This is a genomic window from bacterium, assembly GCA_021372515.1.
Taxonomy (GTDB): domain Bacteria; phylum Gemmatimonadota; class Glassbacteria; order GWA2-58-10; family GWA2-58-10; genus JAJFUG01.
Genome location: JAJFUG010000039.1, coordinates 1 through 56,732, shown reverse-complemented (window position 1 = coordinate 56,732; position 56,732 = coordinate 1). Strand labels below are relative to the sequence as shown.

50 protein-coding genes, 2 tRNA genes and 1 pseudogene (1 of these 53 running past the window's edge) are annotated in these 56,732 nt (G+C 64.0%); 18 read left to right on the top strand and 35 right to left on the bottom strand.

Annotated elements, in window-relative coordinates:
• Window positions 1-2,034 carry the 5' portion of a diguanylate cyclase gene (locus tag LLH00_03675; protein MCE5270361.1) on the bottom strand. Its footprint begins 159 nt before the window's first position, so 2,034 of the gene's 2,193 nt are visible here — the first part of the coding sequence; it begins with the start codon at window positions 2,032-2,034; its stop codon lies beyond the left edge, outside the window.
• A 352-nt stretch (window positions 2,035-2,386) separates the two neighbouring features.
• Here LLH00_03675 and LLH00_03670 point away from each other — a divergent pair, with 352 nt between their 5' ends.
• The 4 genes and pseudogenes from LLH00_03670 (at window position 2,387) to LLH00_03655 (ending at window position 6,784) form a co-directional block, all read left to right on the top strand.
• On the top strand, window positions 2,387-3,478 hold the full coding sequence (locus tag LLH00_03670; GenBank protein MCE5270360.1) for a carbon-nitrogen hydrolase family protein: 1,092 nt from the start codon (window positions 2,387-2,389) through the stop codon (window positions 3,476-3,478).
• A gap of 63 nt (window positions 3,479-3,541) precedes the next feature.
• Window positions 3,542-4,627 carry an SGNH/GDSL hydrolase family protein gene (locus LLH00_03665; GenBank protein ID MCE5270359.1) on the top strand — a complete coding sequence of 362 codons (1,086 nt, stop codon included), beginning with the start codon at window positions 3,542-3,544 and terminating at the stop codon, window positions 4,625-4,627.
• Window positions 4,628-5,917: 1,290 nt separating this feature from the next.
• Window positions 5,918-6,307: pseudogene (locus LLH00_03660) on the top strand (hypothetical protein).
• A gap of 36 nt (window positions 6,308-6,343) precedes the next feature.
• On the top strand, window positions 6,344-6,784 hold the full coding sequence (locus tag LLH00_03655; GenBank protein MCE5270358.1) for a hypothetical protein: 441 nt from the start codon (window positions 6,344-6,346) through the stop codon (window positions 6,782-6,784).
• Between the two features lie 180 nt (window positions 6,785-6,964).
• Here LLH00_03655 and LLH00_03650 read toward each other — a convergent pair whose 3' ends face one another.
• From LLH00_03650 to sucC, 10 genes are all read right to left on the bottom strand, one after another.
• Entirely contained in the window at window positions 6,965-7,768 is an 804-nt protein-coding gene (locus tag LLH00_03650) for an ABC transporter ATP-binding protein (protein ID MCE5270357.1), read from the bottom strand.
• A gap of 87 nt (window positions 7,769-7,855) precedes the next feature.
• Entirely contained in the window at window positions 7,856-9,562 is a 1,707-nt protein-coding gene (locus tag LLH00_03645) for a glutamine--tRNA ligase/YqeY domain fusion protein (protein ID MCE5270356.1), read from the bottom strand.
• 196 nt (window positions 9,563-9,758) lie between these two features.
• Window positions 9,759-9,834, bottom strand: a tRNA-Gln gene (locus LLH00_03640).
• Between the two features lie 83 nt (window positions 9,835-9,917).
• A complete protein-coding gene (locus LLH00_03635; GenBank protein ID MCE5270355.1) occupies window positions 9,918-12,275 on the bottom strand; it encodes a dockerin type I domain-containing protein in 2,358 nt (785 codons plus the stop codon).
• A 99-nt stretch (window positions 12,276-12,374) separates the two neighbouring features.
• Window positions 12,375-13,802 carry a glutamate--tRNA ligase gene (gene gltX / locus LLH00_03630; protein ID MCE5270354.1) on the bottom strand — a complete coding sequence of 476 codons (1,428 nt, stop codon included), beginning with the start codon at window positions 13,800-13,802 and terminating at the stop codon, window positions 12,375-12,377.
• Between the two features lie 140 nt (window positions 13,803-13,942).
• A complete protein-coding gene (locus LLH00_03625; protein MCE5270353.1) occupies window positions 13,943-14,221 on the bottom strand; it encodes an integration host factor subunit beta in 279 nt (92 codons plus the stop codon).
• Window positions 14,222-14,250: 29 nt separating this feature from the next.
• Window positions 14,251-15,261, bottom strand: a complete 1,011-nt coding sequence (thiL, locus tag LLH00_03620) for a thiamine-phosphate kinase (GenBank protein ID MCE5270352.1) — start codon at window positions 15,259-15,261, stop codon at window positions 14,251-14,253.
• Window positions 15,258-15,710, bottom strand: coding sequence for a nucleoside-diphosphate kinase (gene ndk / locus LLH00_03615; protein MCE5270351.1), 453 nt, complete (start codon window positions 15,708-15,710; stop codon window positions 15,258-15,260). The genes thiL and ndk overlap by 4 nt, the downstream gene beginning before the upstream one ends.
• A gap of 125 nt (window positions 15,711-15,835) precedes the next feature.
• Complete coding sequence (sucD, locus tag LLH00_03610; protein ID MCE5270350.1) at window positions 15,836-16,714, bottom strand: succinate--CoA ligase subunit alpha; 879 nt, start codon at window positions 16,712-16,714, stop codon at window positions 15,836-15,838.
• Complete coding sequence (gene sucC / locus LLH00_03605; GenBank protein ID MCE5270349.1) at window positions 16,711-17,895, bottom strand: ADP-forming succinate--CoA ligase subunit beta; 1,185 nt, start codon at window positions 17,893-17,895, stop codon at window positions 16,711-16,713. Before sucC ends, sucD begins: the two co-directional genes overlap by 4 nt.
• 196 nt (window positions 17,896-18,091) lie before the next feature.
• Between sucC and LLH00_03600 the strand changes: the two genes are divergently transcribed.
• From LLH00_03600 to LLH00_03590, 3 genes are all read left to right on the top strand, one after another.
• A complete protein-coding gene (locus LLH00_03600; GenBank protein ID MCE5270348.1) occupies window positions 18,092-19,009 on the top strand; it encodes a Gfo/Idh/MocA family oxidoreductase in 918 nt (305 codons plus the stop codon).
• Window positions 19,010-19,023: 14 nt separating this feature from the next.
• A complete protein-coding gene (locus LLH00_03595) occupies window positions 19,024-19,341 on the top strand; it encodes a phosphopantetheine-binding protein (protein MCE5270347.1) in 318 nt (105 codons plus the stop codon).
• 95 nt (window positions 19,342-19,436) lie between these two features.
• Window positions 19,437-19,527 (top strand) — tRNA-Ser (locus LLH00_03590).
• 336 nt (window positions 19,528-19,863) lie between these two features.
• Here LLH00_03590 and LLH00_03585 read toward each other — a convergent pair.
• Genes LLH00_03585 through LLH00_03570 form a run of 4 tightly spaced genes read right to left on the bottom strand, consistent with a single transcriptional unit; the run spans window position 19,864 to window position 22,224 of the window.
• Window positions 19,864-20,493, bottom strand: a complete 630-nt coding sequence (locus LLH00_03585) for a hypothetical protein (GenBank protein MCE5270346.1) — start codon at window positions 20,491-20,493, stop codon at window positions 19,864-19,866.
• Between the two features lie 3 nt (window positions 20,494-20,496).
• The gene (locus tag LLH00_03580) at window positions 20,497-20,895 is read right to left on the bottom strand and encodes a Rieske (2Fe-2S) protein (protein MCE5270345.1); all 399 of its coding nucleotides are present in this window, start codon (window positions 20,893-20,895) and stop codon (window positions 20,497-20,499) included.
• 31 nt (window positions 20,896-20,926) lie between these two features.
• Window positions 20,927-21,838, bottom strand: a complete 912-nt coding sequence (locus tag LLH00_03575) for a DUF5777 family beta-barrel protein (GenBank protein ID MCE5270344.1) — start codon at window positions 21,836-21,838, stop codon at window positions 20,927-20,929.
• A complete protein-coding gene (locus tag LLH00_03570) occupies window positions 21,835-22,224 on the bottom strand; it encodes a hypothetical protein (protein ID MCE5270343.1) in 390 nt (129 codons plus the stop codon). The genes LLH00_03575 and LLH00_03570 overlap by 4 nt, the downstream gene beginning before the upstream one ends.
• A 306-nt stretch (window positions 22,225-22,530) precedes the next feature.
• Here LLH00_03570 and LLH00_03565 point away from each other — a divergent pair, with 306 nt between their 5' ends.
• The gene (locus tag LLH00_03565) at window positions 22,531-23,043 is read left to right on the top strand and encodes a hypothetical protein (protein ID MCE5270342.1); all 513 of its coding nucleotides are present in this window, start codon (window positions 22,531-22,533) and stop codon (window positions 23,041-23,043) included.
• 5 nt (window positions 23,044-23,048) lie between these two features.
• Here the strand turns inward: LLH00_03565 and LLH00_03560 are convergent, their stop codons facing one another.
• Window positions 23,049-24,161 (bottom strand): helix-turn-helix transcriptional regulator, encoded by a 1,113-nt coding sequence (locus LLH00_03560; protein ID MCE5270341.1) that lies wholly within the window; start codon window positions 24,159-24,161, stop codon window positions 23,049-23,051.
• A gap of 230 nt (window positions 24,162-24,391) precedes the next feature.
• Between LLH00_03560 and LLH00_03555 the strand changes: the two genes are divergently transcribed.
• Entirely contained in the window at window positions 24,392-24,661 is a 270-nt protein-coding gene (locus LLH00_03555; protein MCE5270340.1) for a helix-turn-helix domain-containing protein, read from the top strand.
• Between the two features lie 8 nt (window positions 24,662-24,669).
• On the opposite strand, the gene LLH00_03550 is transcribed toward LLH00_03555, so the two are convergent.
• Window positions 24,670-25,251, bottom strand: coding sequence for a methylated-DNA--[protein]-cysteine S-methyltransferase (locus tag LLH00_03550; protein ID MCE5270339.1), 582 nt, complete (start codon window positions 25,249-25,251; stop codon window positions 24,670-24,672).
• Between the two features lie 127 nt (window positions 25,252-25,378).
• On the opposite strand from LLH00_03550, the gene LLH00_03545 reads away from it, so the two are divergent.
• Together LLH00_03545 and LLH00_03540 are read left to right on the top strand one after the other, a co-directional pair.
• A complete protein-coding gene (locus LLH00_03545; protein MCE5270338.1) occupies window positions 25,379-28,714 on the top strand; it encodes a DUF5107 domain-containing protein in 3,336 nt (1,111 codons plus the stop codon).
• A gap of 63 nt (window positions 28,715-28,777) precedes the next feature.
• Window positions 28,778-29,758: an acetamidase/formamidase family protein gene (locus LLH00_03540; GenBank protein ID MCE5270337.1), complete on the top strand. Its 981-nt coding sequence runs from the start codon at window positions 28,778-28,780 to the stop codon at window positions 29,756-29,758.
• A gap of 10 nt (window positions 29,759-29,768) precedes the next feature.
• Here the strand turns inward: LLH00_03540 and LLH00_03535 are convergent, their stop codons facing one another.
• Window positions 29,769-31,211: a hypothetical protein gene (locus LLH00_03535; protein ID MCE5270336.1), complete on the bottom strand. Its 1,443-nt coding sequence runs from the start codon at window positions 31,209-31,211 to the stop codon at window positions 29,769-29,771.
• Between the two features lie 209 nt (window positions 31,212-31,420).
• Entirely contained in the window at window positions 31,421-32,779 is a 1,359-nt protein-coding gene (locus LLH00_03530) for an acetylxylan esterase (GenBank protein ID MCE5270335.1), read from the bottom strand.
• Window positions 32,780-33,295: 516 nt separating this feature from the next.
• Between LLH00_03530 and LLH00_03525 the strand changes: the two genes are divergently transcribed.
• From LLH00_03525 to LLH00_03505, 5 genes are all read left to right on the top strand, one after another.
• Window positions 33,296-33,658 (top strand): metalloregulator ArsR/SmtB family transcription factor, encoded by a 363-nt coding sequence (locus tag LLH00_03525; GenBank protein MCE5270334.1) that lies wholly within the window; start codon window positions 33,296-33,298, stop codon window positions 33,656-33,658.
• Between the two features lie 159 nt (window positions 33,659-33,817).
• Window positions 33,818-36,148, top strand: coding sequence for a T9SS type A sorting domain-containing protein (locus LLH00_03520; protein ID MCE5270333.1), 2,331 nt, complete (start codon window positions 33,818-33,820; stop codon window positions 36,146-36,148).
• A 147-nt stretch (window positions 36,149-36,295) separates the two neighbouring features.
• The gene (locus LLH00_03515) at window positions 36,296-36,856 is read left to right on the top strand and encodes a TetR/AcrR family transcriptional regulator (protein ID MCE5270332.1); all 561 of its coding nucleotides are present in this window, start codon (window positions 36,296-36,298) and stop codon (window positions 36,854-36,856) included.
• A gap of 49 nt (window positions 36,857-36,905) precedes the next feature.
• Window positions 36,906-37,130, top strand: a complete 225-nt coding sequence (locus LLH00_03510; protein MCE5270331.1) for a 4Fe-4S binding protein — start codon at window positions 36,906-36,908, stop codon at window positions 37,128-37,130.
• Window positions 37,127-37,471: a DUF4405 domain-containing protein gene (locus LLH00_03505; GenBank protein ID MCE5270330.1), complete on the top strand. Its 345-nt coding sequence runs from the start codon at window positions 37,127-37,129 to the stop codon at window positions 37,469-37,471. Before LLH00_03510 ends, LLH00_03505 begins: the two co-directional genes overlap by 4 nt.
• Window positions 37,472-37,557: 86 nt before the next feature.
• Here LLH00_03505 and LLH00_03500 read toward each other — a convergent pair whose 3' ends face one another.
• The 15 genes from LLH00_03500 to LLH00_03430 form a co-directional block, all read right to left on the bottom strand.
• Window positions 37,558-38,823 (bottom strand): cytochrome c3 family protein, encoded by a 1,266-nt coding sequence (locus LLH00_03500; protein MCE5270329.1) that lies wholly within the window; start codon window positions 38,821-38,823, stop codon window positions 37,558-37,560.
• 82 nt (window positions 38,824-38,905) lie between these two features.
• A complete protein-coding gene (locus LLH00_03495; protein MCE5270328.1) occupies window positions 38,906-39,994 on the bottom strand; it encodes a cytochrome bc complex cytochrome b subunit in 1,089 nt (362 codons plus the stop codon).
• Window positions 39,995-39,997: 3 nt separating this feature from the next.
• A complete protein-coding gene (locus tag LLH00_03490) occupies window positions 39,998-40,444 on the bottom strand; it encodes a Rieske 2Fe-2S domain-containing protein (GenBank protein ID MCE5270327.1) in 447 nt (148 codons plus the stop codon).
• Window positions 40,445-40,701: 257 nt separating this feature from the next.
• Complete coding sequence (locus tag LLH00_03485; protein ID MCE5270326.1) at window positions 40,702-41,922, bottom strand: hypothetical protein; 1,221 nt, start codon at window positions 41,920-41,922, stop codon at window positions 40,702-40,704.
• 29 nt (window positions 41,923-41,951) lie between these two features.
• Window positions 41,952-42,857 (bottom strand): cytochrome c3 family protein, encoded by a 906-nt coding sequence (locus tag LLH00_03480; protein MCE5270325.1) that lies wholly within the window; start codon window positions 42,855-42,857, stop codon window positions 41,952-41,954.
• Window positions 42,858-42,880: 23 nt separating this feature from the next.
• Window positions 42,881-44,119, bottom strand: a complete 1,239-nt coding sequence (locus LLH00_03475) for a hypothetical protein (protein ID MCE5270324.1) — start codon at window positions 44,117-44,119, stop codon at window positions 42,881-42,883.
• A 379-nt stretch (window positions 44,120-44,498) separates the two neighbouring features.
• Window positions 44,499-45,800: a hypothetical protein gene (locus tag LLH00_03470; protein ID MCE5270323.1), complete on the bottom strand. Its 1,302-nt coding sequence runs from the start codon at window positions 45,798-45,800 to the stop codon at window positions 44,499-44,501.
• On the bottom strand, window positions 45,797-46,612 hold the full coding sequence (locus tag LLH00_03465) for a hypothetical protein (protein MCE5270322.1): 816 nt from the start codon (window positions 46,610-46,612) through the stop codon (window positions 45,797-45,799). Before LLH00_03465 ends, LLH00_03470 begins: the two co-directional genes overlap by 4 nt.
• Before the next feature lie 75 nt (window positions 46,613-46,687).
• Window positions 46,688-47,449, bottom strand: coding sequence for a hypothetical protein (locus tag LLH00_03460; GenBank protein ID MCE5270321.1), 762 nt, complete (start codon window positions 47,447-47,449; stop codon window positions 46,688-46,690).
• Window positions 47,450-47,699: 250 nt separating this feature from the next.
• On the bottom strand, window positions 47,700-49,052 hold the full coding sequence (locus LLH00_03455) for a sigma-54 dependent transcriptional regulator (GenBank protein ID MCE5270320.1): 1,353 nt from the start codon (window positions 49,050-49,052) through the stop codon (window positions 47,700-47,702).
• Window positions 49,053-49,103: 51 nt separating this feature from the next.
• Window positions 49,104-51,110 carry a PAS domain-containing protein gene (locus LLH00_03450; GenBank protein MCE5270319.1) on the bottom strand — a complete coding sequence of 669 codons (2,007 nt, stop codon included), beginning with the start codon at window positions 51,108-51,110 and terminating at the stop codon, window positions 49,104-49,106.
• Window positions 51,111-51,197: 87 nt separating this feature from the next.
• Complete coding sequence (locus LLH00_03445; protein MCE5270318.1) at window positions 51,198-51,872, bottom strand: ubiquinone/menaquinone biosynthesis methyltransferase; 675 nt, start codon at window positions 51,870-51,872, stop codon at window positions 51,198-51,200.
• A 216-nt stretch (window positions 51,873-52,088) separates the two neighbouring features.
• Complete coding sequence (locus LLH00_03440) at window positions 52,089-52,337, bottom strand: hypothetical protein (GenBank protein ID MCE5270317.1); 249 nt, start codon at window positions 52,335-52,337, stop codon at window positions 52,089-52,091.
• Between the two features lie 247 nt (window positions 52,338-52,584).
• Complete coding sequence (locus LLH00_03435; GenBank protein MCE5270316.1) at window positions 52,585-53,595, bottom strand: hypothetical protein; 1,011 nt, start codon at window positions 53,593-53,595, stop codon at window positions 52,585-52,587.
• A gap of 31 nt (window positions 53,596-53,626) precedes the next feature.
• Entirely contained in the window at window positions 53,627-54,088 is a 462-nt protein-coding gene (locus tag LLH00_03430; protein MCE5270315.1) for a pyridoxamine 5'-phosphate oxidase family protein, read from the bottom strand.
• A 252-nt stretch (window positions 54,089-54,340) separates the two neighbouring features.
• Here LLH00_03430 and LLH00_03425 point away from each other — a divergent pair, with 252 nt between their 5' ends.
• Both LLH00_03425 and LLH00_03420 read left to right on the top strand, forming a co-directional pair.
• Complete coding sequence (locus tag LLH00_03425; protein MCE5270314.1) at window positions 54,341-54,736, top strand: class II SORL domain-containing protein; 396 nt, start codon at window positions 54,341-54,343, stop codon at window positions 54,734-54,736.
• Window positions 54,737-54,959: 223 nt separating this feature from the next.
• Complete coding sequence (locus LLH00_03420) at window positions 54,960-55,472, top strand: DinB family protein (GenBank protein ID MCE5270313.1); 513 nt, start codon at window positions 54,960-54,962, stop codon at window positions 55,470-55,472.
• 79 nt (window positions 55,473-55,551) lie between these two features.
• Here the strand turns inward: LLH00_03420 and LLH00_03415 are convergent.
• On the bottom strand, window positions 55,552-56,732 hold a 1,181-nt coding region (locus LLH00_03415; GenBank protein MCE5270312.1), incomplete at its 5' end, for a hypothetical protein.

Here is a 56,732-nt window from a genome sequence, read left to right as displayed (position 1 = left end):
ATCGGGAGTCAGGCAGGAGACCCCCAGGCTTACGGTTACGCATCCATATTTTGGCGAGCCGGCATGCTCAAGGCAAAGCTGTTCTATGGCAAGACGGACTTTTTCGGCCACGATCAGGGCCCCGGCCAGGCCGGTCTCGGGCAGGATAACCGCAAATTCCTCGCCCCCGTAGCGCGCCGGCAGGTCGGCCGGACGGTGGAAAATGTCGCGGAGCGCCCCGGCCACCCGGATCAGGCACTCATCACCGGCCTGGTGGCCGTAGGTGTCGTTGAAAGCCTTGAAATGGTCGATGTCGAGCAGGATCAGCGACAGCGGGGTGAAGTGCTCCAGCCCACGGTTCCATTCTGTCTGGAGTATGTCGTCGAAATGCCTCCGGTTGGCAATGCTGGTCAAGCCGTCGTGGCTCGACAGTCTCCGCAGCTCGAGCTCGTATTTTTTCCTTTCCGTGATGTCGCGCAGGATACCCACGTGCACGTTGCGGCTGCCCAGGCACATCTCGTTGATCTCGAACTCCACCGGGAAATGCGAGCCGTCCTTGCGCCGTCCCAGCATCTCGGGGCATTCCCCGTTCCGTCCCGGGCGGTGGCAGTCGCGGTCCGACTCGCGCCGCATCGAGGGATCGAACAGCAGCGCCAGGTTCTGTCCCCGGACCTCGGCGGAGATGTAGCCGAATATTTTTTCGGCCGCGGGGTTGAAAGTCTCGATGAACAGGTTCTCGTCCGTGGTGATGATCCCGTCCACCACGCTGTCCACCACCGCCCGGATGTAGGCGTCGCTCTCGCGCAGCGAGTCCTCCACCTGGCGGCGCACCTCGATCTCGCGCTGGAGTTGCTTGCCGGCCAGGGTGGACTGGCGCGCCAGGCGCAGGGCCTCCTTGCGGCTGCGGTGCAGCACCAGGCTCAGGCCCAGGAACATGATCACCGTGGTGACCAGCACCGTGAGGACCGTGGTCCGGATGCGGCGGTAGGAACTGAAAGCCTCCTCGCGGGTGATTTCGAGGGCCAGGCCGCAGCCGGCGCGCTTGTCCCAGAGCCAGGCCCCCACCACCGGCACGCCGCGCAGGTCGCGGTAGCCCTCCAGGTCGATCCCGCTGCGGCCGTCCAGGGCCTGCCCGGCCATCCGGGTGAACGGCAGGCTGTCGCCGGCAGCCGCCCTGCCGGCATTGATCCGGGATGGCTTGGCTCCCGGATCGCGCAACTCCAGGCTCAGGATTCCGTTGTCCAGGCCCAGCGAGTCGCTGTGCGGCGGGGTGAAACGGCTCAGGCTGATCAGCCGCCCGCGGCCATCGAACGCAAACACCTGCCCGCTGCGCCCGAAAGCGCCGATATCCGTGATCGAGGACAGTCCGGTCTCGGGGTCGGAGTAGAGCAGCAGGGCGGCGACAACCTCATCCTGCTCGTTTTTCAGCGGCGCGGCGAAAAACATCCCCGGCCGCCCGGCCTCACCCCCGCCATTCAATGCCCGGGAGTCGATCCTGCAGCGCACCGGCAGGGTGAATGTACTCTGGCCCGCGAAGACCCGGGCCAGCAGGCTGTCGACCTCCTGGGACGGGAAATTCGCGCCCAGGAACGAATCTCCCAGTTGAGCCAGGACGCGGTGCTCCGGCGAGACAATAAAGAATTCGAGATAGCCGTGCAGGTACAGGCTGGACAGGAACAGGCGACGCGAACCGGCCAGTGCGCGGCTCGCGCGGATCATCCGGCTGTCGCCGTCCAGCGGCAGCAGCGCCTGGGCTTCGCGGCGCAGCTCCGGCGTGGCGGCCCAGATTTCCACATGCGCCATCCGCTCATCCAGCCAGTGGTCCAGGGAATGGCCGGTGCTGGCGACGACGCCGGTCATGGCGTTGCGCAGCTCGCTCTCCACCAGGCCGTGGAACTGGTGCAGCATTATCCCCGAAATTATCACCATCAGGAGGATAAACAGCACCGACAGAAAAAATCCCGCCTGTCCCACCCAGCCCCGGCCGAGGTTCTTGTCGGTCAGGGCGCCGGGCAGGCTGTCCGGTGGACTGGAGTTGTATTTGTTCTTTCTCATGGCCGGGCCTTCTGTCAGGGAAGGCTTTCTCGCTGACCGGATGAGAGGTGCAGAGAATGAGAGCCGGTTTGCCAGGGGTGTCCGCCCGTTCTCTGAGCGATCTGTTCTGCGGGCATCCAATTACACTTTATGAAATTATTCTCGATTAATTAGAGCAGTACCGCAGCTTTCATTTGAAATTCTATTGCTGGCCGGAGCGGTTCGGGTCCATCCGCAAAGGAATCAGGGATTGCCTTTCATCCTGACGGTGCTTAAATTGCCGTACAACCACTATTGTTATTAAACTATAGCCGGTTCCGGTTGACCCGATATCCCCGCGCTATTCATCCAACCCTCACCCTGAGGTGCTTTTATGCGTAAGATCAAACTGACAATTCTGTTATTGCCGCTGCTGACAGCCGCGGCCCTGCCCCAGCCAGCCGCGGCCGGCCTTCCCGCGCGCGGCAAGGCGAAAGTCGCCGTGATCCAGGTCGAGGGCGGAGCCCACGAGGACCCGTTCCTCAAGGACTTCGACATGGCCAAAGTCCGGCCCGACATCGAGGCGCACCTTCAGCGCGAGCTGGACCTGTTCGAGGAGGCCGGCCGGCAGGGCGCCGACATTGTCTGCGGCCCCGAGGACATGCAGCATATCGGACCGTACGGCCTGCACATGGAGACCCTCGATCCGGCGAGCGGCGAGAAACTGTTCACCGCCCTGGCCGAGCCGGTGCCCGGCCCCCTGACCGAGCGCATCGCCGCCATCGCGAAGAAATACAACATGTACATCCTGGCCCCGATTTACGAGAAAGCGGAGGGCAAGGTTTATAACTCCACCGTGATGTTCAACCGTCAGGGCGAAATCATCGGCACGCATCACAAGACCCACCTGCCGATCATGGAAACCTGGCAGGTCACCCCGGGCAACAGCCTCGAGACGTTCGACACCGATTTCGGGCGGGTGGCGGTGGCGACCTGCTGGGAGATAATTTTCCCCGAGATCTGCAGCGTCTACGCCCTCCAGGGTGCGGACATCGTGTTCCATCCCACCATGGGCCATGAGAACGACCCGGGGGGGAGCCTGTCCACCGCGTCACGCTATGTGACCCGCGCCAGGGACAATTTCATCTACCTGGCCCCGGTGATCACCGGCTCGGACGGCAACGGGATAATCGACTATAACGGCAAGGTGCTGGCCGAGGCCGTTGGCAAGAAAAACACGGTGATCATGACGGAGATCGATTTCTCGCGCGAGCCGCTTTCGGCCAGCAAGTGGTGGAACACGATCAACGGCACGGACAACGAGAAAGCCATGGTGTTCCTGTCTCGCAACCCAGCGCTGTTCAAGTATCTGACCGAGCAGCACCCCGAGCTGCTCGAGCGCTACAAGGACATCCGGATGACCAACGGCGTGGGCAAGACCGAGATGCAGGTCAAGGCCATGCACGAGGTGGATTACGGCAAGTGAGGTGGATCGGTTGACTGGAGCAGGCTCAATTCAACCCTGGGAGTGACAAGGATGCACACAAGGATGAGACTATCCGTCCCTGCGCTGGTCGCGGCGGCGGTGCTGCTGGGCCTGAGCGTGGCTGCGGCGCAGAGCGCCAGGCTGATCGATCCGGCGCACGCCCGCGCCGACAGCCTGGGCACGCTTTGGTATGATGGGCGCGATATCGGGGTGGAAGGCAAGGGCTGGACTGACACCGAGGGCTACTACGACCGGTTCCCGGCCCGGGCCAAGGGCGTGGTGCGCGAGCCGGTCTGGGACCTGTCGCGCGACGCCGCCGGGCTTCTGCTGCGGTTCCGCACGGATGCCGACAGTATCCTGGTAGACTGGGACGGCGGCGAGGGGATGCCGCATTTCGCGCCCACCGGGGTGAGCGGTCTGGACCTCTACGTGTGGAAAGACAGCCGCTGGGTCTACGACTGGACTGCCCGGCCCGACACCGGCCGCACGGTGCGACGGATCGGCAAGCTTAACAAGACGCACGAGATGCGCGACTGCATCATAAACCTGCCGCTCTATCACGGAGTGACCAGGCTCGCTCTGGGCCTTCCCGCCGGGGCCAGGCTCTACAGCCTTCCGCCGCCTCCGGGCAAGCCGGTGGTGATCTACGGCACCTCGATCACCCAGGGCGGCTGCGCCTCGCGCCCGGGCATGGCCCACAGCCAGATCCTGGGCCGCTGGCTGAACCGTGAGGTGATAAACCTCGGCTTTTCGGGCAACGGGATGCTGGAGCCGGAAGTGGCCACACTCCTGGCCGAGCTGGACCCGGCCGTGTACGTGATCGACTGCATCCCCAACGTGGGCAACGCTATCGGCCACCTGACCGTGCCGTTCGTCAAAACCCTGCGCGCCAAGCACCCGCTCACCCCGATCCTGCTGGTGGAGGATCCGCGCGGGAGCAACGCCCTGGCCAACGATTCGCTGGGGATGCAGTTCAAGCAGCTCACCGACAGCGGCGACCACGAGGTGTTCCTTCTGCGTGGAGAGGGCATGCTGGAGGATGACGGCGAGTCCACGGTGGATGGCGTGCACCCGACCGACCTGGGGTTCATGCGCATGGCGCGGCATTTCCGCCCGGCGATCGAGGTGCTGCTCCGTCCGGGGGAGTGAGGGAGGATAGTCCCGAGGGATATGAAAGCACTCGCAGGGGCACGGCGCACCGTGCCCCTGCTTTTTTGTGATCTCCGAATCCAGAATGGCGCGGATGCCAGCGGACTGCACGGATAACATCAGCCGGCAAAGGCGTTGGATGACCCGGTCTCTGGAAAAACAGGAGGGTTTTTTACTTGACAGTGCAAAAAAAGAGAGGTACCCTCAACACGGATAAACGTTTCAGACAGGTTCGTATCGGCTGTCTGATCTCGAAGCTTGAGATTAACACGGCAGGAAGATAACTGAAAGGTGGTGCGCGATGGGAGACAGAGGCGGCAAGAAAGATAAGGAGAAGAACCAGAAACAGACAAACAAGAAACAGGATCAGAAGCAGAAAAAGATTCAGGACCGGCAACCCAAAAGAGCCGGGTGACTGGAAGCCGGGTGCAGCGGTGTAACAATCCCGGTTCTCCCTCGGGTGTATGCAGGGCATGCGGAGCAGCATGCCCTTTTTACAATCTCATGGTGGAAAAAACCGAACAGTCCGCTTCGCGGGCGTCCCCTTTGTTAAGGGAGAATCGGTATTCTGGCTCAGCTCGACGATCTTCAATCATACCACCCCTTTTTAAGCTGCTTTTCTGCTTACACTTTACAATCCCACCCTAAAATGATGCTCAGCGCTGAAAATCGGGTGTTGCCAAGTATCCGGAAACCCCTTGAAAGGTCGACCGATACTTTCAAGGCCGACACTAACTGTTGGGCCGATCCTGTATTGACAACCTGTCGTATTCTTGTCATATAATCATTAGTGCCTACGTTTTAAGTATCTACGACAGAGGAAACGGTGGAATTGTATCCGGGACAATGGAATACATTGTCTTTCAACTTTCCGGATCGTGAGGCGGCTATATGATCAACTCCGATGAATGCTTCGAGAATGCCAGAAAAATTATGACGGATGCTTCCAGATTGCTGGATAACATTATGCACTCGATGGGCGACGGGCTAAGCATACAGGATCTGAACATGCGAATCGTCTACCAGAACCAGTTCATGATCGACAACTTCGGATCGCACATCGGGGGATATTGCTACAGCGTCTATGAAAAACGCGACATGATCTGTGCTGGTTGCCCGATAGTTGAAGCCTTTCGCACTGGTAAATTGACCAAGGCGTTACGGGTGGGGATTACCAAGGATGGAGTCTCTTTCCGTTTCGAGAACATTGCGTCGCCGCTCAGGAACGATCAGGGAGAAATAGTTGCGGGGATGGAATTGTGTCGGATTGTCGAGGAGCGGGAGAAGGCATTAGATGATCTGCGGGAAACTTTGGAACGACTGGAGGAAACCCGCAACAATCTTGTCCGCTCGGAAAAAATGGCAGGCATCGGCCAGCTTGCAGCCGGTGTGGCCCACGAGATCAACAATCCCGCCGGTTTCATTCTATGCAACCTGGGAGCCATTCGCGACAATGTCCGGGAGTTTTTCACTTATGTCGAATCGTTGGAAAAGCTTATCCATACCGACTCGCGGATAGACCCTTCACAGTTGCAAAACTTTTATGCGGGGCTAAGCCGGGTTGTCGAGGATGAAAACTATATTTACCTGAAGAATGATTTGCCGGAAATCATTGAGGAATCTTTGCAGGGTATGAAGCGTATCAAGGATATTGTCACCGGTCTTTTAATCTTCGCCCATTCCGCCGGCGAAAGAACGTCTCCGGTCAATATTAATGTGTTGCTCGAATCCACCCTGGCGCTGTTGAAGGACCGAGTAGACGATAAGAAAGGCCGGTTCGTTAAATCCCTTGGCAGAGTACCCGCAGTGCCGGCCAATCCCCAGCAGTTGAGCCAGGTGTTCCTGAACATACTCCTGAACGCGACCCAGGCAATCGAAGAGGGCGGCGCCATCACCGTGAAAACCTGCCTGAGGGATAATCGTATCCATATTGACATTGCCGACGATGGCGTGGGCATTCCGGAAGACATGATTCAGAATATTTTCAATCCGTTTTTTTCCACCCGGGATGTGGGCCAGGGGGTCGGGTTGGGGTTGTCCATCGCGTACCGAATTATCGAAAATCACAATGGCAGTATCAATGTGCAGAGTAAACCTGGACATGGATCCACATTCACAATTGAGCTGCCGCTTCTATCTTCGGATGACGGGGCCTGAAGCTGTATGAGGCAACGGCGCTGGCGCTGGAATAAGTCGGCAGGCCGGGGACGGGTTCGAGGAACTTTGGCATCCCGCTTTAAGGGTTATGCAAAGGCCTTGGCCAAGGGGCTTTTGATCTCCCTATTATAGGTGAAACAGTGGGTTGTAGCTTTCGGGCACAGTGTATCGTGCCCCGTTTTATCCCCCCACCAGCGCGGCCATGCGCCCGTTCTTGCGCAGCACCTCCACCCTACAGTCCATGGCCCGGCTCAGGTTCTCCGAGGTGAGCACAGCCTCACGCGGTCCGGCGGCCAGAATGCTCCCGGCCTTGAGCAGGGCCGCGTGGGTGATCGCGGAGGGTATCTCCTCGATGCGGTGGGTCACCAGCAGCACTGTGGGGCTGTCGGGACGGGAGAGCAGGCTGTCCAGGAAGCTCATGATCCGCTCCCGCGCGCCCAGGTCGAGGCCCTCGAACGGCTCGTCCAGGATCAGCAGGCGCGGCCCTGCGGCCAGGGCGCGGGCCAGCAGGGTGCGCTGGCGCTCGCCGAAACTCAGCACGCCGTAATGGCTGCCCAGCACCCGCTCCAGGCCCATGAACCGCGCCTGCTCGGCGGCCAGGGCGCGGTCCTCGGCGGTAGGTTCATCGTAAATCCCCAGGCTGGCGAAGCGTCCCGAAACTATCACTTCCAGGCAGGTCTCGCGCGCGGGGACCCGCTCGTAGAGGGCCGAGGTGACAAACCCGATCCTGCGGCGCATGTCGCGCACGTCCACCTCGCCGTAACGCTCGCCCAGCACGCTCACCCGTCCCCGCGTGGGCCAGAGGTAGGCGTTTATCACGTTGAGCAGCGTGGTCTTGCCGCTGCCGTTGGGCCCGGCGATCACCCAGTGCTGTCCAGGCTCCACGCTCAGGCTGACACTGCGCAGGATGGAGCGGCCCTCGCGTTCCACGCTCACCCGGTCCAGGCGCACGACTTCGCTCTTGTTCCCCTTGATCCGTGCCATTTCCCCTTGTCCCTCAATTCAAAAGCCCCGGCGGCGGTCCTGCCAACCGTCGGGGCTGTGTTCGCAATTCAACTCCCGGATAATGACTCAGGCCTGTCCCTCGCCCTGGGTTTTCTGTATCTTGGCCCAGGTGTCGCGCAGCGTGACCGTGCGGTTGAACACCGGCGCGCCGGGCCTGGAGTCGGGGTCCGCGCAGAAATAGCCCTTGCGCTCGAACTGGAAACGCGCTCCCGCGGCGGCGTCCTTGAGGCAGGGCTCCAGACGGCAGTCCTTGAGCACGGTCAGGGAGTTCGGGTTGAGGTTGGCCCGCCAGTCGGTCACCCCCGGCTCCAGTTCGCCCGGGTCCTCTTTACCGAACAGGTGATCGAACAGGCGCACCTCGGCGCTCACCGCATGGGCCGCCGAGACCCAGTGCAGGGTGGCTTTCACCTTGCGTCCGTCCGGCGAGTCCCCGCCGCGGGTCTCCGGGTCGTAGGTGCAATGGATCTCGGTCACCTCGCCCGTGGACGGGTCCTTGACCAGGCTTTCGCACTTGACGAAATAAGCCCCGCGCAGCCTCGCCTCGCGCCCGGGCGCCAGGCGGAAATACTTGGGCGGCGGGTTCTCCATGAAATCCTCGCGTTCGATGTACAGCACCTTCGAGAACGGCGCCCGGCGGCTGCCCGCGCCCAGGTCCTCCGGGTTGTTGATCAGCTCGAACTCCTCACTCTTGTCCTCGGGGTAGTTGTCGATCACCAGGCGCAGCGGCTCCAGCACTGCCATGCGCCGCGGGGCGACCAGGTTCAGGTCCTCGCGGACGAAATATTCCAGGAGTTGGATGTCCACCGTGCTGTCGGTCTTGGCCACGCCGATGCGGTCGGCGAAGTCGCGGATCGATTTGGGTGTGTAGCCGCGGCGGCGCAGGCCCGAGATGGTGGGCATGCGCGGGTCGTCCCAGCCGCTCACCAGGTTGTCCTGCACCAGCTCGAGCAGCTTGCGCTTGCTCAGCACGGTGTAGGTCAGGTTGAGACGGGCGAACTCGATCTGCTGCGGGGCGTAAATGCCGATCGCCTGGATGAACCAGTCGTAAAGGGGACGGTGGTCCTCGAATTCGAGAGTGCAAATCGAGTGGGTGATACGCTCAATGGAGTCGCTCTGGCCGTGGGCGTAGTCGTACATCGGGTAGATGCACCACTTGTCGCCGGTGCGGTGGTGACGGGCCTTGAGGATACGGTACATCACCGGGTCGCGCAGGTTGACATTGGGCGAGGCCATGTCGATCCTGGCCCGCAGGGTGTGGCTGCCCTCCTCGAATTCGCCCGCGCGCATGCGCTCGAACAGGTCGAGGTTTTCCTCGACCGACCGGTCACGCCAGGGGCTGGGCCGTCCCGGCTCGGTCAGGGTGCCGCGATATTGGCGCACCTGTTCGGCGCTCAGCTCGCAGACATAGGCCAGGCCTTTGTTTATCAGCACTACCGCCCACTGGTAGAGCTGCTCGAAATAGTCCGAGGCGTAGTAGAGGTGGCTGCCCCAGTCGAACCCCAGCCAGCGCACATCCTCCTGGATGGACTCGACATAGCGGTCCTCCTCCTTGCAGGGGTTGGTGTCGTCGAAGCGCAGGTGAGTGACCCCGCCGTTCTGACTCGCGACCCCGAAGTTCAGGCAGATACTCTTGGCATGGCCGATATGCAGGAAACCGTTGGGTTCGGGCGGGAACCGGGTCACCACCCGTCCGCCGTACTTGCCCGTGCGATTGTCCTCATCCACGATGGCCCGGATAAAATCGGTGCCTGGAGCGGTATTCGGCCTGTCCATACCGTGAATCCTTTCTGAAATGACAGATTTGCCTGAATAGTTCTTGTCCGCGGGATGTAGCGGCCCCGGCTGATACGCAGCCACCGGTAGCGGTAGAAATTTGCCAAGTCTCGCGGTGGTTTGCAAGAAGAAAAGCCCCGGAACTGTCTGCTCCGGGGCTCTCAGCGGGCGCCGGCCTGCCGCCGACCCCTTTTTATGGTTGCCCGACCAGGACTCGAACCTGGAGACTCCTGATCCAGAGTCAGGCGTGTTGCCAATTACACCATCGGGCAATTATTTCTATTTAAAGGCACACACAATTTAAGCCAACGCTTTAAGCTTGTCAAGCCTGATTCGGAGCGCGGCCCGCCGCGGCTCAGCGTTCCTCGATATTGATGTTCAGCACCCAGCCATAGGTGCGCTTGGGGGCGTAGTAGACCCGGTTCCACATGCCGTCGCTGGAGACCAGGATCAGGCTGTCACCCTTGTTCAGGCTGGCCAGCTCCGTGCTGGAGAGCGATTTGTCGGCGTAGAGCGGTGATTTGTCCGTGGCCACGCGCAGCTCCTTGCCCTCGGGCGCCCCCAGCCCCGGTGTGTCGGGCTCCTGGGCGGCCTGGGATTTGGCATTTTTTTCAAGCGTATCCGCAGCCGAGGACTGACCGCGGTATCTCCAGGTTTCGGGACGGCTCCACATGGTGACCAGCGTCCCGCTGGAATCGGCGGCGGCCACCCGGAACACGTAGCGCCCGCGGCCCTCCAGCTCGTTGAGTTTCAGGACGGTCGAGCCGCTGGCGCCGGGGAGCTTGCGGTTCAGGACCGCCTTCTCCGAAGCGCTGCCTCCGGTGTCGCTCAGGGCCACCTCCAGTGAGATACTGCGTGCCGCTTTGACCGCACTGACATCCCAACTCACCACAAGTGCCGTATCCTGGAAAGCCACCTTGGGCGGCAGCAAGACCTCGGGCGGGTTCTCGCGGGCCACTGCCGCGACCTCGTCGGTGGTCACGATCAGGGTGTCGGGGGGGGACCACTGGCCGACGAAATCGCCGACCGGGCTGACCCCGATCACGCGGAACAGGTAGAGGCCCGGCCCCGACAGGCCGTCGATGTTGGAGCCGAAAGAGCCGCTCAACCGTCCCAGCGAGGGGTTGAAAAAGAACGTGTTCACCCGGTCGCGCTCACGCCCGCCGGGATTGGAGAACGGGGTATTGGGGTTGGATATCTCCACCGCGACGTCCTTGGCCCCCTCGATGTTGCCGATGTCCCACTTGAAAGTGTAGGTCGGGTTCCCGGGATAGATCGTGTCCGGGGAGACATTGGGCTGGTTGGCCAGGATATTGACGTTGTTGGCCACCACGATCAGCTCGGCCGCGTCGGAGAAGCGGCTGATCATCTCTCCACGGTTGTCCAGGGCCGCCACCCGGTACTGGTAGGTGCCCTCGCCCTCCAGCTCGAGCGCGCTGCCGCGGCGCTGGCCGGACACGCCGCCCATCGAGGGGTTGTAGTACAGGGTGTTGTCCTTGTCCACCTGGGCCCCGCGCGGGTTGGCGAATTTCTTGTCCACCTTGCTGATCTCCACCGCGGCATCCCTGGCCCCCAGGACGTTCGAGACATCCCAGTTCAGGTTATACAGGGGGGAGACGATGCTGATCGTATCGGGCGATATCTTGGGGCTGTTGGCCACGATCAGCTTGTCCACTCTCAGGTTGTCCGCGGCACCGTCGGTGTTCCACTTGCGGCGGTCCAGGATCTCCTGGCGGATCAGGCCCCCGCCCTGGGACTCGGGCTCGCTCTGGCTTTTTGCGGCGCTGATCCTCTGCCGCAGGTCCATCGCCGTGTCGCGCATATCGCCGGTGGACTGGTCCACGATCTTGACGATCTGGTTACGCTGGTCGACGGAAAGGCTTCCGACGATATTGTCCGGGTCTTCCAGCACCGAGCGCACATCACCGTTGAACTTGGTGATGTCGCCCGGATCCACGTCCTGATCCTTGCCGATCTTGCGCAGCATGTTGTCCATCACCGCATCCAGCTTGCCCTGGGTGCGCTTGCTGTCGTAGCTGGCGGCGAAACTCTGGTCTTTCATCAGGTCGGTGAGCTTGTTTTTCATCTCGATCACTTTCCGGCGCAGGCTTATCTTGCCGGAGGGGTCCTCGGAGGCGTCGTAGATCGCCTCTTTATCGGCGCCCTCTTCGAGCAGCCGCTTGGCCGCTTCCTTATCCTCTATGTCGTGCAGGGTGGCGTTGATCGCCTCGTAGAGCGGGTGACGGGTGTCGAGGGCCTCCATTATGCTTTCGAGCACCTGCCGCGAGCGGTCCAGACGGCCCTCCTTGGCCATGAAACGGGCCAGGTCGAGATAGGTCTGGACATTGTCCCCCTCCTTGGCCAGGTCGACCTCGATCGTGCTCTTGATCGCGTCGAACATGCTCACCCCGGTGCTCTGGGCGCGCTTGAGGGCCTGGGTCATGACCAGGAGATCAAAGCCGGTCAGCCTGCCGTTGCCGTCCACATCGCAGGTGGCAGTCTCGGCGGCAGGCAGGCTGAGCTTGAGCGTGACCGCGCGTTCGAGCTGGATCAGGTCGATCTGGTCGAACACCCCGTCGTGGTTGATGTCGCCGCTGGTGGTGTTCGCCGGGTCCACCGGGACCTGCGCCGCCAGGGGGAGCGCAAGCACGTCGAGCCCCAGGCAAAGGAGCATTCCGGCCAGGCGTAAGAGGCGGAACTTGTGAACATGCATGGACGGCATCCGGTCACAGCGGTTTGGGTGTGGATCGTTACTTCTTGATTATAAACACCTTAATCTCGCAATTCCACCTGTCGCCAGCGCGCGGCGCTCTCAGCCCAGGCGCTCCAGGGCCTGGGCGATCCTCGCCAGCGACAGCTCGCGTCCCAGCAGCTCCAGCACCTCGAAAATCCCCGGACTCACCCCGGCCCCGGTCAGGGCCAGGCGCAGCGGGTGGATCAGCTTACCGGCCGAGACCTGCAATTTCTCTGCCACGGCCCGCAGCCCGGCCTCCAGCTCGGGGGCCTGCCACTGCGGCGCCGTCGCCAGGGCCTCCCGCAGGGCTGTAAGCTGGGCGGGCGTTTCGGCGCTCCAGCGCTTTGCCACCACCTCCGGGTCGTACTCCAGGGCGACCGGGAAATAGCAGCGCGCCTGGACCGCGAAATCGCGCACGAACCGGCAACGCTCGCGCACCAGGGCCAGCACGCGCTTGAGGTAGGCGAGCGCCTTTTCATCCGGCTGGGCGGCCAGCAGCCCGGCGGCCCTGAAATCCGCCTCCACCAGCGGCAGGATCACCTCCGGGTCCAGCGCCGACAGGTACTGGCCGTTCATCCACTCCAGCTTGGCCTGGTCGAACACCGCGCTTTTCTTGCCGATCGAGCCGACCGAGAACAGCTCGACAAGCTCCTGACGGGAAAGAATTTCCCGGTCCTCCCCGGGCGACCAGCCCAGCAGGGCCAGGAAATTGAACAGCGCCGGGGCCAGGAAGCCCATGTCGCGGTACTCGGTCAGGCTGGTGGCGCCGTGGCGCTTGGAGAGGCGTTTCTTGTCCGGGCCCAGGATCAGCGGCACGTGGCCGAAAACGGGGACGGTCCTGCCCAGGGCCCGGTAGAGCAGTATCTGCTTGGGCGTGTTGGAGACATGGTCATCCCCGCGCAGGATATGGGTGATCCCCATCTCGATATCGTCCGAGACCACGGCCAGTTGGTAGGTCGGGGTGCCGTCCGAGCGCAGGATCACGAAATCCTCGATCTCCTTGTTGTCGAACCTGAGACTGCCGTGCACCATGTCCTCGAACACGGTCTCGCCCGCCGGGACCCGGAACCGCACGGCGAAAGACTCGCCCGCGGCGGCCCGCCGCGCGCTCTCGGCCGGGTCGAGGGCGGCACACTTGCGGTCGTAGATATAGAGGTTCTTCTCGGCCCGCCGGGCCTCGATCTGGTCCTGGGTGCAGAAACAGCGGTAGGCCGCGCCGCTTTCGAGAAGACGGGCGGCATCCGCGCGGTGACGGTCGAAGCCCAGCGACTGGAACACTATCTCGCCGTCATGCTCCAGGCCCAGCCAGGCCAGGCCCTCCAGGATAGCGCGCACGGCCGGCTCGGTGGAGCGCTCGCGGTCGGTGTCCTCGATGCGCAGAAGGAACCGGCCGCCGTTGTGACGGGCCAGCAGGTAGTTGAACAGCGCCGTGCGCGCCCCGCCGATATGAAGATAGCCGGTGGGGCTGGGCGCGAAACGGACTATCATTTTACTGTTCTGAGCCAACTTTTTTTTTCCTCACGTTCCATATCTCTGTGGATGTAAAAAGAGGGCCAGCCGCGGCGGCCCTCCGGTTTGTGCTTTATCGCTTCCGGTTTCAAGTCAACCCTGTTCCGCGCAATGCCTCTGTTCACCGGTGGGGCCGCCTACTTGTCGGCCAGCTTGCCGCTCAGGGCGCTGGAGGCCTTGAACACCGGGACAAAGCGCCGCGGGACCTCCACTTTCTCGCCGGTCTGCGGGTTGCGCGCGACCCGCTCGCGGCGGCTTTTCACCTTGAACGAGCCGAAACCGCGCAGTTCGATATTCTGTCCCTCGCCCAGGCTTTCGCCCACCACGTCAAGAAAAGCCTCCAACACCTCCCGGGCGGCCTGTTTGCTCTGGCCGGTGTTGTCGGCCACCCTGGCGACAAGTTCCTCTTTGTTCATCCCTTTTCTCCTTTTGTTTGACATAACTTTCAGGCGAAATGTTCGTAGCCTTTCGGCTGTATCTGTCTCAGTGCGCTGTCCTGTCCACGCAGCAGCAGGTGTTCCCGGTCGGCGGTGACCGTGCCGATACGGGTCAGCCGCAGGCCGAAGGTCTCGTTGAACTCCCGGACCGCGTGCTGGAGCGCCCCGGGCGGCGCGGTGAGGCAGAGTTCGTAGTCCTCGCCGCCATGGAACAGGTAGTGGTGATCCGGCTTGCCCAGCGCCCGGGCCAGGGCCACCGGGTATTCCCCGAGGGGAAGGGCGCTCTCCTCGATCTCGGCCCCCACGCCGGAGGCTTCCAAGATATGGCCCAGGTCCCCGGCCAGACCGTCCGAGATGTCGATCATCGCGGCAGGGGGGCCGGCCTCTTTCAGGAATAGCGCCTCCGGGATACGGGGTTGGGGGGAGAAAAACCGTTCCCGGGCCGCCTCGTCCGGTCTGGGAAGACCCTCCGCTTTTCCGGCGCGCTCCAGCTCCAGGTATTCCAGCACCGCGGCGGCCTCGCCCGGCGAACCGGTGACCCAGATGTAATTCCCAGGCTCGGCCCCGGAGCGCAGGATCGAGCCTCCGGAGGCGGCTTTGCCGGCCACGGTCAGGCTGAGCATCAGCGGCCCGGGGCTGGCGGTCAGGTCGCCGCCCAGCAGCGGACAGCCGTAGCGTCCGCACACCTCTAACAGGCCGCGGCAGATTTCGCTCACCGCGCTCTCATCGCCGCCCTGCGGCAGGGCCACTGTGGCCAGAAGCCCCAGCGGGGCCGCGGCCATGGCGGCCAGGTCGCTCAGGGCCGCGGCCGCCGCGCGCGCACCCACCTGGAAATGGCTGAAATACTCCAGCCGGAAATGCACGTCCTCCACCAGGGCATCCGTGCTCAGCACCAGCTCATCCGCGCAGAGCGGCTGCAGCACGCAGCAGTCATCGCCGATCCCCACCCGGACCGTGTCGGGCAGCGGGGCGGCCGAGGCCGCCGCGCGGATATGGCCGATCAGCTCGAATTCCCTCAACTGGCTTGCTCCATATTGCCGGGACGGTTGTTGTCGGTCAGCTCGGCGCGGCCGAAGAAATAGGCCAGCTCGCGCGCGGCCGATTGCGGCGAGTCGGAGGCGTGGATCGCGTTGAAACTCTTGCTGGCGGCGTAGAGCTTGCGCACTGTGCCCGGCTCGGCCTGGGTCGGGTCGGTGGCGCCGATCACCCGGCGCAGCTCGGCCACGGCATTCTCACGCTCCAGGGCGGCCACGAGCACCGGCCCGGAGGTCATGAACTCGACCAGCGGCTCATAGAACGGCTTGCCTTTGTGCTCGGCGTAGAACCCGCCGGCTGTGTCTGGATTCAGGCGCAGCATCCGGGCGGCGCGCAGCTCGAAACCGGCGGCCTCCAGGTGGGCGAGAATCTTACCGGCCAGGTTGCCGCGCATGGCATCCGGCTTGATGATGGTCAGGGTCAGTTCTTTCACGCTCTCTCCTTTTACGCCGCTCTGAAAACCATATGTCGAAATTATGTGCACAGTTCACGTAGGGGGACGGCGTGCCGTGCCCTATGTTACCAATGAAGAATATATTGGGGCTGAAGCCTGTGCGCCTAACCTTTCCTGAGCACCTGCTCCACTGTCCGGCCGATCTCGGCCGGGCTCTCGGCCACTGTCACCCCGGCCGCGCGCAACGCCTCAATCTTGCTCGCCGCTGTGCCGCGCCCGCCGGTGATTATCGCCCCGGCATGGCCCATGCGCCGTCCCGGCGGGGCGGTGCGCCCGGCGATAAAAGCGGCCACCGGCTTGGACATCTGCGCCTTGGCGTACAGGGCGGCCTCCTCCTCGGCCGTGCCGCCGATCTCGCCGATCAGAAGGACCGCCTCGGTGTCCGGGTCGGCGTTGAACAGCTTGAGCGCCTCCAGGTGCGTGGTGCCGATCACCGGGTCGCCGCCGATCCCCAGGCAGGTGCTCTGGCCGATTCCCAGCTCGCTGAGCTGCCAGACCGCCTCGTAGGTGAGAGTGCCGCTGCGCGAGATCACGCCCACGTGGCCCGGGCAGTGGATGAAACCGGGCATGATCCCGATCTTGCACTGGCCGGGGGTGATCACTCCCGGGCAGTTGGGGCCGATAAGGCGCGCGCCGCGCTCGATTGCGAAGCGACGCACCCGGATCATGTCCGCGGTGGGGATGCCCTCGGTGATTATCACCACCAGGGGCAGGCCGGAGTCTATGGCCTCCAGGGCGGCATCCGCGGCAAAAGCTGCCGGGACGAAAATCACCGCGGCGTTGGCCCCGGTGGCGCGCACGGCCTGGTTCACGGTGTCGAACACCGGCACCTGGCCCTCGAACCTTTCGCCACCCTTGCCGGGAGTGACCCCGGCCACTACGTTGGTTCCATACTCCAGCATCTGGCGGGTGTGGAAACTGCCCTCGCCGCCGGTGATTCCCTGGACAACCAGACGCGTATCGCGCGAGACGAGGATGCTCATCGGGCGCCCCCTTTCCCGGAGGCGGCCGCAACTGCCAGGGCCGCGGCCTCCTGCAGGGTCTCGGCCGAACGGAACCCCAGGGCGGCTTCCTCGATTATCTTGCGTCCCTCGGCGGCGTTGGTGCCCTGAAGGCGCACCACTACGGGGACTTTGACTCCACTTGCGCCGATCGCCTCGACCACCCCGCGGGCCACGCGGTCGCAGCGCACGATGCCGCCGAAGATGTTGATCAGCACGGCGCCGACATGCGGGTCGCGGCAGATGATCCGGAACCCGTTGCCGACTGTCTCAACATTGGCCCCGCCGCCTACATCCAGGAAATTGGCGGGTTCGCCGCCCGCCTGCTTGATTATGTCCATCGTGGCCATGGCCAGGCCCGCGCCGTTGACCATGCAGCCCACGTTGCCGTCCAGTTTGATGTAGTTGAGCCCGAACGCGGCGGCCTCGCGCTCCAGGGGATCCTCCTCCTCGGGGTCGCGCAACTCGGCGATGTCCTTGTGACGGAACAGGGCGTTGTCGTCGAAATTCATCTTGGCGTCCAGGGCCAGCACCTGTCCGCCGGCTGTGACCACCAGGGGGTTGATCTCGGCCAGGCTGGCCTCGGTGGCCCGGTAGGCCGCGTAGAGGTTCAGCAGCACCGGCACGGCGGCCTTGACCAGCGACGTCTCCAGGCCCAGGGCATAGGCCAGCTCGCGCGCCTGGTAGGCCGACATCCCCGTGAGCGGGTCGATCCAGACCTTGTGGATTTTTTCGGGTGTGGCGGCGGCGACCTGCTCGATCTCCATCCCGCCCTCGGTGCTGACCATGAACACATCCTGCACGCACGCGCGGTCGAGGAGGATGCCCGCGTACAGCTCACGGGCGATATCCACGCCCTGCTCGATCAACACCCGTCCCACGCGCCGCCCCGACGGTCCGGTCTGGGGTGTGACCAGAGTCGAGCCGAGCATGACCGCGGCGAGCTGCGCGGCCTCCTCGGGGCTGGAAGCCACCTTGATCCCGCCGCCTTTGCCGCGCCCGCCGGCGTGGATCTGGGCCTTGACCACCAGCTTGCCGCCGCCTGCGGCCAGGCGCTCGGCCACGGGACGCACTTCATCCGCTCCGGCGCAAACCTCACCCTCGGGCGCCGGCACTCCGAAGCGGCTAAGTATCTGTTTGGCCTGGTATTCGTGGACTTTCACCGGACCCCCTTGTCACGGGGCTGCACCCTTCGCGCCTCGCGCCGGGCCTCAGCCGGGTGGAAAATAAACTAATCGTTCACTCACGGGCCGACAAGATATAAGTATGCCAAAAAGACTTGAAAATCCAGTCCTTCAGCCACAAATTAAACTCGCCTTTCCTGAGGAATGACCAACCCTGCAGATAACAGGAGAAACAGTGAAAAATCTGGCCCTGGTAGGCTTGAACAATTCGCATCCGTTCATATTAAGCGCCCTGGTCAACGGCGGCGACCGGGAAGCGTTCGTGCGCAACTCGCCGGGCTGGACCCACGGCCTGTTCCCGGCGGGCGACTGGCCGGGCTCGGTGGGCGACAACTGGCGGTTCACCCACGCCTGGAGCCGGGACCGGGAGTTTGCGGCCAAGGTGGCCGAGGCCACCCGCGTGCCGACCGTGACCGACAGCCTCGAGGAGGCGGCCGCAGCCACGGAGGGGGCGTTTGTCTGCGACATGTGGGGCGAATACCACCGCGAGCAGGCCCTGGCGTTCCTGACCCGGGGCAAGCCCGTGTTCGTGGACAAGCCGCTGGCCGCCTCGGCCGAGGACGCGCGGGTGATGATCGACACAGCCCTGGAAAACGGCGCCGTACTGTCGCACTGCAGCAGCACGCGCTTCGACCCGGCCCTGATCGCGCTGCGCGGCCGGATGGCCGAGCGGATAGGCAAGCCGGGCATCATCACGGTCTGCGCGCCCTGCTACCAGGACCTGGCACGCTACGCCGTGCACGGGATCGAGATCATGTCGATGGTCACGGGAGGGGAGCCGGTGCTGAGTGTGCGCAACCTGGGCAGCGGCACCCGCCGCCACATCCTGGTGCTGGAGTTCGCCGACGGGGCCAGCGGGCTGATCCACGCCTGGGAGGGGCATGCCTACTCGGTCACTGTGACCGGCACGAAAGGCCAGGATGTGATCGCCATCACCTCCAACAGCTACCTGCCGATGGTCAAGGCCGTGCTACAATCGTTCGAGACCGGCGTGCCGGTCGTCCCCTACGAGGAGGCCCTGCAGGTCATCCGTGTGATCGAGGCCGGGGCGCTGAGCCAGGCGCGCGACGGTGCGCCGGTCCATCTGCTCTGAGAGCGGGAGAAAAAATGACTCGTGATGAAATGTTCTCAGGCCTTGTCTCCCTGTTGCGGCAGAACCGCTGCCGCCTGGAAACTATCGGCACAGGCACGTCGATCCAGGCGCTCGGCCTGGATTCAGTGCGCCTGACCGCTTGCCTGATGGAGTTGGAGGAGCTTTTCAAGGTCCTGGTCCCGGACCAGGAGTGGGGCAAGTGGAACACACTCGGCGATATCCTCGATTACATCGAGGAGTACCTGGCCCACAGCGTCGGGATCAACCCGATCGACATCGACCTGGTCGGACGGAGGTTGGACGAGGGGGACACGGAGAAGGATTCGCAGTGAGCTGCGGGGCGCGCCGAACGCGCCTTGCCGGCTAAAAAGCTTGACAGTGAATGAGCGTTGAGTTAGTTTAGCCCGAACGACTTACGAGCTTGAACGGAGAGGTGGCCGAGTAGGCTGAAGGCGGCACCCTGCTAAGGTGTTGTAGAGGAAACTCTACCGAGGGTTCGAATCCCTCCCTCTCCGCCAGATATGCGGATGGACCGGATGGTCCATCCGTTTTTTATTGCCATGAACCTTGCGAGTGATACCCCGAGGGTAACGCTGTTCTGTCCCTGGTAACAAAATTAAGGCGCTTTTCCGGGACAACCGTTGAGATAAATCGTCCTAAGCCTTGATTTTCAAGCCTCCAGACTGGAACAAAGAAACTGGCACACCCTTTGCTTTTCTTCCGGGCGTGCGTTCAACGAAGATGATGCCGACAGTCCGGCGAGACTGTTGTCGCACTCCGGTGGGGGGCCGGATGGATTGTCGGCTCGAGGCTCCGTTTGCTGCCAGGCGAAACGGAGCCTTTTTATTTTGTGCTCAGAACGGGAAATAGCTCTCGCCGTAAACCAGCTCTCCGCCCATATGCGCCCCGATCCCCACGCAGACCGCCGCCGCCATAACGAGTAACAGGCGCAGCACCTTCAGACCACGCCCCGCACGAGACCGCTGCAGCAGGCCGAGCACCAGGGCCGCCGTGAGGAGCCCCGCCGAGACGAACATCAGGCTGCGGTGGTCCTCGATCAGTTCCGCGGTGGCGGCATCCACCCCCACCTGCCCGGCGGCGTTGGCCAGGCCGCTGCCCAGCGCGGGCAGGAAACCGGCCAGGGTCAGGCCCAGGAGCCAGAGCGGCGCCCCCCGCGAACGTTTCCAACCCCCCAGGGCGACTGTCAGCTCGTACAGGGCGGTCAGGACCAGCCAGGCGATCGGAAAATGGATCAGGATGGGGTGGAGGTGCCCCAGGCCGCGCAGGGCTGGGCTGCCTGACTCGGCGGGGCCGCTCTGCTGTGGAATGATCTGTTCCACTGAATCGAGACTTTCGACCGCGGAGGTATCCTGCGCCGACACTTTTATGCTGTCTGGAGCTGCGCCCTGGGCCGGGAGCCTATCTGGGAACAGGAACGCGGAGACTGCCAGCAGGGCGAGAAGCACCGGCAAGCGTCCAGGCATGGCTCAATCCTCCAGGCTGATCGTTATCCGTCCATCCGCGAGCGTGGCCTCGTAGCTTGTCAGGTCCGCTTTAGACGGGCCTTTGAGCACCTTGCCGCTCAGCGCGTACTGCGAGCCGTGGCAGGGGCAGACCAGGGTCCGGCTGCCGGAGTCGTACTCCACCGTGCATTTTTTGTGTGTGCAGAGCGGGTCCAGCACCTTGACCGTCTCCTCGCTGTCCCGGATGAAAAGCAGTTCCCGTTCCTTGACCTTCAGATAGGCCGACCCGCCCACGGTTTTCAGCCGCTCCACCAGGTCCAGCGAGATCGAGATTTTCTTGGCCGCGGCCAGCGATCCGGTCAGCCCGGCCACCAGGGCCGGGACAGCCGCCAGAGCTTTGAGGCAGTCACGACGGTTGGTCATGCGAGGAGCTCTCCTTCGGTTTGGCCCGGACTCAAAGATCGAATTCCCGGATGATGGTGAAACCGATTATCGCATCCCCAAGCCGCCGGGGCGTGCCGCAGACCAGCCCATCCGCGCTGAGGTAACGGCCGTTGCCCACCAGCAGGGCGAACGTATGCCGGTTGGTGATGATTTTCACCCCGGCGTTGAACAGCGGGTTGCGGCTGCGGTAGCCGCCCAGGGGCGTAACGCTTTCCAGGTCCAGGGCAACCAAGCGATTAAGACGCAACTCCGCGCTCAACGGGGCCGCAACGGACCAGGATGTGCTCTGGTCGTTTTTCGCCTCGTTCGAGGATTCGCTGTGGTACATTATCCCAGCACCCAGGGTCAGGCGGCCCAGAAAGGTCCGGTCCGCCAGCACCTGGAAAAACCCGCCCGCGGCGTCCTCGATCCCCGGCTGGGCGAACCAGGTCAGGCCCGAGCGAAGGGCCAGGTCCAGGCCGTTTTTTCCCTGATGCAGAGGCGCGAATTTGAGATCAAATTCGTAAACATCGAAAATCTCAGAAACTCCATTTAAACGGTATAGACCGCATTCAAGGTTGTCAAGCAACCCATAGCGCAGGCCCAACCCGATCTTGAGGCCACCGGCGTCCAGACCCAGGAAATCTCGGAACGGATTATTATCCAGGCTCTGGCGTGTGCGGTGGTCGATCACCAGCAGGAGTGAGTTACGGCGCAGTGTCCGGGCGAAAGGCGCCGACAGGGCTCGCTCGACCCGGGCGTAGTTGTCGGAGAAATAATCCCGGCCCGGTTCCAGGCTGGTAACCTCGGTCGCCTCCAGGATCTCCACGCCGGTGCTGTCGGGCCGGACACTCTGTTGCGCTTTAAGGGACAGTGGGGATAGCCCGGCCGAAACCAGCGCCGCCGTCAGGACCGCCCGGCGAAGGCAGTCGGACGTTCTCATTGCGCCTCCTTTTCCGGCATTCCCTCCTCCAGCCACTGCTGGAACAGGGCGCGCTCGGTCTGTGGTATCCCGCCAGTGGGGGGCATGGTGCCGGACTGTATCCGCAGGTTGGCCGCCTGGGCCACACTGACCGCAGCGGAGTAGGAATCGAGATTGACCTGCACCGGCGCGCCGTTGCGCGCATCCCCCTGCTTGTCCACGGCGTGGCAGAGCGTGCAGTGCGCCTCGAAAACCGGCCTGATATCGGCTTCGTAGCTTACCACACCGACCGGGCCTCCTCCGCCGTTGTCCGGGGGCGGAGCGGAGAGCGGATCGACCTTATCCCCGCAGGATACGACACCGAGGACCAACAAGGGCAGGATCAGTCTGAGCCAGACACTACGCATCCGGACCACCTCCGTGCGAATTGTCGGCCGCCGCAGGTCGTTTTCGACGGCGGGATTTAGGGATTGAATATGAGAATGCACGGTATTACGCCGGGCCGGGAAACCTTGGCAATGCCGGTCGCAGTATGCATGAATTCAGGAACATCACAGATCGGAACAGAGCCTGACCCGCGTATACGGGCAGTCTGGGTCGAGTTGGAGGAAGACCGTCAAATGCCCCGGCGCCTATGCTGAACGCCGCCGTCCAGCCTCGGATCACGCGCCTGGGTAATCCATAGAGCCACGTCAACCAAAGGGGGATAAGCCATGTCCAAGGCAGAGACGAAACGGCCCTGGCCCGACATTCTCGACCGTGTGCTCGAGGTGATGCGGCACTTTTACTGCCAGAGCCCCGAGGAGCTTGAGTCCATGCTGGCGCTCGCTCCGGACAGCCTGAGCGGAGCGTTTCGCCGCCGGGAGCCATCCCTGGCGCCGGAGGTGCTGGACTCCCTGGTGCGCAGCGGCGTGCGCGCCGAGTATATCCTGCGCGGAGAAATCCCCATGCTTCAGGAGCATATCGACCGGGGCAGCCTCGACACCCTGTACCGTTTCTCCGCCCGTCTGCTTGTCCTTCTGGCCGAGTCCGAGGCGGCCCTGCACAGTTGCGCTCCGGCCCGGACCCCTACCCGCCGCACCACGGACAACCAGGGGGAGCCGGTCTCGCTGGATGAGCAACTGGCCTCGCTCCTGGCCGAGGCCCTGCGGGACCGCAAGCTGCGCGAGCGCCTGCTGGAGTTCATCCGGAAAGAGGCCTCCAACCGGCACTCCCGTCGAGGTTAGGCCGTTCAGCGGCCGCCCACGTTGCTGCGCAGCCATTCCAGGAGGCGCAGACGGCCGGTGCGCGTGTTGAGGTATTCCGGGATACGGGCCAGCAACTCGGGGTCATCCACCTCAATCTGCGTCCCTCCGACTATCAGCACGTTGTCCTGAAGCTGCAGCCGGGCCGGATCGGCTTTGCCGGCCTGACCGCCGGCCTGGTCCGCCTCGCTGATGTAGTCGCGCAGGATGTGGCCCACGTCATCCACGCGGCCGCCCTCGTAGAAACCCGACACCTCCCGGCAGAACCGTCCCGCCACCTCCGCCGGCACACTGAACGCCCCGCGGCTGCGGCTCCAACGCTCCAGGACCTCGCGGTTGCGCTCGTAGCGCAGACGGTCCAGCTCGGACAGGCTGGGCGCGGGCGGCGGGACGGCCAGGCTGATCCCGTCCGGGACAAACTCGAGGGTATGTTCTGTCCGGCCGCCGCTTCCGAGTGCGGCCTCCAGGTGCTCGTCCAGGATGCGGCTCAGCGCGCCCCGCACCGCGCTCAGGCTGTAGAGCCCTCCGGTGTCAGCGGTTTCGAGCGCCGTTTCCTCGGGCGGGTTATTCCCGGTGACCAGGAACAGATGCTCCACCGGGACGCCGAGTATTCCGGCCAGGCTTTCACGCAGGTCGGGGTCGCGCAATTGGCCGCGGGCCAGGGCCCCGGCCCGGGCCTGCGGAATGCCCAGGCGCGCGGCCAGGTCTTTCTGGCTCAGCCCCTTTTCGCGCATCAGACGGCGCACCTCGGCATCGCTCCAGCGCCCGCGGGCAACGCGGGTCTCGCGCGGTATCTGCTCCAGGCCGGAAAGGGGCCCTTGCGCAGAGGGTTCGCGGCCCCGCCCCAGCAGAAGCCAGTTCAGGTCGACATCCCAGGCCTCGGCCGCGGCCTGGGCCAGCGAGGGCGAGACACTGGAGAATTTCCCCTTGCGCAGCACACCGGGATGCACGCCCAGTATCTGGGCCAGGTGGACATCGTCCAGCTCATACCCACCGGCCAGATAGCGGTCGCGCATGCGGTCCAGGAGCCAGGCGAAACGCTGTTCGATCTCCCCTCCGCGGGAGGGGACAGGTTCTGCAAGTCTCGGGCGTGGTGTCATGGCGTATCCAGTGTGTTAAAATAATTGACAAATCGAACGCCATATTATAAGATAAAATCCAATAAGAAATTTATTAATAAATAATAAGTCTGCTGCATATTCATTACTTGCGCACGAATTGTCAGGAATGTTAAAAAATACGTTCTTGAGCAACTTTAAAGCATTGTGGCGGAAAAGTCAAGTAAACGCATTCGAAGCAGATGGTGTCTCAGAATTTCACAGGAGGAGCCATGGGGTTCGCCAGGGACAACCGGGAGTGGATAACCATCCGTGAGGCAGTGGCGCGCATGCCGGTGCCGGTTTCCAAATCCACCCTCCGCCGCTGGGTCGAGGAAGGCCGTCACGGCATCGTGGCCGGTCGGTTCGGGGCGCGGCTGGTCGTGCGCGCGGACAGCCTGCCGATGGTGGAAAAGGAGCCGGGGCTGGGGACAGAACCCCTCCGGCAGCGCGGTCCGGGAAAACCGCGAGCCGACCGGGACACAGCCGCCCGGGAGGATTGAAGGCAGCCTCAGGCGCCCGGATTCTCGAACAGGGGTGACAGGCTGGGTTGCGTTTCCGCGGGGAGTGCTCCCTCGGCTGCCAGCAGACGGCGCTTGAGCTCCAGACCGCCGCCAAACCCGGTCAGGCTGCGGTCCGCGCCGATGGCGCGGTGGCAGGGGATTACTATTATCAGTGGGTTGGCCCCGCAGGCCGCCCCGGCGGCCCGCGCCCCGCCCGGTGAGCCGGCCAGGGCGGCCAGTTCGCCGTAGCCGCGGGTCTTGCCTGCCGGTATTTCGATCAGAAGATCCCAGACCCGCCGCTGGAACGCGGTGCCGCCGGGGTCCAGCCGGCCCCCGTAGCGCCCGGCCGCGCGCGGGTCGCGGCTGAAACTCTCCAGGTAACGGGCCGCGGGGTCCAGGTCCGCCGTTTCGGGTATTATCTCGACCTCGCCGAAACGGTGCTCCAGGTCTTTGAGCACCCGCAGGCGTGTTTCTTCCTCCTCCGCTCCCTCCGCGATCCGGTGCACCCGGCACAGCCCCTGCCCGGTGGCGGCCAGGATAAAACGCCCCAGCGGATTCTCCAAGCTAAGCAGGCTCACTCTCTGCGCCATTTTCTCTCCCCGCGCATCCGGTCCCAAGAAACTTGAAAAGAAAGTCCCTTGCCCGTAGATTGGTTTTCCCTGATGAATTAATCCCTGTCCTCAGCAGTCCGGCAAACATAACAACACTGGAGATAAGGTGATACGGTCGAGGCGCGTTGTCAACATATTGATCGGGCTGACGATACTGGTGGGAGTTGGTGCGGCTGCGGCCCAGGCGCCACCCGCTGGGGCGGTCAAGGTCTACCGGGGACAGGTGGAGCTGGCGAGCTACGAGTTCTCGGGCCGCGAGCTGGAGCCGACCCTGTTTGCCAACTCCACCCTGGAGGGCGAATACCCTCTGCCGCCTTTCATGCGGCCCTACAAGAGCGAGACTCCCGCGCCGCGCAAGTACGACGCCGTTTTCCTGGAGAACGAGTACCTGCGGCTGACCGTGGTCCCGGATTTCGGCGGGCGGGTCTACTCGCTCTACGACAAGGTGCACGGCCGCGAGGTGTTCTACCGCAACGACGTGCTCAAGTTCTCGGGGGTAAATCCCAAGCATGCCTGGCCGGTGGGGGACATCGAGATCACCGGGCCGCACGACCACCACATGCTCACCGTGGACGGCGAGCCGTACTGGTTCAGCCGGGTGCGGGGCAACCCGGACGGCAGCGCGTCGCTGGTCCTCAGCTCGATGGACCCCTATTTCAGGATGAAGCTGGACTATATCCTCACCCTGAGTCCGGGCCTTGCGGCCCTGCAGCTCACCGTGGGCCTCTACAACTGCCGCGACGACCGTCAGCCCTACATGCTCTGGGTCAACGCCGGGGTGCCGGCCACGCAGAATACGCGCTTCGTCTACCCGATGGGCCGCACCATCGGCCACACCACCAGCGAGGTAGCCGACTGGCCCTACTACAACGGGGTGGACTACTCCTGGTTCAAGAACAACAAGCACATGCTGGGCGTGTTCGGCATCGACATCTACGACAATTTCCTGGGGGCTTACGACTATAACCTGGACTACGGTACGTTCCGCTATGCCGACCGCCGGATCACCCAGGGCATGAAAACCTGGACCTGGGGTAACAGCCGCCGCGCCGAGTCCATCGAGCACGGCTACACGGACAAGGCCGGCCCCTATATCGAGATACAGAGCGGGCGCAACGTATGGGACGGCCATTACGAGTGGCTGGCGCCCCACACCCACGAGGGCTGGACCGAATGCTGGTTCCCGGTGGCCGGGATCGGGGGGCTCACCACCACCACGGCCGACCTGGCGCTGAACCTGACAGTGAGCGCCGACCCGAAAGGCAGGAAATCCTCGGTGCGGCTGGGGCTGTCGCCCAACCGGGTGCTCGCGGGCGCGCGGGTCAGCCTGAGCGTGGCCGGAGCGGGCGGTGAGCGTGTCCTGTTCGAGGGCCCGGCCGACCTGGCCCCGGGTAAGCCGTTCGTCAAGGAGCTGAAAAATCTGGCCGCGGACAGCGCCGCCCTGTGCGGGATGCGCGTGCGGGTGACCGGCGGCGACGGCGCCGTGGTGCTGGACTACCGCCGCCCGGACCGTGACCCCGGCCACTGTGAGTACACGCCATTTACCAGCCAGTTGGAGAAGACACGCAAGACCCCGGATCAGATGAGCGCGGAGGAACTGGTCCTGGAGGCCGAGACCCGGATCGAGGAGATGCACGCCGAGACCGGCGCCGCGCTGTTGCGCGCGGCCCTGGAGCGCGACCCCGGCTACTCGCGGGCGCACCTGGGCCTGGGGCTCTGGCACCTGGACCAGGAGAATCTGGACAGCGCGGTGGTGCACTTGAGCGCGGTGGTGGACCGCGATCCCTACAACCAGGAGGCCTACTACTATCTGTCCCGGGCCCAGCTCGCCGCGGCCGACAGCGCCAAGGCCGAGCGCAACCTCTATTTCATCCCGCCCACGGCCGGGCTGTACGCCCAGCGCGAGTACAGCCTGGGCCAGATCGCTTTCCGCCGGGGCGGGCTGGATGAGGCACGCGCGCACCTGGAACAGGCTGTCGCCGCCAACGGCACACACCTCTACGCCCGCGACCTGCTGGCCCTGACCTGCCGTCTGAGCGGACTGAACGACCAGGCCCGGGAGCAGCTCGACGACGCACTCCGCCTCGACCCCACCGACCGCTGGGCCCTGGCCGAGCGGGCTTTCCTGGGCGGGGAGCAGGCGGACCGCGCCGCCCTGGACTCGCTGCTGGGCGGCCAGAGCCAGGAATCGCTGGAGCTGGCCTCGGTCTACCGCGACCTCTACCGCTGGAGCGAGGCCCTGGCGGTGCTGGAGATCACCGAGCGCGTCAACCACGACCCCTACGGCGCCCCGGCCATATTCTGGTACACTAAGGCCCTCTGCCTGCGCCGTCTGGGGCGGGACTCCGAGGCCGGGGACGCCTGCCGCAAGGGGAGTGAAAGCCGCGGCAATGTAGACCGATTCCCGTTCCGCCGCGAAAGCCGCGAGGCCCTGGCCGAGGCGATCGTGTACAACCCCTCGGACGTGACAGCGCGCTACCTGTTAGGCTGCCTGCAGTATTTCCTGCGCTGTCCGGATGAGGCGATAGCCCAGTGGCAGGCCGCGGTGGAACTGGCCCCGGATGATTTCAGCCTGCGGCGCAGCCTGGGCCTGGCCCTGGCCGAGCAGGGCCGCGGGATGGAGGCCGCCGCCGGGCAGCTCGAGGCCGCGATCCGCCTGAACCCCGAGCATACCCGCACCTTCGCCGACCTGAGCCTGCTCTACTCGCGCGAGGGCGCCTTCGACCGTCAGCTCGCCCTGCTCGAACGGGCGATCCAGCGCTCACCGGAGGATGATTACCTGGTGGAGGGGCTTCTCACCGCGCACCTGGTGGCCGGGCATTACTCGGTCGCCGACAGCCTGATCCAGCACCACGTGTTCGAGCAGCGCCACCGTGACTACAGCCTGCGCGACAAGTACCGTTTCCTGCGCTACGCCGTGGGCGCCCAGGCGTTCCAGCGGGGCGGCTACGCCGCCGCGAAGTCCGAGTTCGAGCGGGCGCTCTACCCGCCCAGCTCGCTGGGGGCGGATGATTTCCAGTACCAGAACGCCCCGCGGGTGCACTATTACCTTGGCCGCACCCTGGCCGCTCTGGGTCAGAGCGCCCAGGCGCAGGAAGAGTACAGGAAGGCTGTTTCCGGCTGGGAATCGCTCAAGGGCGACCGCGACAGCTACAACAGCGAGAATTTTTTCATAATCCCGGCCCTGCGCGAACTGGGGCAGAAAGATGACGCCGACCGTCTGCTCGGCTCGATGCAGACTTTCGCCGCCGGCGAGCTGGACAAGAAGAACCGCTATTTCCAGGCCGAGGCGCACTATCTGGTGGGCCTGGCCCTGAAGAGCGAGGGCCGGGCTTCCCAGGCGCATGAAATGTTCGACAAGGCCATCGCCATCGACCCGACCCTGCTCGGCCCACGCCTGGAGCTGCGCGGCGATGTGATCGACCCGCTGAAAGGCAATTGAAGCGTTCCCGGTGGAAACGGGAACCAACAGCTATGTCTCATTCATGACCGGGGGAGGTATGCAATGGACCGTGCCACATTTTTCGGCTGCTTCGGTTTTGGTGCCGCCGTGCTGCCCTCGCTGGCCCTGACAGCCGGGCAGCAAGCCTCAGGCGGCGTTTTCTCCGGCCTGGGCCAGGCCCGCACCTTTGCCGGCGACAACCTGAGCGGTGTGCGCGTGTTGGGCCAGGACAACAGTTTCACCGTGTTCAAGGCGGGACTCACGCCGGCCTACCGCGTGGCCCTGGGAGAGCTTGTGCTGATCGAGGCCAGCCACGGCATGCCGGGCCTGGTCACCCGGGAGGGGCAGTTTCTCAAGTCCCAGCCCGGGGACAAGACCAATCCGGCCACCGGGCCCGTGTTCATTGAGGGCATCGGACCGGGCGACGCGCTGGCCATGGACATCCTGGACCTCCGGGTGGGCGACTGGGGCTACAGCGGGGGCAAGGTCTACGAAATCCAGGGCGGCTACCTGGTGCTGGAGCCTGGCCTGCACCTTCCGCTCTGGCCCATGCTGGGCGTGGTGGGCGTGGCCCCGGCCGCGGGCGAAATGGACACCGCCACGCCGGGCGACTGCGGCGGCAACATGGACTGCCGTGAGGTGCGCGCCGGGAGCACCCTGGTGCTGAACGCGCAGGTTGAGGGGGCGCTGCTGGGGGTAGGGGACGGGCACGCGGCGCAGGGGGACGGCGAAATCCGCGGCCAGGGCATCGAGACCGACACCCGCACGCTCTGCCGTTTCCGCAAGCTGCCGCAACGGCTTTCCGAGCGGCCGGTGATCCTGCGCCAGGAGATGGTGGCCACCCTGGGGGCGCATGTCGACCTTAACGAGGCGGCCTGGCAGGCCACGGATGACATGGTGGCCCTGTTGCGCCAGGTCACTGGCCGGGAGGAGGAAGTGGCCCGTCAACTGGTCAACGTGCTGGGCGAGCTGAAAATAACCCAGATCGTTGACCCGGCCAAGGGCGCGCGCATGGAGCTGCCGTCCTGGGTCTTCGGGGTCTGAGCCGGAGCGGTCAGCTTTCCTTTTCCAGGGCCCGGGCGGCCAGGATAGCCGCCCCGCGCAGCACCGCGGCCTCGATGGGGGTGAGAGAAGAGCGGTTGAACGCCGCCCGCCGGTGGAACCCCAAGGAGCTGATATCGTAGCCGCCCGAGGTGACTACCCGGTACAGGGGCCGTCCCACCACAGCCGCCACCTCCTGCGAGGCGTCGTGCAGCCATTTTCTGTAAGAGGCCAACACCGCGCAGAGCATGTCCTCGCGCGTGGTGTCCGCGGTCAGGCCGGTGAACGAGGCCCGCAGCGGCGACAGATCATGCCGGGAGCCGAACAGGAACGGGGCGAACTCCACCACCTCGCCCGGCTCCTCAGCCACCATCTGGTCCTCCACCATGCGCTCCACCTCCACATCCAGCCGCAGCACCCAGTCCCAGAACCGTCCCGGCGACATGTCCCGGCAGAACCGGTCGTAGAACCAGATCAGGGTCTGCCCCCCGATAGGGCTGATCTTGGCCACGGCCCAGCGTCCCGCCGCCATGTGCGGCCGCAGCAGAAAACCGCCTCCCGGCGTGGGAAACCCCTGGCAACTGGCGGCCACGATCTCGGTGGTGCCGCTCATGTTGAGCGCCGAGTCGGGAAGCAGTTCCTCGGCCGCGGTCAGGGCCGTGGGGACATCCGCCCCGCCGGTCACGACCGGGATACCCTCGCACAGGCCGGTCACGGACGCGGCCTCGACCGTGAGCCGCCCGGCGAAAGAGTCGGAGGGACGGACCTCGGGCAACTGCTCGCGACTGATGCCGAATTGCTCCAGCCAGCTTTCATCCAGCCAGCCGCCGGCGTTCGGCACATCGTACAGGCCGGTGTAGGAGGCCTGGGTCGGGTCGGTCACCAGGTTGCCGGTCAGGCTGTAGAGGATCAGGGCGTGAAGATGCACCCAGTGGGCGGCCTCGGCCGCCACGCGGGGACGGTTGGCGGCCAGCCACTGCAGGGCGGTCAGCGAGATGCCACCCGGGGCGGGGAGGTTGCCCGCGGTGGCCAGCCAGCGCTCCCGGCCGATTTTCTCGGTCAGCTCCTTGGCCTGCACCTGGCTGCCCCGGAAAAGGTGGGTCAGGGCCGGGTACAGCGGCCGCATGTGGCTGTCCAGGGCCACCAGGGCCGGGCAGCAGGCGGTCACGCACAGGCATTCGATCCGCACGCCCTCGCCGGCAAGCTCCTCCACGATCCGCTTGATAAGATCCTGCACCCTTGACAGGTAAGAATCGACATCCAGGGTGCTGCGGTCGAAATTGGTGACAATGCCCTCCTGCTCCTCCTCCGGGGTCCGCGACTTGTCGACCCACAGGCGCAGGGGCGCCTTGATCGGCGCGGCCGCACCGGACTCGGCCAGTTGGCTTTTGTCCGGGATCTCGAAAAGACCGGCCTTTATCCGGGTGGTTCCGCAATCCAGAGTCAATATGTCCATAATCCGCTTCCGAAAAGTGTCAGGCCGGGGTTGCCGGGTCGCTGTCCGGCTGGGCCGACTCGTCCGAACGATCCATGAGTGAAGCCGGGTTACCGAAATATACTGTCCGGCCGGGAAAAGCGAAATGTAATCCCAGGGCGGACATCTGCTTCATTATACGAATTTGATCCGTTCACGCACTAAAGTTCAGCCTCAGGCAACCCTCCTTGCTACTTCTTTACCTGTTCTGCGGCGAAAAGGTGGCGGACCAGCCAGTCATGCTCGAACTGCGCGTGGCTGGAGTGCACTTCCAGGTGGTCCAGGTAGGGGTAGAGGCGGATTGTCTTGTCCTTGGAGCCCAGGCGCAGGAACATCCCGTAGATCGAGGGCGCCGGACAGGTGCGGTCGAAAAGGCCGGCCGAGACCAGCACCGGCGCGGTTATCCGCCCCGCCACGTTCAGGACGTCCACGTAGGCCAGGGTGCGCATCACCGCCTCCCTGCGCTCGGGGTGCTGACGGATGTACTCGACCACCTCGCGGTAGGGCGCACCGGTCATGCTCATGGAGAGCGGGAAATTTGTCAGGAACGGCACCCCGGCCGAGACCAGGCGCACACGGCTGTCCAGCCCGGCGGTGAGCAGCGACAGCCCGCCGCCCTGGCTGCCCCCGAACACCCCCAGGCGGCGCGGGTCCACTTCCGGGCGTGCGGCCAGTAGGTCCAGCCCGCGCAGGCAGTGGCAGATTATCTCGCGGTAGACATAGGTCTCCGGCGAGTCGATCCCAATGGTCATGTAGCGGCTGTTGTCGGGCGGGTACTCTTTCCGGTCCACCCCGTAGCCGCGCACCTGAAGCGCCAGGCTGGCCCAGCCCAGCTCGGCCAGGTCGGGCCGGGGCTGGATGCGTCCGCTGCTGTAGCCGGGCAGGACCAGAAAGGCCGGGAACGGCCCTTTCCCCTGCACGGGCAGGGTGAGCCAGCCGTGCACGGTCACCCCGTGCAGGCTGCGGTAGCTGACCCGGAAGACCTGTGCAGTGGCGGTGCAGAGCGAGTCCTCTTTCTCTACTTTCGCCTCCAGCGGAGCGGCGCGCAGGCTATCCCGGGTGGCCCGCCAGAAAGAGTCGAAATCGGCCGGAGGGTAGGGCGGCGTGTCGATGGAGTCCACATCCAGGCCGAAAGTGAACTCGGTGCCGCCCAGCTCGCGCCCGTGGTCGAAAGCCAGCACCCGCACGTCGTAGAACCCAGGGCAGCCGCTGAGGCTGTCGGCCGTAAAGCTCAGCTCACGGCTTGCGCCGGCCGGGATATCCAGCAGCAGCGAGAAATCCTGCTTTCCATGCCCCTGGAAATCGGTGATCCCGGCATACAGCAAAGCTCCCACCAGGGGGCGGTCCAACTCGTTCCTGACACTGAGATGCAGGGGCACACCCGCCGCGCCGGATTTGAGCAAATGCATAGAATCCGGCATAACCGGGGTGACAGTCACTCCCGGCGGGCCCTCGTAGGCCACTGTGCCGCGGTCCCAGGCAGTGGCGGGACGTGGTGAGACAGAGGCTGAAACCAGCAGGGCGCAGAGGAAATTTATAAGGGTTTTCATTGTTTGCCGGGTCGAGTGAGGGTGCGTATCCCGCGGACTGCGGAAGAGGATAATTTCCTGTATAGTAACCCATGCAACCGGTGGGGTCAATAAGGTTGTGTCCCATTTTTAAACGCCCGGGCTGGCTTTTTCCACGCTCCGGGGCGAGGTGGGGCACAGTCGGTTAAACACAGGAAAAATACCAAAATATGGTAAAAATTTTGAGTATCCTTTCGCTTGAACTGACGTTCAAAAACCTGTACATTGAAACAGTCTCCTCAAAATAAAGGCTACAACTTGCCCTGTGCAGATGCGGCTTTTTCCGATAGATCGAGCCAAGCCCGGTTGCCGTAAATCCAGTCTACTAATGCGAAAAGATTCTCGATGGGAGCGTTGTGCCAGGGGGCCGAACTGACCAAACGACCGGCGCGGCGTTCCTGAAAGCACTCCGGGCGCTGTTGCTTGCCTTGTCCTTGAATCATGTATCCACGCAATATGGCAGAGTCGGTCCCCACGCAACCGCAGAGTGGAACGAACATGAAAAACAAAGCGTTGTGCGCCGATGACATCTTTGCTCTCCAGTCCGAATTCTGCTCGATTTTCCAGAATGCCAAGCGGCTGAAAATCCTCTGGTGTCTGAGCGGGGGCGAGATGACAGTCACCCGGATCGCCGAGGAGGCCGGAATCTCTCTGTCCAACGCCTCCCAGCACCTGCGGATCATGAAAGACCGGCGGATTGTCACCTCGCGCAAGGACGGCCAGCGGATTTTCTACCGCATCACCAACGAGAAATTCATCCAGGGACCGATCCTGGTGCGCCAGGGCGTGACCGAGGAGTACGGATTGGACCCCGAGGAAGTCAGGCTCGCTCTTTCCCGGACAACCGAGCTCAAGGCCTGAAACCTGGATTCACCCGAAAGGAGGGCCATGCGCCATAACTCTGTCCAATACTGACAGTTCCGGCCCCGCCAGGACTGTCGAGCGCACGTCGCCGGGGCGCGCCTGCCTCTGCGGCTCCCCGGACCGTGCGTCAACCGCCAACCCACCCGGAGCACTGTTATGCGGAAAATCGCAGGACACATTCTCAAAGCGGGTGCTCTGTCACTGCTCATCGCATACCCGCTGTTCGCGGATGCCGTGATCGACCTGGTGGGCTATTCGCCCCAGCAGGTCACGGAGATGCATCTGACGACACAGCGCTCGACGCCCCTGGCTGTAGCCGGGGTCGGCCAGCCGGTCTTCCTGAATAGCGTGAACACGGGCGCCACCTATGCCTGGTCGATCACGACCAAACCGGGCGGCTCACAGTCTGCGTTGAGCGGGACCTCCACCCGCGAGGTCCATTTCATGCCGGATATGGTCGGCGCCTATGTCGTCAGCCTGACCGTGACCGATACTATCACCACCACGGCCGAGCTTACGGTCAACGCGGCGAACTATGTGGGTATCGGCAATATCGGCGGCGCCTCGCCCTCGTTCTCCAAGGGCCAGTGCGCGGGCTGCCATGCCGATGTCGCTGCCTCGTGGGGCATGACCAATCACGCCACCACGCTGCAGCGGGGAATCAGCGGCACCCTGAGCAGCCATTTCGGCCAGAACTGTGTCCAGTGCCATTCCACCGGCTACGACACCCTGGCGGTCAACGGCGGCTTCGATGACCTGGCCAAGACCGCGGGCTGGACTTTCCCCGCGGTCATGAGCGCCGGGCAGTGGGACACACTGGTCACCCAGCACCCCGACCTGGCCCAGTTGGCCAACGTGCAGTGCGAAAGCTGCCACGGCCCGGGCAGCCAGCACAAGGGCAACAAGTCGGCTATCGCGGTGAGCTACGATGCCGGGGTCTGCGCCTACTGCCATGACAACAAGCCGTACTACGTCATTCCGACCCAGTGGCGGCATTCGTTGCACGGCTCTGCTTTCACGCCCTCCGAGGCGTTCAACCGCGCCGGCAACACCTGCGTGCCCTGCCATACGGCCGAGGGATTTTTCGAGGTCAATTTCAAGGACGCACACACCGCGGCCGCGCCCTACAAGAACGCCAACGGACAGACCTGCCAGGTCTGCCACGACCCGCACGAAAAGGGCGCCGAGCACCAGCTCCGCCTGGCCGAGGACTACCTGTCCCGCGATTCGCTGGGTGTGGCCAAGTACAAGTCCGACGGCACCGCGGCGCACGCCTGCGATGTCTGCCACCATCTGCGTCCCGGCAACGAACTGGTCGGGGCCAGGCTGCACGAGTCGCACCAGAGCGACATGCTCAACGGCACTGTGGGCTACCGCTATGCGGGCAAGAAATATCCCGAGGGCCTGCACGGCCGCTATGTCACGAACCGCTGTGTCGGCTGCCACATGGCCGCGGCCAGCTCGGACAAGAGCGACTACGTGGGCGGGCACACCTTTGCCGTGAAAGCCGAGATCACCGACTCGACCGGTGCGATGCATGAATACTACAACACCCAGGCCTGCACGGGCTGCCACGCCGACATGGGTGAGAATTTCGACTATCACGGCATCCAGACCCGCGTGACCCAGCTCCTGGACCAGATCAAAGCCAAACTGCCCCTGTCCAACTCGGGCAGTCCGCTCTACAGCACCGCCGACTACAACGCCGGCAAGCTGACCGAGAAGCAGTACCGGGCGGCCTACAACTGGTATGTCGTGAACAACGACGGCAGCCGGGGCATCCACAACCCGTCGCTGGCGGTCTCACTGCTGGAGGACGCGCTCGAGGACCTGGGCGGACCTGAGACCAAGACCTGCGATTTCACCGGTGACGGCAAGAACAACATCAGCGACGTGATCTTCTTCCTGCTGCTGCGCCGCGCCGATCCCGAGGACGCCCGTCTGGACTACAACAATGACGGGACCAAGGACATCAGCGACGCGGTGGCCCTGCTGGCCCAGATACGGGCCGGCACCTGCCCGAACAAGAGCACCCTGCTGGCAGCGGCCGGCGAAAGCGGCGTGGAGCCGATGGAGGGTCTGAGCGCCGAGGAAATCCGCTACATCGAGCAGATGGCCGGGCAGTTCAACCTGACCGACGAGGAGAAGGCCGACCTGGCCCTGGCCCTGTACGGCAAGGGCGCCAGAGCCAGCCTGCCCAAGGCTTTCGCTTTGGCGCAGAACACGCCCAATCCGTTCAACCCCTCCACCACGATCAGCTACAGTGTGCCCGAGGGGCAGAACGGCGTGCAGGTGCGTCTGGATGTCTACGACCTGCGCGGCCAGCGCGTGCGCAGCCTGGTTAACGAGCCAAAGGACGCGGGCACGTACACCGTGTTCTGGAACGGCACGGATGAGCGAGGCGGCCGGGTCGCCAGCGGAGTGTATTTCTACCGCTTGCAGGCCGGCAGCTTCGTGCAGACCCGCAAGATGGTAATGCTGAAGTAGTGATTTTATCAGCAGGTTATGGCAGTACGCGGTTACGGCCGCCCAGGTCATCTTGGGCGGCCGTTTTGTTTTGAGGGTATTCTCTTGACAGCTTTGCGGGAGGGATTTATACTTTATTAGTCAACTGACTAACAAAGGAGAGTCCGGATGGAAGAGACCCGAAACCGGCTGATTGAGGGAGCGCGGCGCTGGCTGATCGAGAACGGGCACCAGGAATTCTCGGTGCGCAAGGCGGCCCGCTGCGCCGGGATCAACCACGGCATGGTGCACCACCTGTTCGGCTCCAAAGAGAAATTGGTGCTGGCGGTGCTGGAACATGAACTGGGCAAGCATGTCGACAGCATGGACGACCGGACTGGTGAAGTTGGCAATATCCTGAATACGGAAGAGGCGGAAAAGCGGAAGAAGATGCTCGCCGAGCACCTTATGAAGGATGACGACCATGTCGCGCTGTTACGCGAGATGCTCAGCCTGGCCGAGGAGATGCCGGCCGTGAAGACAATGCTGGCGGGGCATCTGCGCCTGCGGCGGGAGCAGATCGCCTCCCGACTCGGTTCCCGCGACCCGGGTGCGGCCGCCCTTTTTATGGCCGCGATCATGGGCTTGCACTTCCTGCGGGCCATCGACCCGGAGCTGCCGGTCGAGGCCGCGGTGGAAAGTCTCTGGCAGTTGGGTAAAAAGCTGGCTAACGGGGCCACGGAGAAATGAGGGCGTTATGTTCTTCAACATAGTACTCCGAGGGAACGAGATAATGCGGATGAGAAGTCTTCACACGGAGCATGTCGCCCTGAACCGGACGGCCTGCGAGGCTTGCGGCCGGTGCGTGGAGGCCTGCTCGCGGGGAGTGCTGAAAGTGATTTCCATGCTCGGCCTTCACAAGCACGCGCTGGTCAAGAGTGCCGAGCTGTGCACCGGTTGCCTGAAATGCGTCCGGGCCTGCCCGCAGGGGGCGTTGTACTCTATACAGGGGAGTGGAAAATGAACGCTGCACAGAGAAGTCTCGACAAGCGGGCTTTCAGCGCCCAGATGGCTGGGCTTTCCGCGCTGAGCCTGCCCTTTTCCGGCCTGGCCCTGCACCTGTTGCAGGATGCCCCTCTGACCGGGGCCCGTCACGCCTGGATGGCTGTGCACACTGCACTGGGGTTCGTGTTCGTGGCGTTCGGCGCATGGCATGTCTGGCTCAACCGACGCCCCCTGGCCGCCGGTTTCAGGCGGGTGCTCGGCGGGCGGCTCCGGGTGACGCGCGAGGCGCGGCTGGCCCTTCTGATCCTGGCGGCCCTGGTGCTGTTATCCGCCGGGCATGCCCAACTGCCGGTGCATTGAGCCGCAGTCGCACGTAAAATACAAAGAGCCAGCCGTTGCGGCGACTGGCTCTTTGTTTTAATCTGTTCCGGCAGAATCAGGATAGATTACTTCCGCTCCACCTGCCTCAGCAGCATGATCACGCCCGCTATCACCGAAAGCAGCACCAGGGTCGCCCCGCCCAGCCACCAGCGGCGCTTGCCGTGCTCGGCCAGGCTCTGTCCGGCCAGGGTGTCCACCTTGGCGGCCAGGGCCAGCCCCGGGGCGGCGCTCTTGCGCACCTCGTCCGTGTCGAACGAGTGGATGCTGGTGCGGCTCTCGATCAGGCTCTGACGGATGTCGCGCAGGTCGAACTGCAGCTCCGAGACCTCCATCCCGTACTTGGCCGCCTTGTCCACCAGCGAGGTGGTCGAGTCGAGCTGGTGCGACAGCCCGTCCAGCACGCCTTTCATCTCCAGGCCCAGAGCGAATCCAGGGTCGTCCTGGCCGTCCCTGTGGCACTTGCCGCAGGTGGCGCGGTCTCCGGCTCCCAGCATGTCGTCCACCGGATGACGGATGCCGTGGTTGGCGTGACAGGTCACGCAGCCCGACACCCCGATGCTCTCGAAGATCGAGCTGTGGAAACTGGCCTCGTACAGCTTGTCGTTGCGCACGTGGCACAGTCCGCAGACCTGGGCGATATTCTGCACCTCGGGCGGGTAGGCCCCGTGGTTGCCGTGGCAGTCGTTGCAGGCCGGGGCGCCGGTGTCCTCGCGGCCCAGAAGGGCCTCGCCGTGCACGCTGTTGCGGAACAGCGCGTACTGGTTGGTCGGGATGCCGTAATCGGCCATGTATTTCTCATCCGCGTGGCAGGCGGCGCAGGTGCCGGGGACGTTGGTCGGGTAGACCTTGCTGGCGGGGTTTCCCACCTGTCGGATGTCGTGCACACTATGGCAGCTCACGCACTGGGCCGGCTTGGGGTCGCCTTTGCCCAACAAAAGTTCCCCGTGACGGCTGGTGCGGTATTTTTCGAGCTGGTCTACCGGCAATTTGGGGTTGTGCGCGCGCATATAGACCGGGTCGCCGTGGCAGTGGCCGCATAGACCGGGGATCTGCTGGGGCGTGGGCTTGCCGCGGAAATTCTGCTTCGGGTCCTTGCGGTCGTGACGGTTGGGATTGGTGGGGTCGCCGCCGTGGCAGTCGGAGCAGAGCACCCCGTTGTCGGCGTGGATATCATCGTGATAACGCTGGGCCGGCAAGGCGTAGTTCTTCATCAGCCGGCTGTGGCAGCGGATGCAGTTGTTGTCGGTGGCGGTCGGTTTCCCGTCCCCGGACTGCTGCCCTGCGGCCAGGGCCGGCAGGGCGAGCAGCGCCAGCAGGATCGTGAATCTCATCGGTTTCCTCTCAGCCGTTGAGGGCTGGCCGCGGGGTTTGTCACACTCCCCTGCGCGGCCGGTTGTCCGTTCCGGGCGCTCCTCAGGAGAGCAGGTAGCCCAGCACTGTCATCACGAGGATGTAGACCACCACGAACACGCCGAGCCAGGTCACCAGCCGCGCCGTGCCGCCCCGCCCGCCGCTGCGGTCCCAGAACGGCAGGAAGAACCAGACCACGCCGGCCAGGTTGAACAGCATCAGGCCCAGGAACTCGCCCTCCAGCGGGCCCACATGCGCCGGCAGGAACTTGAGGCTCTGGAACATGAACATGAAATACCACTCGGGACGGATGCCGGCCGGGGCCGAGGCGAACGGGTCGGCCTTGATCCCCAGCTCCCAGGGGAAAAACACGGCCAGGGCGTTGATCACGGCCAGGGCGCACATCCAGAAAATGAACTCGCGCAGCACGAAATTGGGGAAGAACGGCATGACCGGCTTGCGCTCCGGCGGCAGGTCCTCCCAGTCGACCGGCTGGCTCATCCCCTGGCGCTGCAGAAGGAAGAGGTGGAAACTGAGCACCAGAGTGAAAATGCCCGGCAGCACGGCCACGTGCAGACCGAAAAAGCGCGACAGCGTGGCCCCGGTCACATCCTGGCCGCCGCGCACCACCTTGAGCACGTAGTCCCCGATCAGCGGTACGCTGCCGGTCATGTCCGTGCCGACCTTGGTGGCGAAAAAGGCGAGCTGGTTCCAGGGCAGAAGGTAGCCGCTGAAACCGAAAGTGAGCACCAGCACCAGCAGGAGCATCCCGCTCATCCAGGTCAGCTCGCGGGGCTTGCGGTAGCTCTTGAGGAAAAACACGCTGAACATGTGGATCATCACGCACAGGACCATCAGGTTGGCCGACCAGGAATGGATGTCCCGCACCAGCCAGCCGAAATTCACCTTGCTCACGATGAACTGGAGGCTTTCGTAGCTGCTGGCCGTGCCGGGGCGGTAGTACATCAGCAGGAGTATGCCGGTGGTCACCTGGACCAGGAACAGAAAGAGAGAGACTCCGCCGAAATAGTACCAGATCGAGGAGCTGCTTTGCGGCACCTCCTTGTGGCGGAGGAAAGCGAAGATGTCCTCCAGGCCCATGCGCTCGTCGAGCCAACGGTAGGCTTTTTCTGGAACGCTCCTGAGCGGCATGGTTCAGGCCTCCCGTGAGATGAAAATCTCGTCGTTCTGGATGTTCACCTTGAGCGGAGTGAGCGGACGGGGCGGAGGCCCCGAGATGTTTATCCCGTTGAGGTCGTACTTACCGTTGTGGCAGGCGCACCAGATCACCCGGTCGGCGGGCATGTACTGCACGGTGCACCCCAGATGCGTGCAGACCGCCAGGAAAGCTTTCACCTCGTTGTCCTGCCTGCGGATCACGATGGCCGGCTGGTTCCCGAACTTCACGATCTTGCCGCTGTTGAGCGCCAGATCGTTGACCTTGCCCGCGCTCACTGTCTCGTTGCCGCTCTCCGCGCCTGTGTCCGGAGGGGTGAGGTACTTGAGCACCGGATAGGTCACTGCGGACAGGAATGTCAGCGAGCCGGCCCCGAGTACGAAGTTGAGGAACCTGCGCCTGCCCTTGTCGCCCGATTCAGGCATGGAAATGCGCTCCTTTGCTGACCCCGTCCCGCACTGCGCCGTCTGGGGCGGGCTGGATTCCGGAGTGGCTGGGAATGTTTTCGCTGGGTTCTGTGGCGTGAGCCGAGCCGTATTCCGGCTGCAAGAGCCGCCGGACAACCTTAAGCTATTTCTTTGAGTCCGCTTTGTCAATCCGGGATTCCACCTCCGGACCGAAAAAACGGGCCGGGAGCGCCGCACGTGCTCGTGGGTGCTCCCGGCCGGAGGTGTAATCTATCTCAGCGATGGCACTGCGTGCAGGCCACTCCGCTGATTCCGCCGCTCAGGTCCTGGCCGTGGCAGGGCAGGCAGCTGTTGATACCGCTCTGTGTGACCACCGTGCCGTGGAAATCCTGGCCGGCGGTCTTGTCCAGCCAACGGGCCGGGTGCCCGCTGGGCCCGTCATGGCAGGTATAGCAGCTCACCTTGGCGTACCCGCCCTTGAAATCCGCGCCGTGGCAGCCGGCGCAATACTGTGTCCCGGTCTGCGACACCCGCACGCCGTGGAAACGCGGGCTGGCGCTGTTGAGCCAGTCGGCCTCGGCCGGATGTCCACTCGGGCCGGCGCCGTGGCAGGTGTAGCAGGAGGCGCCGGAGCTGCCGCCCTTGAAATCGCTGCCGTGGCAGGTGGCGCAGTCGGGCAGCCCGCGTGTGCTGGCGGCCAGGCCGTGGAAACTGGCGTTGGTCTTATCCAGCCAGCCGACCGAGGGATGCCCGCTCGGGCCGTTGTGGCACTGGAAGCAGCTCACTCCGCTTTCGCCGCCCTTGTAGTCGGCGCCGTGGCAGCCGGCGCAGTAGCCCAGGCCGGTCACGCTCATCCGCTTGGCGTGGAACTTGTCCGAGCCCTGATCGAGCCAGCCCGTGGCCGGGTGGCCGCTCGGGTTCTGGTGGCAGCTCTTGCACGAGGCGCCGCTGGTGCCGCCGGAGAGATCGGTCCCGTGGCACTGCGCGCAGTCATGCAGCCCGCGGATGCTGGCAACCAGGCCGTGGAAATTCGCGTTGGTCTTGCTCAGCCAGCCCGAGGCCGGGTGGCCGCTCGGGCCGTTGTGGCACAGGTAGCAGGAGGAGCCGTTGTTTTCCTTGCCCCGGTAATCTTCGCCGTGGCAGACCGTGCAGCCTGCGGCGCCGTCGGCTGCCACCGCCAGGCCGTGGAAATGGGTGCTTGTGCTGTCCATCCAGCCGCCGGGGTGGCCGCTCGGGCCGCCGGCGTGGCACTTGTAGCAGCTCACCTGGCTGGTGCCGCCCTTGTAATCCGCGCCGTGGCAGTCCTGGCAGGAGATCAGGTTCACGTTTTCGATCTTGGCCCCGTGGAACTGGCTCGATGCCGGGTCCATCCAGCCCTCGACATGGGTGTCGGGAGTCTCGAGCTCCTTGCGGTCGGCACAGCCTGCGGCCAACAGTCCGGCCGCGGCCAGGAGCGTCACACTCCGCAGAACGAGGCCCAAAGTCGTTGTTCTCATCGAAAGCACCACTCCCAGGGGGTTGTTTATCAACGGCCGTGACAGGCAGCGCAGACAGGCTGGCTGGACGGGTCATCCGCATGACAGGCGGCGCACTGCTCTATGTTCGCTTTGGCCTGGGCGGCGTGCGCCCCGCCGCTTCCGGCCACTGCCCAGGCGGCCCGCTGGTGCGAGCGCGGGTAGACCTGGCGCTCCTGGTGGCACTGGATGCAGAACGAGCGGTCCTCGTGGCAGGCCGCGCAGTCGGTGCGCTGCGAGCGCACCTCGAGCGGATGTGTGTGCTCGAAGCCGATCGGGTGCACCCGCGGCAGAAGGTTATCGCCCTGGTGGCACTGCTGGCAGTCGTTGCGCTCGTGGCACATCGTGCAGGCGGCGCCGTTGTCCATGCGGGCCTTGTCGCCGTGCTGCTTGCTCCAGGCCGGCATCACATGGTCGGCGGGACGGGGGCCGTTGGGCTCGATGTGGCAGAGGCTGCACTCCTTGCCCGCCTTGACCCCGTCATGGCAGTGCATGCAGAGCGCCATCACCGGCATGTGCGTGGTGGAGCTGCTGTCCGACTCGGCGATCCCCACGTGGCAGCGCTGGCAGTCGATCTTCTCCTCCACGTGCCTGGCGTGGGTGAACTTGGGGCTGTAATCCTTGACCAGACGGCCCATGCGGGGGCTGTCGGTGCGGGTGGTCCAGCCTTTGAGGTCCTGTTCGCCGTGGCATTCGAGGCAGTTTGCCTGCACCGGCATCAGGTCATCCGTGCCCAGGCGGCTGGAGTCGGCTTTCGCGTGGCAGGCGTTGCACTCGATACCCATGCCCAGGTGCAGCTTGTGCGAAAAAGTCACCCCCGCGTCCTCGCGCCGCGGCATAGCTCCCAAGCCCAGGGCGACCAGAAGAACCGACGCGGCCAAAGATACCGGCAGCATGATTTTGAGCGAATTTCTCATCGCGCGGGGACCTTCTCTTTCTCTTAGAATATCTGGCTGTAGTTCAGAGCGAATTTGAGCAGGACCCGGAAGTCCTTGCTGAGGAAATCGTTGTTCAGGTCCTGGAACTCCACGCCGGCCAGGACCGTGCGGTTGGGCCGCCAGTTCAGGCCGAAAGCCGAGGAGAAGACATAGTCGCGGTCGAGTTCCTCGTAAAAGCGGTAGAGCGAGTAGTCCACATCCGCGAACAGCTCCCAGGCCTTGCAGAACACGTAACTGCCGCTGGCCGCAAACCCGTCCTCATCCCCCGAGGCCCCGGCGCCGTGGAAATACGAGACTGAGCCGTAGGGGCAGGCCGCGCCCAGGGTTAGGTAGCTGTCGCTGTCATCCTCGAAGAACACACCGGTGTAGCTGGCGTTGAGGCTCACCCCGGGCTTCAGCTCGCAGGTTACGCCGCCGCGCACCTGCTCGTGGCCCTCCAGGTCGAACCGCTTGAAATAGCTCTTGTCGAACAGGCGCGGCTCGTAGTGACGGTACTCGGCCATGAACCCGAAACGGCTTTCGGCCGGGCGATAGCGGCCGGTCAGCACCGCGCGCTGGAGGCCCGACTCCAGAAGGTTGAAATCGGCGCGGCCCAAGAGGTCCACCCCCTCTGGCAGCTTGACCCGGCCGTCTATGCCCAGCTCGCGGAACGTGGTCTCGCCCTGGTAGCTTTTCTGCTGAAGGCCGAGACCCAGGCCGGCGTTCTTGAGGCTCAGGGTGCGCACGTAGAACCCGCCGCTTTTGGCGCGGTCCCAGCCCTGGAGGTCGAACTTGCGCGAGAACGGGGTCTGGGTGCCCACGTAGCCGGTGACCTCGACCACTTTTCCGATCGACTGGCTGGCCTTGAACCCGTCCAGGGTGAGGCTCGATGGCCCCAGGGTGATCCACTGGCGGCCCAGGCTGAGGCCCGTGCCCTTGTTCTTCCATTCCAGGTAGCCGTTGTACAGGCGCGACTGCGGGTCGTCGTTCAGGTCGAGGCTCAGATCGTCACTCACCTGGAACAAAGTGTGGAAACCCAACTGGCCGGCCTTGCCACGGTCGACCAGGTGCAAGCCGAAACTCTGGAAATAGCGGAAACTGTCCTCGGTGTCACCGCTGAAAGCACCGGGGAAAATCTCGCGGCTGTAGAACAGCGAGCGCGCGTTGCCGCTGAAAGTGAGCTGGGCCGACAGACCGGACACGCACAGCAGCAGCAGGCTCAAAACGGAAGCGGCGACAAAGTGGTGGCGTCGAATGAACATGTCCGTTTTCGATCTGTGGGTGGAGGAGGACCGGCAGCGACGCACTCCGGCTGACAGAAAGCTCATTTCATCGAAATTGTAATAGTCTGATAAAATTGTGTCAACACCCGGGACGTCTTTTTTGCAGATAGACAATGACTATCAATTACTGCTATCGATTCAACGTTTTATATGCATTAAGATTACAGAATATTACCGGGGAATTCAAAACAGGGCTGGTTCGGCCTTGATTCTATCTTCTGCAACCATGGCATAAACCGGACTGCGCGGGAAAATGTTACAGTCTCCATTCAAGATAACAGAGGCCAGGAGGCGGAAACACACCTATTGAGAGGGGCGGCGACTGTCCGGAGCACGGCGATCCCGCGCTCCGGGCTTTTCAGAACGACTTTTCCAGGGCGAACATGGCATAGGTGCTGGAGTAATGGTAATACGCGTCGTTGGAACGGTTGCGCCCGGCGCCCAGCGAGAGCGAGAAAGTCATCCCGCTGAAAAGGCTCTTGCCGTTGTCGGGCAGGCTCTTGGACAGGTCGAGCTCGAACAGGGCGGTGCGGTCGAGGCGGCTTTCGGCGCCAGGGAGCATCTCCCCCGTGGCATCCAGGGCCGGCCGTCCGCTGTAGCGCCGCTGCCTGAGGGTGAGCGCGCCGGTCAGGTCGCTGTGCCAGGGCAGCACCTGGCGCAACTGGATGCGGCCCTCGTGGCCGTTGTAGCTGTAATGGTCGTCGAACAGCTCCTCGTTGTTCAGCACGCTCTCGCCCAGGCCCGACAGGTAGCGGTTGCGGGCCTGCGGGTTAATCCGGGCCGTGTAGCTCAGGCTCAGGCCGGTGCCCTTGGTCAGGCTCTGGGCCACGGTCAGGCCGAGCTTGACCTGCTCGGTGCTTGGGAATTCATCCTGGCGCAGCGTGTACCAATAGGCGCCGTCCGGGACAATGATATCGGACTCCGGGCTGCCGGGGTTGACCATCCAGCCGCCCATGCCGCGCCCGCGCATCTGGCCCATCCGCAGACGGACCTGCTCCATCCGCTGCTCTATCTGCTCCGTGGTGATATAGACCGAGTCGAGGCTCTGGATGCCGGTGGTGTAGTTCTTGTGATAGAACGCGCCGGAGAGCTGGATCGTGGTTCGGCTGGGCAGGAACCAGCTCGCCTGAAGGGCGAAAGTGTTCTCGATGTAGTTGAATTCCTTGAACTCGCTGAACTGGCGGCCGGTCAGGTTGTAGCCGGCCAGCAGCATCAGGTCATCGCGCAGGTAGGTCTTCCAGTTGGCGTAGAACCCGAGCGAGGTGTAGTTGTAGTAGCTGTATTCAGCCGGGTTGACCCGTGTCTCCACGTTGCCGCCCAGGGCCAGACGGTTACGCGAGCCGGGGAACAGGTAGTTGTAGTCCAGGCCGAACTCGTGGACCGAAAAGTCGCGGTGGCTCAGCTCGTTGAACAGGAAGAACTGGCCGTTGTATCCCAGGTAGACCTGGTTGGAGCTTTCCTCGGGTGCGATCTGCCAGCCGAGAGTGGCGTAGGGGATGCTCACCATGTCCGACTGGCCGTAATAGTTGCGGAAGATGTTGTTATCCACCAGGAAATTGGTCCCCACGTGAATATCGGCCTGGGCCGGGGCTTTCCCAGCCAGGGCCAGGGTCGCGCACAACACGGCCAGAAGCATCGTCGATCCGGTACGATTCTTCATTGTTTGTGTCCTTTTCTGAGCTGCTCCATGCGCTGACGTCTGTCGTCGATCCCATCCCCGTCCCGGTCGATGAAACGGTCGCGTCCCGGGTGGGGCATGCCGTTCTGCGCCCCCATGGCCCCGTGCCGCCCCGGCAGGTCCGGGATGCCGTCCGCGTCCTCATCGATGAAATTGCGCAGCATCTCGCGGCGTTCCTCGTTGATGAACCCGAACTTGTAGCCGCGCAGGCTTTTGGTGCTGTAACGCATCCCGGTGATGTCGTTGATGAAGCGGCCGCTGAAATCGATTACGTTATCGCAGACCCCATCGCCGTCCTCGTCCACGAAATCCGGGTTCAGGTCGTTCACCCCGTCGCCGTCCGCATCCACGAACTTGTCGTTCACCCCGTCCTTGTCCGCATCCACAAAGGCGAAGCGGTGGGCATAGGGCTTGCTGTCCACATCGTTCACCCCGTCGCCGTTGGCGTCCCGGAACAGGTCGTTGCGGCCGTCGCGGTCCCGGTCCGTGAACCCGACCACCTTGCCGCCCGATGGCGCTTCGGCCGGCTGCGGGCGGCCCCGCTGTCTGCGCCGGGGACCGCTCCCGTCCTCCGCCGCTGCGGCGCCTTGCTGTACGGCCTTGGCCTCTGTCCCTGAGGCGCGGGTTTCTGCCGGCTGTTCCTTTTTCTTACCGGCCTCTGAGGCGGCGGCGCTTTCCTTGCTCTTGGGCGCGGCGGAGCCTTTATCCTGGTCCGGCGACCCGTAGGCCGGGTGCAGTACGCCCAAGAACAGTATAACGGCCGCCGGGGCCGCGTATTTGAAAATGCCTCTCACCGTGTCTGATCCTTCTGTTCTAAAACCGGCTGGGGCCTGCCAGCGCAGGCCCCGGCCGGTTTCGCGCGCAAGGTGTCAGCGCCTGCCGCCCGCCGCGGCAGCGCCGCGCATGCGGCTGCTGCTGCGGGTGCCCGCGGCGTCCCTTCCGGCTGTACTCCGGCAAGCCTGACGGTAATACTTGCTGTCCGGGTCGAGGGCGTTGACCACTCCGTCGCTGTCGTCGTCTTCCAGGCGGTCGTTGATACCGTTGGCGTTTTCATCCACGAACCCGCGGCCGAGGGTGTTCGGCTCGCGATAGTACTTGCTGTCCGGGTCCAGGTGGTTGATCACCCCGTCACCGTCCGAATCCTCCAGGCGGTCATTGATCCCGTTGGCGTCCTCATCGATGAAGCCGCCGCCCATGCCGCGTCCCGCTCCGCGCCCCATGCCGCGTCCGACCGTGGCCGGGTCGCGGTAGTACTTGCTGTCCGGGTCGAGGGCGTTGATCACGCCATCGCCGTCCGAGTCCTCCAGACGGTCGTTCACACCGTTGGCGTTCTCATCCACGAACCCCCGGCCGAGCTGGTTGGGCTCGCCGCGGTAGAGCTTGCTGTCGGGGTCGTGGGCGTTCACGATACCGTCGCTGTCGTCGTCTTCCAACCGGTCGTTGATCCCGTTGCCGTTCTCATCCACGAAGCCGCCGAACCCGCCGCCGAGACCGCGTCCTAAACCCATCCGTCCCTGTACGGTTGTCTGCTGCTCCACCTGGCCGGCGCCATTCTGCGCCTGAGCCGGGGCGTTCAGCAGGCCCAGGCCCGCCGCCAGAATCACCACTGTGAACATCCGCGCTTTCTTCATCCTGCACCTCCCTGATGCGATTGATAATTGATAAGCCTTTGTTATGCAACTTGTACTGCGCGCGCTGTCCACACTTTATACAAGGAACGTGCCACAGACTGCCGTTGATTCATCGAATTTATGAAACCCCTGTCCACAGGAGCTTTGCTCCGGGAGTCTCTTTTTTCTGTACGGAATGCAGCCAATGTTTCAGACAGAATGTCGACCAAATCGTCGAGAGCGGTTCGACAAAATTGTCGAACCGGGGCACTCATTTTATCCCCAGGCGGGACATCCGGTAGCGCAAGGTGCGCTCCGACAGCCCCAGGCGCTCGGCAGCCTTGACCTGCACCCCGCCGGAGGCCTCCAGGGCCTCCAGGATCATCCGCCGCTCCAGGCGCTCCACCGAGTCGGTCAGGGAGTCTCCGGCCGCCCCGGAATCTCGTCCTCCGCCGGGCAGCGAGAGGCTGAACGGCAGGTCCTCGGCGCAGATCACCGCGCCGCGGCAGAGCACCATGGCGCGCTCCACTATATTCTGCAGCTCGCGGATGTTGCCCGGAAAGTCGTAGCGGGCCAGGATATCCAGGGCCTCGCGCGATATGCTTTTCTCGCCCAGGCGCTCGCGGTGACGGTCCAGGAAATGGTCCACCAGGGGACGGATGTCCTCGCGGCGCTCGCGCAGCGGCGGGATGTGGATGTTGACCACGTTGACCCGGTAGTAGAAATCCTCCCGGAAATGGCCCTCCGCGATGGCTTTCGACAGGTCGCGGTTGGTGGCGGTGATCAGGCGCACGTCCGCCTTGAGCGTGCGGTCCGAGCCGACCCGCTCGAAAGTGTGCTCCTGCAGGAACCGCAGCAGCTTGACCTGTATCTCGGGGCTGATCTCGCCCAGCTCGTCCAGGAACAGCGAGCCGCAGTCCGCCGCCTCCAGCTTGCCCTGGCGCTGACGGATCGCGCCGGTGAACGCGCCTTTCTCGTGGCCGAACAGCTCGCTCTCGATCAGGTTGCGGTTGAGCGCGGCGCAGTTGACCACCACGAATGGCTTGTCGCGGCGGTCGCTGGCGGCGTGGATCGCCTTGGCCACCATTTCCTTGCCCGTGCCGCTCTCGCCGGTGATCAGCACCGGCGAGTCCACCCGCGCCACGCGGGCGGCCAGGTTGAGCACCGCCTCCATCGCCCCGCTCAGCGAGACTATGTCCACGCTCTGCAGCGGCTCGGCCAGCTTGCGGCGCAGGTCACGGTTCTCGGCCAGGAGGCGTCGTTTCTCCAGGGCGCGCTCCAGCGAAATCTCCAGCTTCTCCAAATCGACCGGCTTGGTCAGGTACTCGTAGGCCCCCTGCTTGACCGCCTGCACGGCCGAGGGGACATCCCCGAAAGCGGTGATCAGGATTACCTCGGTCTCGGGGTTGAGGGCCTTGACCCGGCCGAGCAGCTCCAGCCCGTCGATGCCCTGCATTTTCTGGTCGGTCAGCACCAGGTCGAACGAGGCGTTTTTCAACTGCTCCAGAGCCTGTTCGCCCGAGGCGGCCTGTTCCACCGCGTAGCCGCGCTTGGCCAGGAACCCGGCCAGAGTCGTGCGCTGACGCTCCTCATCCTCCACCACCAGCAGGCTGCCTTTGTTCATCTTTCCTCCAGCTATGTAATAAATCCAATGTTATTGTATTTCGCCGGGGGCTCATTCCCGCCGCAGCGGCAGGGCGAAAACGAACCGCGCGCCGCCGGCCGGCGGGCTTTCCAGACGGATCGAGCCACCGTGCTCGGTGATAATCCGCTGCACTATGGCCAGGCCCAGGCCCAGGCCGCCGGGACGGGTGCTGTAGAACGGCTCGAACACCTTCTCGGCCTCAGGAGCGGGGATGCCGGGGCCGTTGTCGCTCACGCTCACCCGGTACTGGCTGTCCGTGCTTTCGCCCCGCACCTCGATCCGCCCGCCCGTGGGCAGGAAATCCAGGGCGTTGCGGATGAGGTTGGTCAGCACCTGGCCCACTTGGTCCGGGTCGAACAGGAACTCCGGCGCCGGCCCGACAGTCCGCTCCAGGCGCACCCCGTGGCTTTCCACCTCGGGTGAGAGAAAGTCCAGGGTCTCGCCGATAAGCGCGGGCAGGGAGGCTTTCCTGAGGCGCGGCTCCGGGAAACGGGCCAGGCGTAGGAACTGCTCCACGATCCGGTTCAGGCGCTCCACCTCGGCCAGCACGATGCCGATGAACTCATCGTACTCGGCGCGTTCGGCCTCAGCGGGCGAGAACTCCAGGCGCAGGCGCTGGACGTTCATGGCGATGGCGTTGAGCGGGTTGCGTATCTCGTGGGCCACCCCGGCCGAGATTTCGGCCATGGTCTTGTATTTCTGGCTGAGCAGCACCATCTCCTCGGCCCGGCGGCGGTCGGTCAGATCGGAGAGGATCACGATGGTGTAGCGGCTGTCCTCCAGCCAGAGCGGGGCGGTGGAAAGGAGCAGCGGCACCGGGGCGGCGCGGTCCGGGCGGCGCAGCTCCACCTCGGCCATGTCGGTCCAGCCGAGGCCGTGGCGCTCTATCAGCGCGGCCAGCTCGGGGTTGAGTTCGCTCAAGCTACGGCCCTCCACCTCCGGGCTGCTCACCCCGCACAGTCCCCGGCAGGCCTCGTTGTAGAGCAGCACGCGGCTGCTGTCATCCAGCACGATCACCGCCTCGGACATGCTCTGCAGCACGCTGTCCGACAGGCCCTTGATCCGGGCGTGCTCCTGCTCCAGCCGCAGCTGGCGCCGTCCGGCCAGGTACAGCACACCCACCACGCTGAGCAGGATCCCCAGCAGGGCCATGCCCAGGGCGAAACGCTTGCGGTCCAGGGCGGCGATGGAGCGCACCTCGGCCGTGGAGATACCCACCCGCAGGTAGCCGTAGCTCTCGCCCGCCCACTGGAACTGGGCGGCCAGCTCGTAGACCTCCTCGCCGAAATAGTCCTTGTAGCGGCCGCGTATCTCATCCGGGGGGATGGGGAAAAACGGGTCCGCGGCCAGGCTGCCGATCTCGCGCACGCCGCTGGAGGCGGCGATGATGCCCAGGCTGTCCTGCAGCACGGCGTACGAGACGCCCTTGACCGCGGACAGGTCGTCCAGGATCAGGCCGATCCCCAGGCGGCGGCGGATGTCGTAGAGGGCCTCGGCGCGGGCGCAGGCCACCGCCCGGCGGCCATCGGGGGCGAGCACCGCAGTGGCGAATATTTCGTTGTACGTGTCGGGTCGTCCCGGTTCGGGCGGCTCGTCGATGAAAGAGGTGCTGTAGTCCCAGACTGCCGGGACCACGGCCAGTTGCTCGGGGATCGAATCCCTGGCGTGGGCCGGGTCGCTGGTGGCCAGGAGCCACCCGTCCGCGTTATAGAGGTCGATCCGGGCCAGGTCGTTCAGCTGGCTCATGCGGCGCAGGGAGGCCTCGAGCGCGGGGCCGGTGCTGCCGCTCAGCAGGGCCTGGCGGGCGTTGTCGGCCAGGCGCGCGCCCAGGCTCAGGGTGAGTTCGTGGTCGGCCATCAGCGAGTTTTCCAGCCCGTGCAGAAGGCTTTCCATCAGAGCCGTGCCCTTGCTGTAGAGCATGCGGTCCAGGTTCTCGCTGTTGGAGCGGTGCTCCAGCCAGGAAAACCAGGGCACAGCCACGGCCACCAGCGCGACCACCGCGCCCGAGGCCCTGAGCGGAGTCAGGCGCCATTTCATTTCGGCAGTCCATCTTGAATGGGGGAACGGTTGCATCAGCTCCGCAGGGATTATACTGCAAATAGTCTGCCGGGCCAAGACAGATTTTCAGTTACGCCTTGCGGTGTAGAGGATGGTCACGCCGAAAGTGAGGGGACGGGCCTCGGCCCGGGCGAACCCGGCCTCGGCCAGGGCCGCCAGCATGCGCTCGGGGCTCAGGAATGCCTGGATGGAGCTGGAAAGGTAGCCGTAAGCCGCGCCGGAGCCGGCCAGGAGCTTTCCGGCCAGGGGCACGGCCAGGCGCAGGTAGGGACGGTAGACCGCGCGAAGGAAAGCTCCCTGCGGCGGGGCGAACTCCAGCACGGCCAATTGTCCGCCGGGGGCCAGCACGCGGTGGATCTCGCTCAGGCCGCGGTCCAGGCGCGCGAAATTGCGCACCCCGAAAGCCACGCCCGCCGCGCCGAATGAGCGGTCGGCAAAAGGCAGGCCCAGAGCATCCGCACGGGCCACGTTCCAGCGCGCGCCCGCCGGGGCACAGGCAGAGAGCTTGCCACGGGCGGAGTCGCACATGCGGCCCGAGAAATCAGCGGCCACGAGCGGGGTGCAGCCCGGGGCGCGGCGCAGGAATTCCAGGGCCACATCCCCGGTGCCGCAGCAAAGGTCGAGCACCGGGCCGTCCGCGCCGGATAGATTCCGCACCAGCTCGCGCCGCCAGCGGCGGTCCTGGCCCAGGCTGAGCAGGCGGTTCAAAAGGTCGTAGCGCTCGACAATATTGTCGAACATGCGACGGATTTCGTCGGCTTGGGGCACAGGAAACTCACTTTTCCAAACAGGAGCGTATATCCGCCTCCCCCTGCTTTGAAAAATGGGGACCGAGGCAGTAATGTCCGGTTAGGTTTTTGCATACCAGTTTTACGGGCGAACACAAGGTTCGTCCCTACTATACCAGCTGGCCCCCCAGGACGGTAAACCTGTTTGCGGCTGTCAGGCCGCCGCAGTTCAGCCTTTGGGGGCCGCACCTGTCTGAGCCTCCCGCCAGGGCAGCGTGTAATCGAGCCTTAAACGGCCGGGGCTGAAAATGCAGCACAGTCCGGCGGCGATTCGCGGCAGCGCCGCCGCTGCAACGCGGCAGCGGAATCGAAGAGTCGGAAACACAAAGGGTTGAAAAAGAGCCGTGGTTGGGACGAGTTTGCGGCCCCCGCTGGCTTTGCTGCTTTGGCCGAAACCAAAGCAGAAAAAAGCTTTCAATTCCCCTCTTCAAGTTCCTAACCGGACATTGCTGGGACCGAGGGGGATTTATCCAAAACAATTGGGCACGGTGCACCGTGTCCCACCAGCATTAATTCCAGTTCGATCCATATCCCGGCAGGGGTAACCGGCCAGGTCGCCCCATTTTCACACCCCGGCGGCTACTGCCGCCACCCCTCTTTTTAGAGCAGGGGAATTAAATGAAAGCTAAACGGCGACAGATTAAAGCTCACTATCAACCACCACCTTACTGGCTCTTCAGCACCTCGAGCATGGCGATCATGTTCGCGGCCGGGACATCCTTGGGTGTGTCGTGGGCCGGGCTGCACACGTAGCCGCCGCCTGCACCGATATTCTCGATCAGCCGCCGGGTCTCATCACGCACCTGCTGCGGCGTGCCGTAGGGCAGGATTTTCTGCGTGCTCATCCCGCCGTAGAACGCCAGACGGTCGCCGTAGCGGGCCTTGACCTGCACGATATCCATCACCTCGGGCTGGAACGGGTTGAACATGTCCACCCCGATCTCGATCAGGTCCTCGAAGATCTCGCTCACATCCCCGCAGGAGTGGATCAGCACTTTCATCCCCGCGGCGTGGCAGGCGCGGTACTCCTCGGCCGCGCGCGGCTTGATGAAGCGCCGCCACAGCTCGGGGCCCATGATCAGGCCGTGCTGCTGGCCCCAGTCATCGCCGAACAGGATCGCATCCACCGGGTAGCGGCTCACGCCCCCGATTATTTTGAGGTTCCACTCCAGGATGCGGTCCAGCAGGGCATCAACAAACGCCGGCCGCTCGATCATGTCCATGAGCAGGTTCTCCACGCCGCGCAGGGTCCAGGCCCGCTCGTAGAGGGTGAACCCGAAGTCGTTCACCCGGAAACGCTCCGGGTTGGCGCGGCAGAACGCCTCGTGGCCGGAGAAACGCTCGGCGCTGAACGGGTCGGGGAATTCCAGGCGCGCCAGGTCGGGCTCGGGCAGCACCAGGCGGCTGTGGTCCACGTTGCCGATGTCCTTGTCCAGGGTGCGGTCCCAGATCACGCCGAACTCATCGCTCCAGAAATCGGGCTCGATTTCGCGCCAGGCATCCGGCGGCACGGCCTCGATCTTGGCGAAATGGTTGCCGCAGGCGGAGTCCAGGTCATCCGTGCCAAGGGCCGCGGCCAGGGCCTCGCGGGCCGGGATGGTGAAACAGAGGTGCCAGGGGCAGATGTCAGGCTGGGTGTGCGCCAGGGCGGTCAGCACTCTTTCGCGGGGTGTCATCTTTTCTCCGGAATAGCGGTTACTTACAGTGTCACAAGGATTTCTTGCCGCTCAAGCTCTCGATGTCGATCCGCACCAGAAGGGTGCGCTCCAGGCTGGGGCCGTGGTAGTCGCCGGTCGGGCCGCCGTAGTGGCTCATTATCACATCCAGGCCGCGCACTTTTTCCGCCGGGTCCTCCACCAGGGCCGCCCGCCCGAACGCGATCACGCTGCGGTATTTCATGGTCCAGTCGCAGGCGCGTCCCACCGTGACCATGCGCGAGTCGAGCTCAGCCTCCACGCAGACCCGGTTGTCGCGGCGCAGGGCCTCGACCTTGCGGCCCTCGCGGGCGCAGTGGAACCAGAGGCAGCCGCCGGCGCTGTCATAGCCGCAGTTCACAGGCACCACATAGGGGCCCTCGGCATCCACCAGGCCGAGGTGGAATACGGGCGCCTGTTTCAGGATCGATTCCATCTCGGCACGGTCCGTGATTTCCCGCTCTTTTCTGCGCATCCAGCCTCCGGTTGTGGCAGCCATTGATTGACCGAACATGGAGTTACCAATCTACACGCGGCGCGCCAGTGGCGCAAGACGGCGCTACTGGGATGGATGGCCGGCCTCCGGGCATTGCAAATCCGGTCTCAAATCCATAATATTAGACAGCAACACATCTGCAGCCCGGCCTCGGGAGGCCGGGTCCGCAGGCTGTTCCAAACTGGTATTCCAGAAGTACAACACACATGTAATCTCAGGAAGGAGAGGAGCATGGCTGAACTGAAAGACCTTTTCCAGAGCGCCGATTTCAAGACCGAAAAGCACGCCCCGGTGATAGAGCTTCCCCAGGCCGTGAAAAAGGGTGAGGTATTCAAGGTTTGCGCCTCGGTGGGCAAGGAAATCGCCCACCCCAACACCACGGCGCACCATATCCGCTGGATCGAGCTGTATTTCCAGCCCGAGGGCGAAAAATTCCCGTTCCAGGTGGCCCGGGCCGAGTTCACCTGCCACGGGGAGGGCCTTCAGGGCGCCGACAGCAGCACGGTCTACACCGCCCCCGCGGTGAGCGTGAGCCTCAAGAGCGACAAGAGCGGCACGCTGTACGCCTCCAGCTATTGCAACATCCACGGGCTCTGGCAGTCCGCGGCCAAGGTGAGCGTGGAATAGCGGCATATCTGTACTGAAGAAAATCTAAATGTTCCGGATGAAGCCGCCCCTCCCTCGGCTGGGGCGGTTTTTTTATGGTGGAGATCGGGGGGACTTGAACGGGGCCGCCGGAATAGTGCACATTGTATAGTGTGCGTAAACCACAATCTTAGCCGGACAAATATCAATGATACTCCGGGGCGCCTCGCCCCGACAACAGTCATGGTTTGCAAAGGGAGGGCTTATGCAGTGGAAAGAGATGCTGCGCCTGGAGCTGGAGGGCGCTTTCCGCGCCACCGAGGGCCTGTTCGACCTGGTGGGGGGGAGCAGCCTGGACTGGAAACCCTCGGCCAAGAATAACTGGATGACCACCGGCCAGCTCCTTATGCACCTTACATGCGCCTGCGGGGCCGGGATGCACGGGTTTGCAACCGGCGACTGGGGCGTGCCGCCCGAGGACATGGCCGCCGACAGCAGGCTGCCCCCGGCCGAAAAGCTGCCCACAATCGGCAGTGTCAAGGAAGCCAAGGCCAAGCTGGCCGAGGATAAGGCTCTGGCCTACAAGACCCTGGAGGCTTGCAGCGAACAGCAGCTTTCCACCCAGATGGCCAAGGCCCCCTGGGACAACCTGGACATGGTGCTGGGACAGCGTTTTCTGCAGATGGTGCACCACCTGAACCAGCACAAGGCGCAGCTTTTCTATTACCTGAAGCTGCAGGGCCAGCCGGTCAACACCATGCACCTGTGGGGAGTGTAGAAGCAACGGAAGGGCTGTGATCAGGGATAAAAAAAGGGCCACCCGTAAACTACGGGTGGCCCTTGCTGTTTACCTGGAATTATTTCAGCGCCGACTCGGAGGATCCCTGGATGTCGAAGAAAGTCTCCTCCGTGTCCCACTGGCCGCTCACGTTGTCCCGCACCTGGATCACGATCCGGTAGGCCCCGCTTTCCAGGCCCTGGGTGTCGAGGCTGAAAATCTCGGGGGCGCGGTCGCCGCGCCAGTCGGCCCGGCGCTCGAAGGACTGGGTGATCGAGGTGCGCGGGCCGGAGAGGTTGAACGTGAGCAGTTGGAACACCTTGCCCGCGTATTTCTTGACCCGGCTTTCGCCCTCCTCCAGACGGACCACGTCGATCCATTCCGTGTAATTGCGCTCGCCGTCACTGCCGGGCCGAAGGTTGTAGACCTCGAAATAGACTGTCACCTCCTCGCCCCGTCCGAAACGGGTGGAGGGCCGCGGCACGAACCGTTCGCCGCAGCGCTCCGGGCTTTCCAGGGCCGTGGCGGCTGGGGCGCCCAGCACCACTGCGCTCAGGCGCAGGCTTTCCGGCTCGAAGGGAGGGAATTCCAGTTCGCCCTTGCCCATCCATTTCTCATCCGCCGAGGCCATGCGTACGGTGTAGTGGTACTTGCCCGGGAAGACCGTTATCCGGTGACGGGCCAGCCAGAGGTCGCGGTCTTTTTCCTGTTTCACCCGGAACACCTCGCCGCGGGTCAGGCCAATGAAACCCCAGAGGCTGTCGTAGACCGCGATGTCGGCCGTGGGGGTTTCGCCTTTTGGCAGCCAGTCATCCTGGTAGAACTCCACCTCGTTGTCGAACGAGTTTGCGGCCAGGAACTGGGCCATGTAGTACTCCAGCGTATAGTTCACCCGGGGGTCGATGAAACGCTCGGAGCCCACCACCTTCAGCATATCCAGCTTGGGCCCCTGGCTCTGTTCCGGGATGAAAACGTACTCCCCGGCCAGATCGTAGTCCACGAACAACAGGGTGGCTTTACCGTAGTACCAGTACTCGCTGTTGAGCCCGATCACCGCGCTCTCGCGGTACCGCGTGTTGCTCTGGGGGTCCTGCGGTATAATTACCCGTTGATTTTTCTTATTGCCGACACTAAAGACTCTCTCCGGTGCTTTAGCCCTGTCCAACTCGCCGATTTCACCCGAGTCGTAATGTCTCTCCAGCTTGTCCGGCGGGCCCAGGCGCACCCAGACCACCCCGCGCGGGTCGAGGCCCAGGATCG

What these genes read in the sequence shown, in the direction of transcription:
- LLH00_03670 (MCE5270360.1), top strand. Translation starts at nt 2,387, where the DNA reads ATGCGTAAGATCAAACTGACAATTCTGTTATTGCCGCTGCTGACAGCC.
- LLH00_03665 (MCE5270359.1), top strand. Translation starts at nt 3,542, where the DNA reads ATGAGACTATCCGTCCCTGCGCTGGTCGCGGCGGCGGTGCTGCTGGGC.
- LLH00_03650 (MCE5270357.1), bottom strand. Translation starts at nt 7,768, where the DNA reads ATGGCACGGATCAAGGGGAACAAGAGCGAAGTCGTGCGCCTGGACCGG.
- LLH00_03645 (MCE5270356.1), bottom strand. Translation starts at nt 9,562, where the DNA reads ATGGACAGGCCGAATACCGCTCCAGGCACCGATTTTATCCGGGCCATC.
- LLH00_03635 (MCE5270355.1), bottom strand. Translation starts at nt 12,275, where the DNA reads ATGCATGTTCACAAGTTCCGCCTCTTACGCCTGGCCGGAATGCTCCTT.
- LLH00_03625 (MCE5270353.1), bottom strand. Translation starts at nt 14,221, where the DNA reads ATGAACAAAGAGGAACTTGTCGCCAGGGTGGCCGACAACACCGGCCAG.
- sucD (MCE5270350.1), bottom strand. Translation starts at nt 16,714, where the DNA reads ATGAGCATCCTCGTCTCGCGCGATACGCGTCTGGTTGTCCAGGGAATC.
- LLH00_03595 (MCE5270347.1), top strand. Translation starts at nt 19,024, where the DNA reads ATGACTCGTGATGAAATGTTCTCAGGCCTTGTCTCCCTGTTGCGGCAG.
- LLH00_03585 (MCE5270346.1), bottom strand. Translation starts at nt 20,493, where the DNA reads ATGCCTGGACGCTTGCCGGTGCTTCTCGCCCTGCTGGCAGTCTCCGCG.
- LLH00_03580 (MCE5270345.1), bottom strand. Translation starts at nt 20,895, where the DNA reads ATGACCAACCGTCGTGACTGCCTCAAAGCTCTGGCGGCTGTCCCGGCC.
- LLH00_03575 (MCE5270344.1), bottom strand. Translation starts at nt 21,838, where the DNA reads ATGAGAACGTCCGACTGCCTTCGCCGGGCGGTCCTGACGGCGGCGCTG.
- LLH00_03570 (MCE5270343.1), bottom strand. Translation starts at nt 22,224, where the DNA reads ATGCGTAGTGTCTGGCTCAGACTGATCCTGCCCTTGTTGGTCCTCGGT.
- LLH00_03565 (MCE5270342.1), top strand. Translation starts at nt 22,531, where the DNA reads ATGTCCAAGGCAGAGACGAAACGGCCCTGGCCCGACATTCTCGACCGT.
- LLH00_03560 (MCE5270341.1), bottom strand. Translation starts at nt 24,161, where the DNA reads ATGACACCACGCCCGAGACTTGCAGAACCTGTCCCCTCCCGCGGAGGG.
- LLH00_03555 (MCE5270340.1), top strand. Translation starts at nt 24,392, where the DNA reads ATGGGGTTCGCCAGGGACAACCGGGAGTGGATAACCATCCGTGAGGCA.
- LLH00_03550 (MCE5270339.1), bottom strand. Translation starts at nt 25,251, where the DNA reads ATGGCGCAGAGAGTGAGCCTGCTTAGCTTGGAGAATCCGCTGGGGCGT.
- LLH00_03540 (MCE5270337.1), top strand. Translation starts at nt 28,778, where the DNA reads ATGGACCGTGCCACATTTTTCGGCTGCTTCGGTTTTGGTGCCGCCGTG.
- LLH00_03535 (MCE5270336.1), bottom strand. Translation starts at nt 31,211, where the DNA reads ATGGACATATTGACTCTGGATTGCGGAACCACCCGGATAAAGGCCGGT.
- LLH00_03530 (MCE5270335.1), bottom strand. Translation starts at nt 32,779, where the DNA reads ATGAAAACCCTTATAAATTTCCTCTGCGCCCTGCTGGTTTCAGCCTCT.
- LLH00_03525 (MCE5270334.1), top strand. Translation starts at nt 33,296, where the DNA reads ATGAAAAACAAAGCGTTGTGCGCCGATGACATCTTTGCTCTCCAGTCC.
- LLH00_03520 (MCE5270333.1), top strand. Translation starts at nt 33,818, where the DNA reads ATGCGGAAAATCGCAGGACACATTCTCAAAGCGGGTGCTCTGTCACTG.
- LLH00_03515 (MCE5270332.1), top strand. Translation starts at nt 36,296, where the DNA reads ATGGAAGAGACCCGAAACCGGCTGATTGAGGGAGCGCGGCGCTGGCTG.
- LLH00_03510 (MCE5270331.1), top strand. Translation starts at nt 36,906, where the DNA reads ATGAGAAGTCTTCACACGGAGCATGTCGCCCTGAACCGGACGGCCTGC.
- LLH00_03505 (MCE5270330.1), top strand. Translation starts at nt 37,127, where the DNA reads ATGAACGCTGCACAGAGAAGTCTCGACAAGCGGGCTTTCAGCGCCCAG.
- LLH00_03500 (MCE5270329.1), bottom strand. Translation starts at nt 38,823, where the DNA reads ATGAGATTCACGATCCTGCTGGCGCTGCTCGCCCTGCCGGCCCTGGCC.
- LLH00_03495 (MCE5270328.1), bottom strand. Translation starts at nt 39,994, where the DNA reads ATGCCGCTCAGGAGCGTTCCAGAAAAAGCCTACCGTTGGCTCGACGAG.
- LLH00_03490 (MCE5270327.1), bottom strand. Translation starts at nt 40,444, where the DNA reads ATGCCTGAATCGGGCGACAAGGGCAGGCGCAGGTTCCTCAACTTCGTA.
- LLH00_03485 (MCE5270326.1), bottom strand. Translation starts at nt 41,922, where the DNA reads ATGAGAACAACGACTTTGGGCCTCGTTCTGCGGAGTGTGACGCTCCTG.
- LLH00_03480 (MCE5270325.1), bottom strand. Translation starts at nt 42,857, where the DNA reads ATGAGAAATTCGCTCAAAATCATGCTGCCGGTATCTTTGGCCGCGTCG.
- LLH00_03475 (MCE5270324.1), bottom strand. Translation starts at nt 44,119, where the DNA reads ATGTTCATTCGACGCCACCACTTTGTCGCCGCTTCCGTTTTGAGCCTG.
- LLH00_03470 (MCE5270323.1), bottom strand. Translation starts at nt 45,800, where the DNA reads ATGAAGAATCGTACCGGATCGACGATGCTTCTGGCCGTGTTGTGCGCG.
- LLH00_03460 (MCE5270321.1), bottom strand. Translation starts at nt 47,449, where the DNA reads ATGAAGAAAGCGCGGATGTTCACAGTGGTGATTCTGGCGGCGGGCCTG.
- LLH00_03455 (MCE5270320.1), bottom strand. Translation starts at nt 49,052, where the DNA reads ATGAACAAAGGCAGCCTGCTGGTGGTGGAGGATGAGGAGCGTCAGCGC.
- LLH00_03450 (MCE5270319.1), bottom strand. Translation starts at nt 51,110, where the DNA reads ATGAAATGGCGCCTGACTCCGCTCAGGGCCTCGGGCGCGGTGGTCGCG.
- LLH00_03445 (MCE5270318.1), bottom strand. Translation starts at nt 51,872, where the DNA reads ATGTTCGACAATATTGTCGAGCGCTACGACCTTTTGAACCGCCTGCTC.
- LLH00_03435 (MCE5270316.1), bottom strand. Translation starts at nt 53,595, where the DNA reads ATGACACCCCGCGAAAGAGTGCTGACCGCCCTGGCGCACACCCAGCCT.
- LLH00_03430 (MCE5270315.1), bottom strand. Translation starts at nt 54,088, where the DNA reads ATGCGCAGAAAAGAGCGGGAAATCACGGACCGTGCCGAGATGGAATCG.
- LLH00_03425 (MCE5270314.1), top strand. Translation starts at nt 54,341, where the DNA reads ATGGCTGAACTGAAAGACCTTTTCCAGAGCGCCGATTTCAAGACCGAA.
- LLH00_03420 (MCE5270313.1), top strand. Translation starts at nt 54,960, where the DNA reads ATGCAGTGGAAAGAGATGCTGCGCCTGGAGCTGGAGGGCGCTTTCCGC.